The sequence below is a fragment of the Polaromonas eurypsychrophila genome (assembly GCF_014641715.1).
Classification (GTDB): Bacteria; Pseudomonadota; Gammaproteobacteria; order Burkholderiales; family Burkholderiaceae_C; genus Polaromonas; species Polaromonas eurypsychrophila.
Genome location: NZ_BMIG01000006.1, coordinates 114744 through 172414, shown reverse-complemented (window position 1 = coordinate 172414; position 57671 = coordinate 114744). Strand labels below are relative to the sequence as shown.

At 60.1% G+C, this 57671-nt stretch carries 51 protein-coding genes and 3 tRNA genes (2 of these 54 cut by a window edge); 43 read left to right on the top strand and 11 right to left on the bottom strand.

What is annotated here, in order from left to right:
* Nucleotides 1-775: the 5' portion of an amino acid aminotransferase gene (locus IEX16_RS10390; protein WP_188708411.1), read on the bottom strand. Its footprint begins 422 nt before the window's first position; only the first 775 of its 1197 coding nucleotides appear in the window; it begins with the start codon at nucleotides 773-775; the stop codon falls past the left edge of the window.
* Nucleotides 776-948: 173 nt separating this feature from the next.
* On the opposite strand from IEX16_RS10390, the gene uvrB reads away from it, so the two are divergent.
* The 12 genes from uvrB (at nucleotide 949) to IEX16_RS10330 (ending at nucleotide 14345) form a co-directional block, all read left to right on the top strand.
* Nucleotides 949-3057 carry an excinuclease ABC subunit UvrB gene (uvrB, locus tag IEX16_RS10385; RefSeq protein ID WP_308421332.1) on the top strand — a complete coding sequence of 703 codons (2109 nt, stop codon included), beginning with the start codon at nucleotides 949-951 and terminating at the stop codon, nucleotides 3055-3057.
* Nucleotides 3058-3354: 297 nt separating this feature from the next.
* Entirely contained in the window at nucleotides 3355-3891 is a 537-nt protein-coding gene (gene iscR, locus IEX16_RS10380; RefSeq protein WP_188708410.1) for a Fe-S cluster assembly transcriptional regulator IscR, read from the top strand.
* An 89-nt stretch (nucleotides 3892-3980) separates the two neighbouring features.
* Nucleotides 3981-5198 (top strand): IscS subfamily cysteine desulfurase, encoded by a 1218-nt coding sequence (locus IEX16_RS10375; protein ID WP_188708409.1) that lies wholly within the window; start codon nucleotides 3981-3983, stop codon nucleotides 5196-5198.
* A gap of 121 nt (nucleotides 5199-5319) precedes the next feature.
* Nucleotides 5320-5706: a Fe-S cluster assembly scaffold IscU gene (gene iscU, locus IEX16_RS10370; RefSeq protein WP_188708408.1), complete on the top strand. Its 387-nt coding sequence runs from the start codon at nucleotides 5320-5322 to the stop codon at nucleotides 5704-5706.
* A gap of 22 nt (nucleotides 5707-5728) precedes the next feature.
* Complete coding sequence (gene iscA / locus IEX16_RS10365; RefSeq protein WP_188708407.1) at nucleotides 5729-6052, top strand: iron-sulfur cluster assembly protein IscA; 324 nt, start codon at nucleotides 5729-5731, stop codon at nucleotides 6050-6052.
* 152 nt (nucleotides 6053-6204) lie between these two features.
* Nucleotides 6205-6726: a Fe-S protein assembly co-chaperone HscB gene (gene hscB / locus IEX16_RS10360; RefSeq protein WP_188708406.1), complete on the top strand. Its 522-nt coding sequence runs from the start codon at nucleotides 6205-6207 to the stop codon at nucleotides 6724-6726.
* A 34-nt stretch (nucleotides 6727-6760) separates the two neighbouring features.
* Nucleotides 6761-8635, top strand: a complete 1875-nt coding sequence (gene hscA / locus IEX16_RS10355; protein WP_188708405.1) for a Fe-S protein assembly chaperone HscA — start codon at nucleotides 6761-6763, stop codon at nucleotides 8633-8635.
* A 15-nt stretch (nucleotides 8636-8650) separates the two neighbouring features.
* The gene (gene fdx / locus IEX16_RS10350; protein ID WP_188708404.1) at nucleotides 8651-8989 is read left to right on the top strand and encodes an ISC system 2Fe-2S type ferredoxin; all 339 of its coding nucleotides are present in this window, start codon (nucleotides 8651-8653) and stop codon (nucleotides 8987-8989) included.
* Nucleotides 8990-9526: 537 nt separating this feature from the next.
* A complete protein-coding gene (locus IEX16_RS10345) occupies nucleotides 9527-9925 on the top strand; it encodes a GtrA family protein (protein ID WP_188708403.1) in 399 nt (132 codons plus the stop codon).
* 70 nt (nucleotides 9926-9995) lie between these two features.
* Nucleotides 9996-10781 carry a hypothetical protein gene (locus tag IEX16_RS10340; protein WP_188708402.1) on the top strand — a complete coding sequence of 262 codons (786 nt, stop codon included), beginning with the start codon at nucleotides 9996-9998 and terminating at the stop codon, nucleotides 10779-10781.
* The gene (locus IEX16_RS10335; RefSeq protein WP_188708401.1) at nucleotides 10778-13378 is read left to right on the top strand and encodes a tetratricopeptide repeat protein; all 2601 of its coding nucleotides are present in this window, start codon (nucleotides 10778-10780) and stop codon (nucleotides 13376-13378) included. The genes IEX16_RS10340 and IEX16_RS10335 overlap by 4 nt, the downstream gene beginning before the upstream one ends.
* Before the next feature lies 1 nt (nucleotide 13379).
* Nucleotides 13380-14345 (top strand): glycosyltransferase family 2 protein, encoded by a 966-nt coding sequence (locus tag IEX16_RS10330; protein ID WP_188708400.1) that lies wholly within the window; start codon nucleotides 13380-13382, stop codon nucleotides 14343-14345.
* Nucleotides 14346-14395: 50 nt separating this feature from the next.
* Here IEX16_RS10330 and IEX16_RS20365 read toward each other — a convergent pair whose 3' ends face one another.
* Nucleotides 14396-15883, bottom strand: a complete 1488-nt coding sequence (locus IEX16_RS20365; RefSeq protein ID WP_373288319.1) for an SdrD B-like domain-containing protein — start codon at nucleotides 15881-15883, stop codon at nucleotides 14396-14398.
* Between IEX16_RS20365 and IEX16_RS19990 the strand changes: the two genes are divergently transcribed.
* Nucleotides 15798-16097: a hypothetical protein gene (locus tag IEX16_RS19990; protein ID WP_229676283.1), complete on the top strand. Its 300-nt coding sequence runs from the start codon at nucleotides 15798-15800 to the stop codon at nucleotides 16095-16097. The genes IEX16_RS20365 and IEX16_RS19990 overlap by 86 nt on opposite strands.
* 38 nt (nucleotides 16098-16135) lie before the next feature.
* On the opposite strand, the gene IEX16_RS10315 is transcribed toward IEX16_RS19990, so the two are convergent.
* A complete protein-coding gene (locus tag IEX16_RS10315; RefSeq protein ID WP_188708398.1) occupies nucleotides 16136-16525 on the bottom strand; it encodes a hypothetical protein in 390 nt (129 codons plus the stop codon).
* A 115-nt stretch (nucleotides 16526-16640) separates the two neighbouring features.
* Complete coding sequence (locus IEX16_RS10310; RefSeq protein WP_188708397.1) at nucleotides 16641-17426, bottom strand: hypothetical protein; 786 nt, start codon at nucleotides 17424-17426, stop codon at nucleotides 16641-16643.
* Between the two features lie 298 nt (nucleotides 17427-17724).
* Here IEX16_RS10310 and dnaQ point away from each other — a divergent pair, with 298 nt between their 5' ends.
* A complete protein-coding gene (dnaQ, locus tag IEX16_RS10305; protein ID WP_188708396.1) occupies nucleotides 17725-18432 on the top strand; it encodes a DNA polymerase III subunit epsilon in 708 nt (235 codons plus the stop codon).
* A 31-nt stretch (nucleotides 18433-18463) separates the two neighbouring features.
* A tRNA-Val gene (locus IEX16_RS10300) sits at nucleotides 18464-18538 on the top strand.
* Between the two features lie 42 nt (nucleotides 18539-18580).
* On the opposite strand, the gene IEX16_RS10295 is transcribed toward IEX16_RS10300, so the two are convergent.
* Nucleotides 18581-19363 (bottom strand): 3-hydroxybutyrate dehydrogenase, encoded by a 783-nt coding sequence (locus tag IEX16_RS10295; RefSeq protein ID WP_188708395.1) that lies wholly within the window; start codon nucleotides 19361-19363, stop codon nucleotides 18581-18583.
* Nucleotides 19364-19451: 88 nt separating this feature from the next.
* Between IEX16_RS10295 and IEX16_RS10290 the strand changes: the two genes are divergently transcribed.
* From IEX16_RS10290 to rimO, 5 genes are all read left to right on the top strand, one after another.
* Nucleotides 19452-20351 carry an alpha/beta fold hydrolase gene (locus IEX16_RS10290; protein ID WP_188708394.1) on the top strand — a complete coding sequence of 300 codons (900 nt, stop codon included), beginning with the start codon at nucleotides 19452-19454 and terminating at the stop codon, nucleotides 20349-20351.
* Between the two features lie 9 nt (nucleotides 20352-20360).
* On the top strand, nucleotides 20361-22631 hold the full coding sequence (locus IEX16_RS10285; protein ID WP_188708393.1) for a RelA/SpoT family protein: 2271 nt from the start codon (nucleotides 20361-20363) through the stop codon (nucleotides 22629-22631).
* Between the two features lie 151 nt (nucleotides 22632-22782).
* Nucleotides 22783-22859: transfer RNA gene (locus tag IEX16_RS10280), tRNA-Val, on the top strand.
* A gap of 193 nt (nucleotides 22860-23052) precedes the next feature.
* Nucleotides 23053-23595 carry a polyhydroxyalkanoate synthesis repressor PhaR gene (phaR, locus tag IEX16_RS10275; protein WP_229676300.1) on the top strand — a complete coding sequence of 181 codons (543 nt, stop codon included), beginning with the start codon at nucleotides 23053-23055 and terminating at the stop codon, nucleotides 23593-23595.
* 65 nt (nucleotides 23596-23660) lie between these two features.
* Nucleotides 23661-25070, top strand: coding sequence for a 30S ribosomal protein S12 methylthiotransferase RimO (rimO, locus tag IEX16_RS10270; protein ID WP_188708391.1), 1410 nt, complete (start codon nucleotides 23661-23663; stop codon nucleotides 25068-25070).
* Between the two features lie 111 nt (nucleotides 25071-25181).
* Here the strand turns inward: rimO and IEX16_RS10265 are convergent.
* Nucleotides 25182-25266 (bottom strand) — tRNA-Leu (locus IEX16_RS10265).
* 209 nt (nucleotides 25267-25475) lie between these two features.
* On the opposite strand from IEX16_RS10265, the gene rnr reads away from it, so the two are divergent.
* Together rnr and IEX16_RS10255 are read left to right on the top strand one after the other, a co-directional pair.
* Nucleotides 25476-27752, top strand: coding sequence for a ribonuclease R (rnr, locus tag IEX16_RS10260; protein WP_229676299.1), 2277 nt, complete (start codon nucleotides 25476-25478; stop codon nucleotides 27750-27752).
* Between the two features lie 6 nt (nucleotides 27753-27758).
* Complete coding sequence (locus IEX16_RS10255) at nucleotides 27759-28328, top strand: YggT family protein (protein WP_188708390.1); 570 nt, start codon at nucleotides 27759-27761, stop codon at nucleotides 28326-28328.
* Here IEX16_RS10255 and IEX16_RS10250 read toward each other — a convergent pair.
* Together IEX16_RS10250 and IEX16_RS10245 are read right to left on the bottom strand one after the other, a co-directional pair.
* Nucleotides 28275-29840: an NAD(P)H-hydrate dehydratase gene (locus IEX16_RS10250; RefSeq protein WP_188708389.1), complete on the bottom strand. Its 1566-nt coding sequence runs from the start codon at nucleotides 29838-29840 to the stop codon at nucleotides 28275-28277. The two genes, IEX16_RS10255 and IEX16_RS10250, sit on opposite strands and share 54 nt — an antisense overlap.
* Nucleotides 29841-29866: 26 nt before the next feature.
* The gene (locus IEX16_RS10245; RefSeq protein ID WP_188708388.1) at nucleotides 29867-31129 is read right to left on the bottom strand and encodes a D-amino acid dehydrogenase; all 1263 of its coding nucleotides are present in this window, start codon (nucleotides 31127-31129) and stop codon (nucleotides 29867-29869) included.
* A 353-nt stretch (nucleotides 31130-31482) separates the two neighbouring features.
* Here IEX16_RS10245 and rpsB point away from each other — a divergent pair, with 353 nt between their 5' ends.
* The 20 genes from rpsB to IEX16_RS10145 all read left to right on the top strand — a co-directional run bounded on the left by rpsB (nucleotide 31483) and on the right by IEX16_RS10145 (nucleotide 52774).
* The gene (gene rpsB, locus IEX16_RS10240) at nucleotides 31483-32235 is read left to right on the top strand and encodes a 30S ribosomal protein S2 (RefSeq protein WP_188708387.1); all 753 of its coding nucleotides are present in this window, start codon (nucleotides 31483-31485) and stop codon (nucleotides 32233-32235) included.
* Between the two features lie 115 nt (nucleotides 32236-32350).
* The gene (tsf, locus tag IEX16_RS10235) at nucleotides 32351-33262 is read left to right on the top strand and encodes a translation elongation factor Ts (RefSeq protein ID WP_188708386.1); all 912 of its coding nucleotides are present in this window, start codon (nucleotides 32351-32353) and stop codon (nucleotides 33260-33262) included.
* A gap of 64 nt (nucleotides 33263-33326) precedes the next feature.
* Entirely contained in the window at nucleotides 33327-34037 is a 711-nt protein-coding gene (gene pyrH / locus IEX16_RS10230) for a UMP kinase (RefSeq protein WP_188708385.1), read from the top strand.
* 64 nt (nucleotides 34038-34101) lie between these two features.
* Nucleotides 34102-34662: a ribosome recycling factor gene (frr, locus tag IEX16_RS10225; protein ID WP_188708384.1), complete on the top strand. Its 561-nt coding sequence runs from the start codon at nucleotides 34102-34104 to the stop codon at nucleotides 34660-34662.
* Nucleotides 34663-34805: 143 nt separating this feature from the next.
* Entirely contained in the window at nucleotides 34806-35549 is a 744-nt protein-coding gene (gene uppS / locus IEX16_RS10220) for a polyprenyl diphosphate synthase (protein WP_188708383.1), read from the top strand.
* Nucleotides 35549-36385, top strand: coding sequence for a phosphatidate cytidylyltransferase (locus tag IEX16_RS10215; protein WP_188708382.1), 837 nt, complete (start codon nucleotides 35549-35551; stop codon nucleotides 36383-36385). The genes uppS and IEX16_RS10215 overlap by 1 nt, the downstream gene beginning before the upstream one ends.
* 92 nt (nucleotides 36386-36477) lie before the next feature.
* Complete coding sequence (locus IEX16_RS10210) at nucleotides 36478-37659, top strand: 1-deoxy-D-xylulose-5-phosphate reductoisomerase (protein WP_188708381.1); 1182 nt, start codon at nucleotides 36478-36480, stop codon at nucleotides 37657-37659.
* Between the two features lie 13 nt (nucleotides 37660-37672).
* The gene (gene rseP, locus IEX16_RS10205; RefSeq protein WP_188708380.1) at nucleotides 37673-39040 is read left to right on the top strand and encodes an RIP metalloprotease RseP; all 1368 of its coding nucleotides are present in this window, start codon (nucleotides 37673-37675) and stop codon (nucleotides 39038-39040) included.
* 13 nt (nucleotides 39041-39053) lie between these two features.
* Nucleotides 39054-41348 (top strand): outer membrane protein assembly factor BamA, encoded by a 2295-nt coding sequence (gene bamA, locus IEX16_RS10200; RefSeq protein WP_188708379.1) that lies wholly within the window; start codon nucleotides 39054-39056, stop codon nucleotides 41346-41348.
* Nucleotides 41348-41854 carry an OmpH/Skp family outer membrane protein gene (locus tag IEX16_RS10195; RefSeq protein WP_188708378.1) on the top strand — a complete coding sequence of 169 codons (507 nt, stop codon included), beginning with the start codon at nucleotides 41348-41350 and terminating at the stop codon, nucleotides 41852-41854. Before bamA ends, IEX16_RS10195 begins: the two co-directional genes overlap by 1 nt.
* 21 nt (nucleotides 41855-41875) lie before the next feature.
* The gene (lpxD, locus tag IEX16_RS10190) at nucleotides 41876-42934 is read left to right on the top strand and encodes a UDP-3-O-(3-hydroxymyristoyl)glucosamine N-acyltransferase (RefSeq protein WP_188708377.1); all 1059 of its coding nucleotides are present in this window, start codon (nucleotides 41876-41878) and stop codon (nucleotides 42932-42934) included.
* Nucleotides 42935-42939: 5 nt separating this feature from the next.
* The gene (gene fabZ / locus IEX16_RS10185) at nucleotides 42940-43380 is read left to right on the top strand and encodes a 3-hydroxyacyl-ACP dehydratase FabZ (protein ID WP_188708376.1); all 441 of its coding nucleotides are present in this window, start codon (nucleotides 42940-42942) and stop codon (nucleotides 43378-43380) included.
* 22 nt (nucleotides 43381-43402) lie between these two features.
* The gene (lpxA, locus tag IEX16_RS10180; RefSeq protein WP_188708375.1) at nucleotides 43403-44197 is read left to right on the top strand and encodes an acyl-ACP--UDP-N-acetylglucosamine O-acyltransferase; all 795 of its coding nucleotides are present in this window, start codon (nucleotides 43403-43405) and stop codon (nucleotides 44195-44197) included.
* Between the two features lie 75 nt (nucleotides 44198-44272).
* Nucleotides 44273-45403 carry a lipid-A-disaccharide synthase gene (gene lpxB, locus IEX16_RS10175; protein WP_188708374.1) on the top strand — a complete coding sequence of 377 codons (1131 nt, stop codon included), beginning with the start codon at nucleotides 44273-44275 and terminating at the stop codon, nucleotides 45401-45403.
* Entirely contained in the window at nucleotides 45375-45992 is a 618-nt protein-coding gene (gene rnhB, locus IEX16_RS10170) for a ribonuclease HII (RefSeq protein WP_188708373.1), read from the top strand. The genes lpxB and rnhB overlap by 29 nt, the downstream gene beginning before the upstream one ends.
* Nucleotides 45989-46771 (top strand): TrmH family RNA methyltransferase, encoded by a 783-nt coding sequence (locus tag IEX16_RS10165; protein WP_188708372.1) that lies wholly within the window; start codon nucleotides 45989-45991, stop codon nucleotides 46769-46771. Before rnhB ends, IEX16_RS10165 begins: the two co-directional genes overlap by 4 nt.
* A 204-nt stretch (nucleotides 46772-46975) precedes the next feature.
* The gene (gene carA, locus IEX16_RS10160; protein WP_188708371.1) at nucleotides 46976-48157 is read left to right on the top strand and encodes a glutamine-hydrolyzing carbamoyl-phosphate synthase small subunit; all 1182 of its coding nucleotides are present in this window, start codon (nucleotides 46976-46978) and stop codon (nucleotides 48155-48157) included.
* Nucleotides 48150-51380 (top strand): carbamoyl-phosphate synthase large subunit, encoded by a 3231-nt coding sequence (gene carB, locus IEX16_RS10155; protein ID WP_188708370.1) that lies wholly within the window; start codon nucleotides 48150-48152, stop codon nucleotides 51378-51380. The genes carA and carB overlap by 8 nt, the downstream gene beginning before the upstream one ends.
* Before the next feature lie 283 nt (nucleotides 51381-51663).
* Entirely contained in the window at nucleotides 51664-52140 is a 477-nt protein-coding gene (greA, locus tag IEX16_RS10150) for a transcription elongation factor GreA (protein WP_188708369.1), read from the top strand.
* A 190-nt stretch (nucleotides 52141-52330) separates the two neighbouring features.
* Nucleotides 52331-52774 carry a DUF4149 domain-containing protein gene (locus tag IEX16_RS10145; protein WP_188708368.1) on the top strand — a complete coding sequence of 148 codons (444 nt, stop codon included), beginning with the start codon at nucleotides 52331-52333 and terminating at the stop codon, nucleotides 52772-52774.
* Between the two features lie 156 nt (nucleotides 52775-52930).
* Here IEX16_RS10145 and folD read toward each other — a convergent pair whose 3' ends face one another.
* The 3 genes from folD to IEX16_RS10130 all read right to left on the bottom strand — a co-directional run bounded on the left by folD (nucleotide 52931) and on the right by IEX16_RS10130 (nucleotide 57113).
* Nucleotides 52931-53797, bottom strand: coding sequence for a bifunctional methylenetetrahydrofolate dehydrogenase/methenyltetrahydrofolate cyclohydrolase FolD (folD, locus tag IEX16_RS10140; protein WP_188708367.1), 867 nt, complete (start codon nucleotides 53795-53797; stop codon nucleotides 52931-52933).
* An 88-nt stretch (nucleotides 53798-53885) separates the two neighbouring features.
* The gene (locus IEX16_RS10135; protein ID WP_188708366.1) at nucleotides 53886-54512 is read right to left on the bottom strand and encodes a response regulator transcription factor; all 627 of its coding nucleotides are present in this window, start codon (nucleotides 54510-54512) and stop codon (nucleotides 53886-53888) included.
* 36 nt (nucleotides 54513-54548) lie between these two features.
* Entirely contained in the window at nucleotides 54549-57113 is a 2565-nt protein-coding gene (locus tag IEX16_RS10130; protein WP_188708365.1) for a PAS domain-containing sensor histidine kinase, read from the bottom strand.
* A 273-nt stretch (nucleotides 57114-57386) separates the two neighbouring features.
* On the opposite strand from IEX16_RS10130, the gene aceE reads away from it, so the two are divergent.
* A protein-coding gene (gene aceE / locus IEX16_RS10125; RefSeq protein ID WP_188708364.1) for a pyruvate dehydrogenase (acetyl-transferring), homodimeric type crosses the window boundary here: on the top strand, nucleotides 57387-57671 show its 5' end (the start). Its footprint extends 2451 nt past the window's final position; only the first 285 of its 2736 coding nucleotides appear in the window; its start codon is at nucleotides 57387-57389; its stop codon lies beyond the right edge, outside the window.

Sequence of the window (57671 nt, the reverse complement as noted above, 5' to 3'; positions counted from 1 at the left end):
CGCCGACACGTTCGCCGTAAAGGCTGAAGCTTTTGGAAAACGAGGTCGAGACAAAGAAATTGAGGCCGGCAGCGACAAACTTGCCGATCACTGCGCCGTCTTCCACAATGCCGTGGCCAAAGCCTTGGTAGGCCATGTCCAGGAAGGCAGTGAGTTTGCGGGCCTTGACGGCAGCGATCACCTGGTCCCACTGAGTGCTGGTGATGTCGTAACCGGTTGGGTTGTGGCAGCAGGCGTGTAACACGACGATGGTGCCTTCTGCCGCAGTATTGAGCGCGGCCAGCATGCCGTCGAAATTGACACCGCGTTTGGCTGCGTCGTAATACGGGTAACTTTCGACCGTGAAGCCCGCTTGGGCGAACAAGGCGCGGTGGTTTTCCCAGCTCGGGTCGCTGATCAGAACTTTGGCGTTGGGGCTGAGCTTCTTCAGGAAGTCGGCGCCAATCTTCAGACCGCCGGTGCCGCCTATACCCTGAGCTGTGGCGACTCGGCCGCTTTTGACCGGTTCGCTGTCCGCGCCGAACACCAGTGTTTTGACGGCTGCGTCATAGGCAGCGACGCCGTCCATAGGCAGATAACCGCGCGGCTTGGGCGCTTCCATCATGGCTTTTTCGGCAATCTGCACACATTGCAGCAACGGCAGCTTGCCCTTGTCGTCGTAATACACGCCCACGCCGAGGTTGACCTTGGCCGGGTTGGTGTCGGCATTGAATTGCTCGTTCAGGCCCAATATAGGGTCACGGGGGGCCATTTCGACGGCGGAGAAAAGCGACATGAAAATCCTCTGGAAGAGTGGTTTGTGTTTTTAAACGATCCGGCATGCCATCTGGTTTACCGGGTGTTACGCAGACAGTCGGAAGATCGTCGGCCTCAAGATTCCGCGCGCCTGCCAAATGTCGTATTCTGTTTGGCTGCCCCAGATTTTAGCGGGCCAGAATTGGGGGTTTTATGCCAGAAGTGATTGAAGTCATGTCAGAGTCGAGTACGGCCTCCGTTGAAGGCGAGTTTGTGCGCTTTCCGGACTCGCCATTTGAGTTGTTCATGCCGTATCCGCCGGCCGGTGATCAGCCGGTGGCGATCGAGCAACTGGTCGAAGGCATCCACGATGGCGAGGTGTTCCAGACCCTGCTGGGCGTCACGGGTTCGGGCAAAACCTTTACCATGGCCAATGTGATTGCCCGTCTGGGCCGACCGGCCATCGTTTTTGCCCCCAACAAGACACTGGCAGCGCAGCTCTACAGTGAGTTTCGCGAGTTTTTTCCGAAGAACGCGGTCGAGTATTTCGTCAGTTATTACGACTACTACCAGCCCGAGGCCTACGTGCCGCAACGCGACCTGTTCATTGAGAAAGATTCGGCGATCAACGAACACATTGAACAGATGCGGCTGTCGGCGACCAAAAGCGTGCTGGAGCGGCGCGACACCATTATCGTCGCGACGGTCAGCGCGATTTACGGCATTGGTGCGCCGGAGGACTATACGCAGATGCGTTTCATCGCGCGCACCGGTGACAAGATGAACCAGCGCGACGTGATTTCGCGCCTGATCCGCATGCAGTACGCGCGCAACGACCAAGACTTCTCGCGCGGCACTTTCCGTGTGCGGGGCGATGTGATAGACGTGTTTCCCGCCGAACATTCCGAGTTGGCAATTCGCATCGAGCTGTTCGACGACGAGATCGAGACACTCTCGCTGTTCGACCCGCTGACCGGTCGCATCCGCCAAAAGGTGCCGCGTTTTGTGGTTTACCCTAAAAGCCATTACGTTACACCGCGCGACAAGGTCATGGCCGCGGTCGAAACCATCAAGCTGGAGCTGTCCGAGCGCGTCAAACAGTTTATCGGCGACGGCAAGCTAATCGAAGCCCAGCGTATCGAGCAGCGCACGCGCTTCGATCTGGAAATGCTCAGTGAAATTGGCCATTGCAAGGGCATCGAAAACTACACCCGCCACCTGAGTGGAGCGCCGCCCGGCTCGCCGCCGTCTACTTTGTGCGACTACCTGCCCAAGGACGCGATCATGTTTCTCGACGAGAGCCACGTGATGATCGGTCAGCTCAACGCCATGTACAACGGCGACCGCTCGCGCAAAACCACGCTGGTCGAATACGGATTTCGCCTGCCGAGCGCGCTGGACAACCGGCCGTTGAAGTTCGAGGAGTTTGAAGCCAAGATGCGCCAGGCGATTTTTGTGTCGGCGACACCCGCTGCTTACGAGCAGCAGCATGCCGGCAAGGTGGTCGAGCAGGTGGTGCGGCCCACCGGGCTGGTTGATCCCGAGGTTGAAGTGCGACCCGCCACCCACCAGGTGGACGATGTGCTGCAGGAGATCCGCATTCGGGTCGACAAGAACGAACGCGTGCTGATCACCACCCTGACCAAACGCATGGCCGAGCAGTTGACCGACTACCTGACCGACAACGGCGTCAAAGTGCGTTACCTGCACAGTGACGTGGACACAGTGGAACGCGTGGAGATCCTGCGCGATTTGCGCTTGGGCGCCTTCGACGTGCTGGTGGGCATCAATTTGCTGCGCGAAGGCCTGGACATTCCCGAGGTCAGCCTAGTGGCCATCCTCGATGCCGACAAGGAAGGTTTTCTGCGCGCTGAGCGGAGCCTGATCCAGACCATAGGCCGGGCCGCCCGCAACCTGAACGGCAGGGCGATCCTGTATGCCGACCGCATCACTGATTCGATGAAAAAGGCAATGGACGAGACCGAGCGCCGCCGCAACAAGCAGATCGCCTTCAATCTCGAACACGGCATCACGCCGCGCAGCATCGTCAAGCGCATCAAAGACCTGATCGACGGCGTCTACAGCGAAAAATCCGGCAAGGAAGCGGAAAAGCTGGAGATGCAAAAAGCGCTGGTCGAGGACATGAGCGAGAAAGACATCGCCCGCGAGATCAAGCGGCTGGAAAAACTGATGATCGAACACGCCAAAAACCTGGAATTCGAAAAAGCAGCGAAAGTCCGCGACCAGTTGCATGTTCTGAAAGCGCAGGCCTTCGGCGCGCCGGGAGCCGACAACATTCCACCCCTACCAGCCGCCGCTTAGGGCTTGCCGCAATAACCTTTCCCGGTTCTCGGGAACTGCCGGGCTGCGCCGTACTCCAAAAAAAGGGACAGATGACGTGTCGGGTGGTTTTGCCGGTCCACAGAGGGACCGATGGCCTCTCTTTGGGGCGTCTCTGTGGTATACTTGACGAAATTAGTCAACAACAAACAAAACAACAAAGTCCCGAGCTGAAAAGGCCAATTGGCCGGGGTGGGTGGAGAAAAGTTCCTTGCAAGGTCACAAGCCTTGCAAGGTGAGCCAAACGACAGTCAAGCCAACTTTTTAAGGAGCTTGAAAATGCGCCTCACGACCAAAGGCCGCTTTGCGGTCACTGCAATGATTGACTTGGCCCTGCGCCAGAACAACGGTCCCGTTACCCTGGCTGCGATCAGTCAGCGCCAGCAGATTTCGCTGTCTTACCTCGAGCAACTGTTCGGCAAGTTGCGCCGCCATGAGCTGGTGGAATCCACCCGTGGCCCTGGCGGCGGTTATACGCTGGGCCGCAAGGCTGCCGAGATCACCGTGGCTGACATCATCGTCTCGGTGGACGAGCCCATTGATTCCACCCAGTGTGGCGGCAAGGAAAACTGTCTCGGTGAAGGCGGCCGCTGCATGACGCACGAGTTGTGGGCTTCGCTGAACAGTCGCATGGTGGAGTTTCTTGACTCCGTGTCCCTGCAAAAGCTGGTGGACGAACAATTGGCCAAAGGTGTGGTGGTGGAGAACACCCCGATGGTGAAGAAAGCCATCTTCACCTCGCCGGTAGCCAAGCCGATGCGGGTCAATGCACCCAATTCGGTGTTTGCACTCGGCAACGCGTTCTCGAAGTCCTGATCCCGGCCGGTCGCTGCCGGTCATACCGGCGGCAGACTGCCGTCTTTTTTTGATGCTGCACGCCAGCAATGAGATAAAAAGCTAGCCACATGGAAACCCCTCACTTTCCCATTTACATGGATTACAGCGCCACGAACCCGTGTGACCCACGGGTGGTCGACGCCATGATCCCTTGGTTGCGCGAGCATTTTGGCAACCCGGCCTCGCGCAGCCACGCTTGGGGTTGGGAGGCAGAAGCCGCTGTTGAAAAAGCGCGAGAGCAGGTGGCCGATTTAATTGGCGCCGACCCGCGCGAGATTGTCTGGACCAGTGGTGCGACCGAGTCCAACAACCTGGCGATCAAGGGCGCGGCGCAGTTCTACAAGACGCGCGGCAAACATCTGATCACGGTCAAGACCGAGCATAAAGCGGTGCTGGATACCTGCCGCGAGCTTGAGCGCCAGGGTTTTGAAGTGACTTACCTCGACGTGCAGGCCGACGGCTTGCTGGACATCGAAGTTCTGAAGGCTGCTATTCGCCCTGACACGATTCTTGTGAGCGTGATGTACGTCAACAACGAGATCGGCGTCATTCAGGACATTGCGGCCATCGGCGCTTTGTGCCGCGAAAAGGGCGTGATTTTCCATGTGGATGCAGCTCAGGCGACCGGGCGTGTGGACATCGATCTGGCAAACCTGCCGGTGGACCTGATGAGCCTGACCTCGCACAAGACCTACGGCCCGAAAGGCATAGGCGCGCTGTACGTGCGCCGCAAGCCGCGAGTGCGCCTGGAGGCGCAAATGCATGGTGGCGGCCACGAGCGTGGCATGCGGTCCGGCACCTTGCCGACACACCAGATCGTCGGCATGGGCGAGGCTTACCGCATCGCCAAGGCCGAGATGCACGAGGAAAACAAACGTATTCGTGCCCTGCACGAGCGCATGCTGGCCGGCCTGAAAGACGTGGAAGAGGTTTTCCTTAATGGCCACGCCGACAAACGCGTGCCTCACAACCTCAACATGAGTTTCAATTTTGTGGAAGGCGAGTCGCTGATCATGGGCATCAAGGGCCTGGCAGTGTCCAGCGGGTCAGCCTGTACATCGGCTAGTCTGGAACCCAGTTATGTTCTGCGCGCTCTGGGCCGCAGCGATGAGCTCGCGCACAGCAGCCTGCGCATGACGATCGGCCGCTGGAGCACCGAGGAAGAAATCGATTACGCGGTGGCGACGATCAAGGAAAACGTGGCCAAGCTGCGTGATCTGTCGCCGCTGTGGGAAATGTTCAAGGAAGGCGTGGATCTGTCCACCATCCAGTGGGCTGCTCACTGAATTGGAACACCCCCGAAGCAGCTTGCGCTGCCTCCCCTCAAGGGGGCGACAGCTGTGGCCCGGCAAAGCCGGTTCCACGCTGTCACTGGAAAAGAAGCGAATTTGACGAAAGGAATTGATCATGGCTTATTCTGAAAAAGTGGTGGACCACTATGAAAACCCCCGCAACGTGGGTTCGTTTGAAAAAGGCGACGACACGGTAGGTACCGGCATGGTGGGTGCCCCAGCTTGCGGCGACGTGATGAAGCTGCAGATCAAGGTTAATCCGCTGACGGGTGTGATTGAAGATGCGCGCTTCAAGACTTACGGCTGCGGCTCGGCGATTGCGTCGAGTTCGTTGGTGACCGAATGGGTCAAGGGCAAGACCCTGGACGAAGCGGCAAGCATCAAGAACAGTGCGATTGCCGAAGAGCTTGCCCTGCCACCGGTGAAAATTCATTGCTCCATCCTGGCCGAAGACGCGATCAAGGCTGCCGTCAACGACTACAAGCTCAAGCACGCTCACTAACTTTTCAATCGATCTGCGAACCATGTCCGTTACCCTCACCGACGCCGCAGCACGTCACGTCACCCGCTACATGACCAAGCGCGGCAAAGGCGTTGGCGTGCGTCTGGGCGTGAGAACCACCGGCTGCTCCGGTCTGGCCTACAAGATCGAATATGCCGATGAAATCGCGCCCGAAGACGTGGTGTTCGAGGACAACGGCGTGAAGGTGCTGGTCGACCCCAAAAGCATGGCCTACATCGACGGCACCCAGCTCGACTTTGTGCGCGAAGGTCTGAACGAGGGCTTCAAGTTCATAAATCCGAATGAGCGCGACCGCTGTGGATGCGGCGAATCTTTTCGGGTGTGATTTTTGTGTGTAAAGCTACTGCGCGGCCGCCATGCGTCGTTGCGCGGTGCTCGCAATCCTCACGTACCTGAGTACGTTCCGGTTGCTGCGCTCCGTGCGCCTAGCCTGACGATCGCTCGCTACGCTTTCCATCACAAAAATTTCTTACCGCCGTGCCCTCGCTTCAATCCAACGATTTCGAACTCTTTGACTTGCCTGTGCAGTTTGCGCAGGACAGCGCCATGCTCGATGCGCACTGGAAAGAGCTTCAGCGTGAGGCGCACCCCGACAAGTTTGTGGCGCAGGGCGCTGCTGCGCAGCGCCTGGCCATGCAGTGGTCGGTGCGCATCAACGAGGCCTACCAGCGCCTGAAAAATCCGCTCAAGCGGGCCATGTATCTGTGTGAGATACACGGCGCTCCGATCGAGGCAGAAAACAATACCGCTATGCCCGCCGACTTCCTGATGCAACAGATGCAATGGCGCGAAGCGCTGGATGATGCGGACGCGATCGAAGATATTGATGAAATTGCTGCCCAGGCCACGTCCAGCAAGCGCGAGCAGCTATTAAAAATAGAGCAACTGCTGGATGTCACGAAAGACTTTCCTGCTGCGGCCCGACAGGTGAGAGGCCTTATGTTTATTGAGCGTTTTGCCGCCGAGGTCGATGCGCGCATCGACGCGCTGGGACAATAGGCTCTCATAACAAATACAGCGCGACTCCAGACCCATGGCTTTACTGCAAATCTCCGAACCTGGCCAAACGCCAGATCCGCATCAGCGGCGCATTGCCATCGGCATTGACCTGGGAACCACGCACTCGCTGGTGGCCAGTGTGCGCAACGGCATCGCAGAATGCCTGCCCGATGTCCAGGGTCGTGCCATCTTGCCCAGCGTGGTGCGTTACGGCTTGGATGCCGGCGGTGCTGTGACCCGCCAGATCGGATACGAGGCGTTGGCTGCCCAGGTCGAAGACCCGGAAAACACAATTGCTTCTGTCAAGCGCCTGATGGGCCGTGGGATGCAGGACATCGGCAGCCGGGCTCAACTCCCGTACAAATTGATCGACAAACCCGGTATGGTCGCCGTGTTGACAGTCGCCGGTGAAAAAAGTCCGGTCGAAGTCAGTGCCGAGATTCTGGCCACCCTGCGCTACCGGGCCGAAGACACCTTCAACGACGATATATTCGGCGCGGTGATCACGGTGCCGGCCTATTTTGATGATGCGCAGCGCCAGGCGACCAAGGATGCCGCGCAACTGGCTGGCATTCATGTGCTGCGCCTGATCAACGAGCCGACGGCTGCCGCAATTGCTTACGGCCTGGACAACGGCAGTGAAGGTGTTTATGCCATCTATGACCTGGGCGGCGGTACTTTCGACATCTCCATCCTGCGCCTGAGCCAGGGGGTGTTTGAAGTGGTGTCCACCGGCGGCGATTCGGCGCTGGGCGGCGACGACTATGACCGCGCGTTGGTGCAATGGGTGCTGGACAAGGCCGGCGTGGCAGCAGACACGCTGACACCAGGCGACAAGGCGGCCCTGCTGCAGACCGCGCGGGCCTGCAAGGAAGCCCTGTCTGCTACAGATTCAGTAGCATTCTCCGCCCGCCTGACAAGGGCTAACGTGCAATTTGACATGAAGGCCGCGGACTTCGAGGCAGCCACCGCGTCGCTGACGCAGCGCACGCTGACGGCAGTACGAAAGGCCCTGCGCGACGCCCAACTGGGCAAGGACGACATTCAGGGCGTGGTGCTGGTGGGGGGCTCGACCCGCATGCCGCAGGTGCGCCGTGCGGTCGGCAGCTTTTTCGGCCGCGAGCCGCTCACCAACCTGAATCCCGATGAAGCGGTGGCACTGGGTGCGGCGGTTTCCGCCAATCAGCTGGCCGGCAATGCTGCCGGCAGCGAGTTGTTGCTGCTCGACGTGATCCCGCTGTCGCTCGGCATCGAGACCATGGGCGGTCTGGTTGAACGCATCGTGCCGCGCAACCAGACCATCCCAACAGCGATGGCGCAGGACTTCACCACCTACCAGGACGGGCAGACCGCCCTGGCGCTGCATGTGGTGCAGGGCGAGCGCGACCTGGTGGCCGACTGCCGCAGCCTGGCGCGTTTTGAGCTGCGCGGCATTCCGCCCATGGTGGCTGGTGCCGCGCGCATTCGCGTGACCTTCACGGTGGATGCCGACGGCCTGCTCAGTGTCAATGCCAAAGAGCAGGGCAGTGGCGTGGAGGCGCGCATCGATGTGAAGCCTTCGTACGGCCTGTCCGACGAGGACATCGCCCGCATGTTGCAGGAGAGTTTTTCCACCGCCCAGCAGGACATGCAGGCGCGTGCGCTGGCCGAGGCGCAGGTCGATGCCAACCGCATGTTGCTGGCGACACAAAGTGCGCTGACCGCCGATGCCGATCTGCTGCATGAAGCGGAGAAAACGGACATAAATCGCCTGATGGCCGAACTTGCCCGGATACGTCAGCACGGCGATGCCGCGCAGATTGAAGCCGCCGTCAAGGCGCTTGCCGATGGCACCGAAAATTTTGCCGCGCAGCGTATGAACCGCGGCATTCGTCAAGCCCTGGCCGGCAAGAACATCGCCACGGTTTGAAGAGGCAGCCACACCATGCCCATCATCAAAATATTGCCCCATCCCGAGTACTGCCCGAACGGTGCTGAAGTCTCAGCCTCCGCCGGCACTTCAATCTGCGAAGCCTTGCTCGACAACAAGATCAACATCGAACATGCGTGTGACATGAGCGCGGCCTGCACCACCTGCCATGTGATCGTGCGCCAGGGTTTTGCATCACTCAACGAGCTTGATGAAACCGAAGAAGATCTGCTCGACCGCGCCTGGGGACTGGAGCCCAACTCCCGCCTGAGCTGCCAAGCTATATTGGCACAAACCGACGTCACCGTCGAGATTCCCAAATACTCGATCAACCACGCCAAGGAAGTGCACTGATTCGTGCACTGATAGAGTCAGCAAGAACAACTCCTCGCCTTGATCGGCAGGCGGGACGGTGGGTCCAGCGCTCGCTGCTTTCAGTTCTGCGTTCTTTCGACTTGCGTGACAAAGCGGCGCAACTGCCGTATGACCATGCTTCTTCAATTCCACGCAGAGTTGGCCCCTTAAGGCCAGTTATTCCCATTGAAATTTGACCTCCATTAGGAAGTCTGTGCACGCCGCCCGAGCAGGCCTATTTGAATTAGTTGCCCCAACTGACCCAGGCCACATAAAATGAAATCTCTGGTGCGCCCCGAGTTGCCCACCGCGTCGGCCGGTTGGTCGCCCAGCGACCACCGACACCGAGGACAACTTTTGACTTTTGGCAATTCGCTCACAGTCCACTTATAAATCAGGGAAAGTTTTTCAAATAACCGGAGCCACTTCTTTCCCTACAAAAATGCATAACCAAATAAAAGAATCTGCATGACAGATGTGCATCAATGCGGAATCAACCAGAGCTACGGTATTTTCCCTGCGAAAGCTGGTGGTTAAGTGATACTTGCCACTTTGCGGCAATTCGCTCATTTTTCAGGCGTTGGGTTTATTTCAGCAGTCGGCCACTATGGTTTGATGGTTGCATTGGTTCAAGGTTTGGATGTAGTGCCAGTGCCTGCCTCTGCAGCAGGCGCAGTGCTTGGGGCCGGGATAAATTATTTATTAAATTACCGATTTACTTTTCGTAGCGCCAGACGCCACAGCGAGACCGTTCTAAAATTTTCCGTGGTTGCATCAGCGGGCTTGATGCTTAATACGATTTTCATGTGGCTTGGTGTTGAACTGCTAGGGTTCCACTACCTGATCAGCCAAATTGTGACGACAGGGCTTGTCATGGTCTGGAGTTTTTTGGGGAGTCGTTATTGGACCTTTCATGCAAGACGGATAGAAAAGTAGTGAAATAGTGCCCCCTGTTTCTCATTTGTCACATCTATTGCGCCATAGGTTATTGGCCTGCGCTATTTTCTTGATTTCTGTCCCGGCTTTGGCAGGAGGCATTTCCTTTCGCCTGTCGGCGACGGACTCTACGCTCATTGTTACCCTGTTAGGGGAAAGCCAAGCCTTCTACCCGTCAGTGCTGCGTATGCTGCCCGATGGTCGCTGGGAACCGCTGGCAACGAAGCCGGGTTCGGTTCTTCCTGCCGAACTGCTTCCCGGAAAAAATTATGCACTGGAATGGCCTGACACGCGACCACTGCAGGGCCTTACCCAGATTGAACGTTTGCTACCGGTGATGGTGCGTTACTTTGAAGTGGGTGGAGTCAGTTTTGGTCAGATTGTCTTCATTAACGCACCACCGCCCGCTATAGAAATCCTTCAGGCCAGCTATGTCAACGGTTTGCTGGTGGTTACACCGCCCGAGGCCAACCATATTGACAGTGCCACATCAAACACGATTCACGCTACTTGGGTGCTTTGGCCTCAAGAGGAGGGTATTGCACTGATTAGTGAGCCACTACGTTTTGAGCATGTGCAGCCTCCGGCGCGGCGCATCGAGTGGCAATCCGGCGCAAGTGCGGTCCATATCAATACGGGTAAAGGACAGCCGGATGCCATGTTGCTGCATGAAACAGCGCAAGGCTACGTGCTGCAAACAGTGGCTGGCAGCGGTTTGCAAGGTCGGCAACAGCGTGCCGTCTGGCTTGAGGCTAGTTCGAAGTTCTATGGCATGGCTCTCCTGTCTGCGCTTGTCGCTGTGATTGCGCTACTGCTGTATTTCATTCGGGCAGCACGGGGAAGCACGGTCAGATGAAAAATACCTTGATCAGGGCTATCGCACAGCGAATTCGCTTGGGAGGCGAAGTGGCCTTGACGCTAGGCGCTGCAGTCCTAGTCGCAACTATTCTAGGGATCAGCTTTCTCAATTCCGACAATTGGCCTACCGGTGGCGACAGTGCTTCGCATCTGCTGTATGCCTGGCTGTATGCCGACAGCCTGCTTTTTTCTGGCTATGTCATGCCCTGGGTTCCGGAAGTATTCGGCGGGCTGGCGTTTCTTTCCTACTATTTTCCGTTACCGTTCATTGTTATAGCTGTACTGTCAGAGTTTTTAGGCTTTGCACCTGCCTTCAAATGGGGCGCTTTTGGGGCCGCCCTATTGTTGCCCGGTGCTGTTTATATCGCCAGCCGTCGCTGGTTGAACTTCTCCTGTCTACCTGCATTCTTCGGCGCACTGGGTTCGCTTGCGTTTCTACTGCACGAGCAGAGTGCGATCTGGGGCGGTAATTTGCTTTCCACGCTGGCCGGTGAGTTTTCCTATAGCTATGGCTTACTGTTTGCCGTACTAGCAATGATGGCTTGGGCGCGTGCAATTTCTCTTGGTCGGGGATGGGTGTTGGCAGGATTGCTGGAGGCGGCTTGCGGTTTTTCTCATGGTTTTCCGTTACTGGTCGTGGGGTTTTCCACGATTTTTCTGCTGCTCGATTGTGGCTCCTGGGTTTCTTTTCGGAGAGTTTTCGGGCAACTCGCCCGTGGTCATTTGCTTGCCTTTGGTTTGCTCGGTGGATGGCTGTGGCCATTGCTTGAGATGCATGGATTAACCATCCCCAATGACGCCTCTTTTCCCTTGTCGGGTTGGCGCGATCTCTTGCCGGCCACGCTGTGGCCTTCGATTGTGGCCGGCGTCACCGGGATTGCATTGCTGGCGGTTCCAGCTGTCCGACGGAGTTGGAGACAGGAACAGGCGCTAGCGTTGCGCTATCTCACCAGTGGGGCAGGTCTTGCTGCGTTTGCATTTATGGTCGGTGACAAGCTCGGCCTTGCCGATATCCGGTTTTTTCCAATGGTCTGGCTGTTCGGAGCCCTTGTTTGTGGCTGGCTATTCGGGCAGGCATTGGCTGTTCTGGGCGCCGCCCCTGATCGTGTCGGTAACGGCCTCCTACGCCTGGCCCGGGCCATGATCGTTTCAGCCTTTGGACTTGGCTTGCTCGGATGGCTGGGCCAGCATGTTCATCAGGCGCCAGGCTGGGCGCAATGGAATCATTCCGGACTAGATGCCAAACCGCAATGGCACAACCTGAGCCAGCTTTTCCCCGCCATGCGTGGCGACTTGTGGAGCCCGAGACTGCTTTTCGAACACGATCCGGCAAACGAAGACATCGGATCGACTCGCACCCTCGAGTCACTGCCGATGTTCCTTAACCACCGTCCTGTACTCGAAGGACTTTATATGGAGTCCGCAGTCCTCGGGCCAGCCATTTACCAGTTGCAATCAGAAGTGTCGGCGCGCGCTTCTTCGCCACTCGTACGCTTCCCCACTGGGCCAACCATAGATCCATCGTTCGCCGCCAAGCACATGAATTTTATGCACACGGATACGCTGTTGCTACGCAGCACGCAAGCTAAGGCGGCAATTGAGGCAAGCGCGCTGTTTGAAAAAATTGCAGAGTCTTCACCCTTTACGCTTTACCGGCTCAAGCAATTTGATAGCCGCCTGGTGCAAGTTGTCACTCAGCCGCTGCGTATTCTTTCTGAAAAAAACTGGATGGAAGACGCCTTTACCTGGTTCAGAACGCGCAGCCGCTTTGACGCTTATCTACCGGTTTACGGTGAAAATCTGGCGATCAAGGCGGCAACCCAAGCATCGCCCCCTTCAACGCAAGTCGGTGAAAAACTGCTGTCGCGTCACGAACTGGTGTTCGAAACAGAAGCGATCGGTCGCCCACATCTCATAAAAATCGCCTACCACCCACGTTGGCAACTTCTCTCCAAAGGAAGTCTGCGAATTGCTGGGCCCGGATTCATGCTGATCGTGCCGGAAGAACGCGAAATCCAACTAGTCTATGGTCATACGCTGGTGGCTAAAGTGGGAATGGCGGCAACTGCCTTGTCAGTTTTCTACTTGATGTTCCTGGTCTTGAAGCGTAAGCAGAGGCTGGCCGTTCTTCCAGAAATACTTTCTATTTGTACCGCTCGTGCACTGATGCTCCGTTGGCTACCGCTGCTTACCGGATGGGGAATACTGGTTATTGCGGGCACGTTTTTCGCCATGCACTCACCCGAACGGGCTTATAACCACGCATGGGAGTTGTTTAGGTCCGATCGCTACGAAGCGGCAAGTGAACAATTTCTTCGTGCCTACGAGTTGAGAAAACCAACGGCAAAAAGGGAAGAAGCCTTGTTTTGGTTAGCAAAATCCATCATTCTGGCTGGTCATCGCGCTGAAGCGAAAGCACGTTACCGCGAATTGTGCGAACAATATCAAGGCTATTGGCTTCCAGAGAGTCTCTATATCTTAGCCTTACTGGAGCGCGAGGACGGTCACAGCACGGAAGCTGAATCTTATATTCGTCGACTGCGTGAAGAGTATCCCACCAACACATGGACGCTGAAACTTGATACGACCAAATGACATGACCATTGATCTCTCGCGTCCTAAACTCAGCGTTGTGGTACCGGCCTTTAACGAGGCGGGGGGAATCGCGGCCTTTCTTGAACAACTGTTTGCAGTGCTGAGCGACTGTTGCGTCGATTTTGAGGTCTGGGTCATTGATGACGGCAGCTCCGACGCCACCTGGGTGCGTTTATGCACAGAACAATCACGTTATCCACAACTGCACGGACTGCGGTTTACGCGGAACTTCGGCAAGGAAGCGGCTATTCTTGCCGGACTACGCCACGCCCGTGGCGACGCCGTAATTGTTATGGACGCAGATGGCCAGCATCCACCCGGCCTGTTACCGGACCTGCTCAAACCCTGGCAAAGCGGTTGCGCAAAAATTGTTGCCGCGAAAAAGAAGAGGCGAAACAACGATGGTTGGAGGGCACGATTCAATGCCCATATCTTCAATAAATTAATGAAGTCGCTAACCGGGCTTGATCTTGCCGATGCCTCGGATTTTCGTCTTCTTGACCGCCTGGTTGTCGATACGCTGCTCGCTTTCCCTGAGAAAGTTCGCTTCTTTCGCGGCATGACAGTATGGACGGGGTTCGTCACCGCGCAAATCGATTTTGAGGTACCTCCCCGACTTGTCGGCGAGAGTCAATGGAGTACCGTACAACTAACTCGATTTGCCATCACTGCCATGACTGCTTACAGCGCAAAGCCGCTGAGTTTGATATTCCGGTTTGGATTGCTGGGGATGTTGGCGGCTGGCCTGTTACTGTTACAGGCACTGTATTCCTGGCTAGCGGGCACCGCTATTTCCGGTTGGACCTCACTCACGTTCATATTGCTATTATTCGGTTCCGCAAACATGCTTGGCATCGGTGTCCTGGGCATCTATCTCGCCCAGTTATTCGATGAAATCAAGCGTCGCCCAGAGTTTCTGGTACGGGAAACACTGGGCGATGTAAGCAACGTAGCCGAACCCCATTAGATACCGGTTTTTCCGCCTCCGCGGGCGGTGAAGGCCGGCGGTGAATCAGACTAAGGGCGCGGCCCCATAGCCCCACCACCAGGTCCCATAGGACTAGGTCCCATAGGACCGGGCACCATTGGACTAGGGCTCATAGGGCTAGGCCCCCCGATACCACCGCCAGGAGGTGTCATACCAGGACCACCCATGCCTGGACTCATGCCACGCCCCATGCCGCTACCGAAACCGAGTGGATTTTCGACAGCTTTTTTACCCACCGCTTGTTCTGGGCTGTCGGGTTTTACACCTTCGCCACTTGTGCCAGCGCCATTGGTGCTTGCGCCAGTCGTCCCAGTTGTGGTCACGGGCGGCTTGGTTGTGACCGTCACTGTTGTAGGTGCCGCAGTCGTGCGAGGTGTGGTTGTGGCCGTCACTGTTGTTGGGACCGCAGTCGTGCGCGGGGGGGTGGTCACGGGCGGCTTGGTTGTGACCGTCACTGTTGTAGGCGCCGCAGTCGTGCGAGGTGTGGTCGTGGCCGTCACTGTTGTTGGGACCGCAGTAGTGCGTGGGGGGGTGGTCACGGGCGGCTTGGTTGTGGCTGTCACTGTCGTAGGCGCCGCAGTCGTGCGAGGTGTGGTCGTGGCCGTCACTGTTGTTGGGACCGCAGTCGTGCGCGGGGGGGTGGTCACGGGCGGCTTGGTTGTGGCTGTCACTGTTGTAGGTGCCGCAGTCGTGCGAGGTGTGGTTGTGGCCGTCACTGTTGTTGGGACCGCAGTAGTGCGTGGGGTGGTGGTCACGGGCGGCTTGGTTGTGACCGTCACTGTTGTAGGCGCCGCAGTCGTGCGAGGTGTGGTCGTGGCCGTCACTGTTGTTGGGACCGCAGTAGTGCGCGGGGGGGTGGTCACGGGCGGCTTGGTTGTGGCTGTCACTGTCGTAGGCGAGGTGGTGGTCGCGGGCAGCTTGGTTGTGGCTGTCACTGTCGTAGGCGAGGTGGTGGTCGCGGGCAGCTTGGTTGTGGCTGTCACTGTCGTAGGCGAGGTGGTGGTCGTGGGCAGCTTGGTCGTGGCTGTCACTGTTGTAGGCGAGGTGGTCGTCGTGGGCAGCTTGGTTGTGGCTGTCACTGTCGTAGGCGAGGTGGTGGTCGCGGGCAGCTTGGTCGTGGCTGTCACTGTCGTGGGCGAGGTGGTGGTCGCGGGCAGCTTGGTCGTGGCTGTCACTGTCGTAGGCGAGGTGGTGGTTGTGGGGGGCGGCTTGGTTATGGGCGGTGTGGTGTTAGGTGTTGTATTTATAAGGGGGGTAGCCGTGACAGGGATATCCCTGGTGCTGCTATAGGTGATCGTGCCGTCGGCGTTGCGCATCAACATGCCGGCTATGGTTCGTTTTTCGTCGACGGTGATCGATTGATTACGCCGACCGACGATAATAAGGTCGTACTTTCCCGGTGTCAGCCCAGTGAATTTATAAATTCCATCTTTGTTCGTCACGGTCGTAAGTGCGCTGCCATCGGGATTTTTCTTCACGACGACGACGACATTCGGGATAGGTTCACTGGCCGCCATTGCCGCCGAGCTCAGCAGCGTTAAAGCTAATCCGAGGACGAGCGCGCGCGTGCCAGCGTATGCCGACGAAAGTCTTATTTTTTTTTCTTCGGCGTTTATGACACGGCTATGTTGGGAGTTGATTTCGCTGCTCCTCGTTGAAGGTAGAGTGATGGATCATTCAATTTCGAAATACTTGTCAATTCGCTCGGTGGTTTTGATGCCGCCCGGTTAGACGGTGAACAGCCTTAGCGGCAAGGGTCCGGAAATGGACTATCTCGGCCTCATCGCTCCGCTGCCCGTGCCTGCAGTGCCCGTGCTTGCAGTGCCCGTGCTTGCAGTGCCCGTCATCGAAGGACTGGAAAGGGGACCGGAGCCGATAGTTTGCTGTTGATTGAAGCCACCGCCGAAAGTTTGACCGCCTGAGCCGCTGCCGCTCATTTGCGAGCTGAATCCGCCGGACAGGCTGCTGGCGCTGCCGGTACCGCCTGCGGGACCCATGCCAGTGCCGCTACCGAAGCCGATAACCGGGTTGGGTAGAGTTTGCTCCGCCACTATGGTGGTGCCGACCGCCTGGTTGAATCCAGGTTGAGCCGCTGCGTTCATGGGGCCGATGGCGATGAAGGCGTATGCCGCTGTGAAAATTGCAGGTTTGATTTTCATTTCAATGACCTTTTATTGGGTTGAACCTCGATGGCAAGAGGTATTGAGCTCTACAAGCTTGAGGCGCAGTGGGCAGATTTTTGGTTGTCGATTTACGATTTAGCTTGCGGAGCTATCAATAACTGAAGTTCAGGCCTACCGACACCGTGTGGTTGGTATAGGCTGTTCCGGCCAAATTGGAATCATTGCGCCCATAGGCGTAGCCGCCGCTCAGATACCAGTTTTTCGCCACCCTCTGTGTCACCTCGGCGAACAGCGTTTCCGATTTGCTGACAAAGAGCGTCGCACTCTTGAAATCACGCGTAGCGTGGCTGTAGCCGAGGTTGACGAACGTGTCTTTGAGCGGCAGGTAGCCCAGATTCACGCCGTAGGTTTCGCCGGTGTAGCTGTAGCCACTAAGGTTGGCTTTGGAGTCCTCATAGTCGCCAAACGCTTTGACAAAGACAGTCGGGCTCAATTGCTTCTTGATTTCAAGGGTTCCGCCGAAACCTTTGGAGTCGCTCGCGGTCTGCCGGGTGTAGCGAGTAAAACCGCGAGCCGTGACCTGCCCCGACCAGGTGGGGGAAAGCTGCTGGTAGAGCCCCGCGCTCGCCACCAACATGGAACTGTTGAGGGCGTTGAATTTTTGGTAGGCGGAAGAGAGTGCACCGATCTGACCGATGAAGTAGCGGGTTTGCGCGTCATCCAGCGGTGTGAAGTACACCGCGGAAGTGCTCAGTGTAAGGTAGTTGTCGCTGAGCTGATTCGCTTTGGTCGGCGTATCGGGTGAGCCGTTGACGTTGTTGTCATGGGACAGCTTGGCACCGGCATTAAACGTGACCTCGGCTTGAGCCGGGCCGACCAGAACCGCCAAAACGGAGGCAAAGACGAAAGCGGGGGTCAAATTAAATCGCACTGGCATGTCCGTTCTTCTTTATGGTTCGAGCTTCTTGCAAAACGCCCGGACTGAGCAGGATTAACCGCTGATGGGGTAGGGATGGACAGCCATTGCTGGCAAGATGGAGGCTCGGAAGACCTCGTCGATGCCCAGATGTATGGTACGCCACTCCAAGGATATTGCAACAACTTGTAGCAAGGGGTGTCGCTTGGGCTTGAATTCAGATCGGACGGGGGTTTGCTGGCGCCGAAGCGAGAGCAGGTGCTTCCTACGTTGGAATACGCAACCCGACCAGGAACGACCCGGAGCGATAATCCTGCCCATGCGCCAAATCGTTCTAGATACTGAAACCACCGGTCTTTCCGCTGAAAACGGCGATCGCATCATCGAAATCGGTTGCGTTGAATTGCTGGGCCGCAAGCTCACTGGCAACAACAAGCATTTCTACCTGAATCCCGAGCGGGACAGCCATGAAGACGCTCTGAAGGTGCACGGCATCAGCAATGACTTTCTGCAGGACAAGCCCAAGTTCCCGGCGATTGCCGACGAATTGCTGAAGTACCTGCAAGGCGCTGAAATCATCATTCACAACGCTCCTTTTGACGTCAGCTTTTTGAACAAGGAGCTTGAACTGGCTGGTCTGCCGCCCATCAAGCAGTATGTTTCCAAGGTCACCGACAGCCTGATGATGGCCAAGGAACTGTTTCCCGGAAAACGCAACTCGCTCGATGCGCTGTGCGACCGGCTTGAGGTGGACAATTCCGGACGAACCCTGCACGGCGCTTTGCTCGATGCCGAACTGCTGGCCGATGTTTATATCAACCTGACGCGTGGGCAGAACGCTCTGGTGATGGAGGTTGGCAGCGCGGCCGGTGACGGCGGCAACATCGCGGTGATTGACCTGCGTGGATTTGAATTGCCGCTGCTGCTGGCCAACGAGCATGAAATGGCGGCGCATGAAAACTTGCTGACCGACATCGACAAGGCCAGCAAGGGCAAAACAGTCTGGCGTGTGCTCGAGAGTGCGTGAGAAAGCCGCTATAATCTGAGGCTGACCGACAGGGCGGTTAGCTCAGGGGTAGAGCACTGCATTCACACTGCAGGGGTCGCAAGTTCGAAACTTGCACCGCCCACCAAATTCAAACCCCAAGCCAGCAATGGTTTGGGGTTTTTCTTTGTCACTGCGCTGCCCAGCCCCCATCCATGTTCCAGGCCACGCCGCGCACATTGTTGCCAGCGGGTGAACAGAAAAACACTGCCAGAGCGCCGAGTTCTTCGGGCGTGGTGAACTGCATCGACGGTTCCTTTTCGCCGAGCAACTGCCGTGTTGCTTCCTCATTGGAGATGTTGCCGGCGGCAGCTTTGGCATCCACCTGTTTCTGCACCAGCGGGGTCAGCACCCAGCCTGGGCAGATGGCATTGCAGGTTATACCCGTGATGGCGTTTTCCAGTGCGGTGACCTTGGTCAGGCCGACGATGCCGTGTTTGGCCGCGACATAGGCAGATTTTTCGGCTGAACCGACCAGGCCGTGCACTGAAGCCACATTGAGGATACGTCCCCATCCCTTTCCGCCATCAGCAGCCTGCATGGCAGGCAACGCCAGACGCGTGGCGTGGAAGGCGCTGCTGAGGTTGATCGCGATCACCGCATCCCAGCGTTCGACGGAGAAGTTTTCAATTTTTGCCACATGCTGGATGCCGGCGTTGTTGACCAGGATGTCTACCCGACCAAACTGCATGGCGGCGAACTTCATCATGGCTTCAATCTCGGCAGGCTGGCTCATGTCGGCACCGTGGTAAGCCACCTTGACGCCCAGCGCGGCGATTTCCGCCTGCGGGCCGTCGGTATCGCCAAAACCGTTGAGCACGATGTCGGCGCCCTGTTGCGCCAGTGCTCTGGCGATGCCGAGGCCAATGCCACTGGTCGAGCCGGTCACGAGGGCGGTTTTACCTTTGAGCATGAAGTTTCTCCGTATGATTGATGATGCAAATGAAACGCTGAAAAGCTGTTTCGACAATTATCAAGCCTTGAATCCGGATTCCATTGCAATGACCGACCCTACGCTGAACTACTTACCCTGCGCCCACGCCTTCGGCGGTCACCGCATGGCGTACTGGCAATGGGGCGATACTGAAAATCCGCACGTGGTGATGTGTGTGCATGGCTTGTCGCGGCAGGGCAGGGATTTCGATGTGCTGGCTGGCTACCTCGCTGATCAGGCGCGGGTGGTATGTCCGGACGTGGCCGGCCGCGGTCAGAGCGACTGGCTCCAGGATCCGATGGCTTACCAGATCCCGCAGTACGTTGCCGACATGCTCGCCCTGCTGGCTCACCTGGACCAGCAAGCACCCGTGACCACGCTGGATTGGGTCGGCACCAGCATGGGTGGCCTAATCGGCATGGCGATTGCCGGCCAGCCCGGACTGCCTTTGCCTGCTCCGGTAAACAAGCTGGTGCTCAATGACGTGGGACCGGCCATCGAATGGAGCGCCATCCAGCGTATTGCGGCCTATCTCGGCAAGGCCGGGCATTTCGACTCGCTGCAGCAGGCTGCCGATGCGATGTGGGCCGTGTCGACAAGTTTCGGCCCGCACACGCCCGAGCAGTGGCTGGCCCTGTCACGCCCTATGGTCAAGCCGGTGCCGGGCGCGCAGGATGGCCGCGTGATGCTGCATTACGACCCGGCGATTGCTGTTGCGGTGCGTGCGGCAACCGAGGAGTCGGCACGCCAAGGCGAGGCGACCTTGTGGCTGCTCTACGACCAGATAAAGGCGCCGGTGCTGGTCCTGCGTGGCGCCGACTCGGACCTGCTCAGCCACGAAACCGCTCTGGCCATGACGCAGCGTGGGCCGCGCGCGCGGGTCGTCGAGTTTGAAGGGGTAGGTCATGCACCCACCCTGGTGAGTCTGGACCAGGTCAGTACGGTCAGTGATTTTCTTTTTGTCTGAAGCCTCGCCATGAAAAATACCGGGGTCGGGCAGGGCGCCTTGACCGTAGCGCCCATCCAGCATACAAGCAACGCGTCCATTGTGACGGCGACAGCAGACAGCCTGCCGGACCAGCCGGATGCACTGGTTCGCGCGCGCGCCTTTGCCGAGCCGCTGATCGCCAGCGAGATGCTAGACACGGGGGAAAACATCCTGGCCCACGCGGATGCGGTTGCCGCAATCCTCAAGACCATAGGCGGCTCCGAAGCCATGCAGGCTGCCACCTATCTGGTGCATGCCTGCGCGCACCTGAACAAGCCCCAGGAGGTTATTGCCAAGGCCTTTGGCGCTAATTTCGCGGCTCTGGCCATGGAAACCACCAAGCTGGTCAATGTGCAAAAGCAGGCCCGCGCCGCCGATGCCAAGGCGCAACTGACGGAAGACCCTGCTGCGCAGACCGAGAATGTGCGCAAGATGTTGCTGGCGTTTTCGCGTGACTTGCGAGTCGTCATGCTGCGCCTGGCATCGCGGCTGCAGACCTTGCGCCACTTTGCAGCGATTCGCCAACAGGCCCCGTTGGCCGTGGCGCGCGAGTCGCTGCATGTGTTCGCACCGCTGGCCAACCGGCTGGGCATCTGGCAGATCAAGTGGGAGATGGAAGACCTTGCCTTCCGTTTTCTCGAGCCCGATACCTACAAACAGATCGCGCGCCTGCTGGATGAAAAACGGACCGAACGCGAAGGCTTCATGGAGAGCTTGCGCGCACAGCTTGAGCGCGACCTCAATAGCGGCGGGACTGCAGCGCTGGTGCAGGGCCGGCCCAAACACATCTACAGCATTGTCAAAAAAATGCGCGGCAAATCGCTGGACTTCGAACAGGTCTTCGACATCCGCGCCCTGCGTGTGATTGCCGCCGACGTGAAGGGCTGTTATGCGGCGCTCGGTTTTGTGCATGCCAACTTCACGCCGGTGGAGGGAGAGTTCGACGACTACATCGCCAAGCCCAAGTCCAACGGCTACCAGTCGCTGCATACCGTTGTGCGTGACGCGCAGCAGCGTGCGGTCGAAATCCAGATCCGTACCCAGGCCATGCACGACCATGCCGAGCATGGTGTCGCCGCCCACTGGGCCTACAAGGAGGCCGGTGCCAAGGGCTACAGCGGCGTCTCGGCCAGCAGCGAATACGATGCAAAAATTGCGGTGCTGCGTCAACTCCTGGCCTGGGAGCGCGATTTGTCGGGCCCGGCATCGGCAAAAGCGCGTGAGTCCAATCAGGGGCTGTTCGAGGACCGCATCTACGTGTTGACGCCCGATGCGGCCGTGGTCGAGTTGCCCCAGGGTGCGACGGCGCTGGACTTTGCCTACTGCGTGCACACCAGCCTTGGCCACCGCTGCCGCGGTGCAAGGCTGGACGGCGCCATGGTGCCGCTGAACACGCCGCTGCAAAACGGGCAAACCGTCGAGGTGGTGACTACCAAAGAGGGTGGTCCCTCGCGCGACTGGCTCAATCCCGAGCTGGGCTTCCTTGCCAGCCACCGCGCGAAGTCCAAGGTGCGCGCATGGTTCAACGCGCAAGCCATGGCGCAGACGGTGGCGCGTGGGCGCGATGCCGTTGAAAAGCTGCTGCAGCGCGAAGGCAAGACCGCGATGAAGCTGGAGGATGTGGCAGCGCAGCTCGGTTTCAAGAGTGCCGAGGATTTGTTCGAGGTGGTCGGCAAGGACGAGTTGTCCCTGCGCACCATCGAAAACATGCTCAAGCCGCCGGAGCCGGCGCTGACGCAGGACGACTATGTGCTGGCCAAGAAGGCTAGGCCTGACAAGTCCGCAGGCCGCAGCAGCAAGGGCGCTGTGCTGGTGGTCGGCATCGACTCGCTGCTGACGCAACTGGCGAAATGCTGCAAGCCCGCACCGCCAGACGCCATCCTCGGCTTTGTGACCAAGGGCAAGGGCGTGAGCATCCACCGAAGCGATTGCAGCAACTTCCGCAACATGGCCGGCGGCAGCCCGGATCGCGTGATCGAGGTCGAGTGGAGTCAGCCCAAAAACAGCGGCGGCGCGGTCTACCCGGTCGACGTGGCCATCGAGGCCGCAGACCGCCAGGGTCTGTTGCGTGATATTTCCGAGGTATTTGCCAAGGAAAAAATGAATGTGATCGGCGTGCAGACGCAATCGGTCAAGGACAACCGCGGCGGTACGGCGTGGATGACTTTCACCGTGGAGGTGACGGAGTCGGGGCGCCTGAACCAGGTGCTGGCGGTCGTGGCCGAGGTCGCGGGTGTGCGGTCGGCACGAAGGCGCTGACGCGCTGTGTTGTTGGCGGCGGTGAGGCGGGCGGTTTTTCGCAGGGCCGCCCCAAGGAAAACACGCCCCATCGGGGGGCAGCGAATTACACGCAGTGAATGAGCGTGGGGTCAAATTTCTCCTGCTACAATAGTTGAGTCGAACAATACTTAGGCGCGTAGCTCAGCTGGTTAGAGCACCACCTTGACATGGTGGGGGTCGTTGGTTCGAGTCCAATCGCGCCTACCAATTTTCTCAATTTTCCCGATCGCTGTGGTCTCCACAACGCACACAGGGTAAACCAAGGGGATTGTTGGTATGCATACTTCCTAGAATGCAAATGAGACCTGTGCAACAGCACAGGCAGCCATCCCAGGGAGTTCGTGCAGTGCCAAAAAGCAAGCCTACCAGTTCGCCAAGAAATCAGACCACCGAGCCGGGGCTGTCGTCGGGCAGTGCTGCGGCCGGTAACGGTAAGACGGCCAAACCGCGCATAATTAAAAAATACCCGAACCGCCGTCTCTACGATACCGATACCTCGACCTACATCACGCTGGCCGATGTCAAACAACTTGTGATGGACACGGCTGACTTCGTGGTGCGTGATGCCAAGACCGGCGAGGACCTGACGCGCAGCATCATGCTGCAGATCATTCTTGAAGAAGAAACCGGTGGTGCGCCCATGTTCACCGAGGCAGTGCTGGGCAACATCATCCGTTTTTATGGCAATGCGATGCAGAGCTTCATGGGAAGTTACCTCGAAAAAAATGTCCAGTCCTTCATGGACTTGCAGGTCAAGATGTCCGAGCAGTCCAAGGGGCTGACGCCTGAGTTGTGGGGGCAATTCATCAACGCACAGTCGCCGATGATGCAGGGCATGATGGGCAGTTATGTCGAGCAGTCCAAAACCGTGTTCACGCAGATGCAGGAACAGATGCAAAAGCAAAGCGAACAAATGCTGGCTGCCCTGGGCCTGAAGCGCTGACCGCGTCTTAAAGGTTCTTTCCGTCACCGCAGGTGCGTGACAGCCGGCTCTGAGACAATGCGGATATGAGCTCCGTTCTTTCTCCCGCACCTTCCATCTCTTCGAACAAGGCCCCGCGCGTCGGTTTTGTCAGCCTCGGTTGCCCCAAGGCCTTGACCGATTCGGAGCTGATCCTCACCCAATTGAACGCAGAGGGATACCAGACCTCCAAAACCTTTGAGGGCGCCGACCTGGTGATCGTCAACACCTGCGGCTTCATTGACGACGCGGTCAAGGAAAGCCTGGACACGATAGGCGAGGCACTGGCTGAAAACGGCCGCGTGATCGTCACCGGGTGCCTTGGCGCCAAGGCCGGCGATGGCGGTGGCAACCTGGTGCGGCAGATGCACCCCAGCGTGCTCGCCGTTACCGGACCACACGCGACCCAGGAGGTGATGGACGCCGTGCACCTGAACCTGCCCAAGCCGCATGACCCGTTTGTGGACCTGGTGCCCAACTCCTTCGGCATTGCGGGCATCAAGCTGACGCCGCGGCACTACGCCTACCTGAAGATCAGCGAAGGCTGCAACCACCGTTGCACCTTCTGCATCATTCCCTCGATGCGTGGCGATCTGGTCTCTCGGCCGATCGGCGATGTGTTGAACGAGGCACGCGCATTGTTTGAGGGCGGTGTTCGGGAACTGCTGGTGATCAGCCAGGACACCTCTGCCTATGGCGTGGACGTCAAATACCGCACTGGCTTCTGGGACGGCAAGCCGGTCAAGACCCGCATGCTGGAACTGGTACAGACACTCGGAGAGATTGCCGAACCTTACGGCGCCTGGGTGCGGCTGCATTACGTCTATCCGTATCCCAGTGTGGACGAAGTGATTCCTCTGATGGCCAGCGGCAAGGTACTGCCTTATCTCGACGTGCCTTTGCAGCACAGCCATCCCGACGTGCTCAAACGCATGAAGCGCCCGGCCAGCGGCGAGAAGAACCTGGAACGTATTGCGCGCTGGCGCGAGATGTGTCCCGAGATTGTGATTCGCAGCACCTTTATCGCCGGTTTTCCGGGTGAGACCGAGGCAGAGTTCGAACACCTGCTCGATTTCATGCGTGAGGCAAAGATTGACCGCGCCGGCTGTTTTGCCTATAGCCCGGTCGATGGCGCCACGGCCAATGCGCTGCCCGGCATGCTGCCCATGGAACTGCGCGAAGAACGCCGGGCGCGCTTCATGGCGGTTGCCGAGGCGGTCTCCAGCCAGAAGCTGCAGCAGCGTGTGGGTGCCACCATGCAGGTGCTGGTGGACTCGGCGCCAGGCATGGGCAAAAAAGGCGGCGTGGGTCGCAGTTATGCCGATGCGCCCGAGATTGATGGCGTGGTGAAATTGTTGCCGCCCGAGAAAATCAGCAAGACGCTGAAGATCGGAGAATTCACGAAGGCCAGGATTGTCGGCACCCAGGGTCATGACCTGGTGGCTGTGCCTGTCTGAGGTGACAGGCACCAGCGGCGCATGAGCAGCACCTCAGTGCATGAAAAACAAAAAGGCCACTGGATTGACAGTGGCCTTTTTTGAGCCAGCTTTCACTGGTTTGGATGTATCTGGTGCCCGGGAGAGAACTCGAATCTCCACATCTTGCGATACACGGACCTGAACCGTGCGCGTCTACCAATTCCGCCACCCGGGCACAGCCAGCAGTGTACCATTACGGAATGAATTTCCAGGGGCGGACTTCAAAAATTTTCTCTCATGTTGCAGCCTTTTTGGCTGCCCCCATGTAAGGCAGAAGGGGAACGCCAACGGGCGCGTTTTTTGCTGATTTCCGACAACCAATCATCTCAAGAAAAGAGATCACTTATCAAAACGACCACTCAAAGCACCGGCCAGGGCGCCGGGCTGCTTGCCGAATTTGAAGGCACCGTTTCGGGCCACCGTGATGGCCACGGTTTTGTACAGCGCGATGACGGCGAGGCCGACATCTATTTGCCGCCCAACGAAATGCGCGCCGTGCTGCACAAGGACCGTGTCAAGGCGCGCATCGTGCGGCATGACCGCAAGAACCGTCCCGAGGGTCGCGTCACGGAAATCATCGAGCGCTCGTCCAACCCCATCATCGGCCGGCTGCTGCAGGAAAGCGGTGTATGGCTGGTGGCGCCCGAAGACAAGCGTTACGGTCAGGACGTGCTGATACCCAAAGGGGCGACTGGTACCGCCAAGTCGGGCCAGATTGTGGTGGTCCAGCTGACTGAGCCGCCGGCCTTGTTTGGCCAGCCGGTCGGACGCGTCAAGGAAGTGCTCGGCGAGATCGACGACCCCGGCATGGAGATTGAAATCGCGGTGCGCAAGTACGGTGTGCCGCACGAGTTCAGTGACGCGGCGCTGGCGCTGGCCCGGACCCTGCCGGACTCCGTACGACCCGCCGACAAAAAACACCGTGTGGACATCAGCGACGTTCCGCTGGTCACCATCGACGGCGAAGATGCGCGTGACTTTGATGATGCGGTGTATTGTGAGCCCGCCAAGGTCGGCCGCGGCAAGGGATGGCGCCTGCTGGTGGCGATTGCGGATGTGAGCCACTACGTGGAAACTGGCAGCGCGATCGACGTGGACGCCTACGACCGCGCCACCAGCGTGTATTTTCCGCGCCGCGTCATCCCCATGCTGCCGGAAAAACTCTCCAACGGCCTGTGTTCGCTGAACCCCCATGTCGAGCGCCTGTGCATGGTCTGCGACATGCTGGTCAATGCCAAGGGCGAGGTCCACGCCTACCAGTTCTACCCGGCCGTCATGTTCAGTCATGCCCGTTTCACCTACACCGAGGTCGCGGCCATTCTGGCCAATACGCGCGGTCCGGAAGCGGCGCAGCGCAAGGCCCTGGTGCCACATCTGCTGGACCTGCACGATGTCTATCAGGCGCTGCTCAAGGAGCGCAGCGTGCGTGGCGCTGTGGACTTCGAAACCACCGAAACCCAGATTGTTTGCGATGACGCAGGCCGCATCGAAAAAATCGTGCCGCGCACGCGCAACGTCGCGCACCGGCTGATCGAGGAATCCATGTTGGCGGCCAACGTGTGTTCGGCCGACTACATCTCGCAGAGCAAGCACGTGGGCCTGTTCCGGGTGCATGAAGGCCCGACGCCCGAGAAAAAGGACATGCTGAGAAACTACCTCAAGGCCATCGGCCTGGGAATGACAATCAGCGACGACCCGAGCCCCGGTGAGTTCCAGCAGATCGCGGTGGCCACCAAGGACAGGCCGGACGCGCAGCAAATCCATTCGATGCTGCTGCGCTCCATGCAGCAGGCGATTTACACGCCGATGAACAACGGCCACTTCGGCCTGGCTTACGAGGCCTACACGCATTTCACCAGCCCGATCCGTCGCTACCCCGACTTGCTGGTGCACCGTGTCATCAAGGCCATCCTTAACCAGAAGACTTACCAGTTGCCGACCCTGCCCACCCCCGGCGAAGCCGAGGCCAAGCTGTCCAAGCGGCTGGCATCGCGGGTCAGCGACCCGACGCAAAAGCCGAAAAAATTCAGCGTGGACCAGCTGGCCTGGCTGGCCGCAGGCCTGCATTGCAGCGCCAACGAGCGCCGTGCTGACGAGGCCAGTCGCGATGTCGAAGCCTGGCTCAAATGCAAATACATGCGTGAGCACCTGGGCGAGGAGTTTGGCGGCGTGGTCACGTCGGCTGCCGGCTTCGGCATCTTCGTCACGCTGGACGCGATGTATGTCGAGGGCCTGGTGCACATCACCGAACTGGGCGGCGAGTACTTCCGCTTTGACGAGGCGCGCCAGGAGCTGCGCGGTGAACGCACCGGCATTCGTTATGCCATCGGCACACGGGTCCGGGTGCAGGTCAGCCGGGTTGACCTGGATGGGCGCAAGATCGATTTCCGCCTGGTCCGCGAGGGCGAGGAGTTGCTAACCCGTGCCATGAAGGACAAGACCGGCGGGCGCAGTACCGACCTGCCGGAGCAGGAGCGCGGCGCAAACCGCAGCTCGGGTGAACCGCGTGGCGACAAGCGAAGCGGGCCGGGCGCCGGCGGACGCGGCAGCAGCGCCGGCGGCAGTCGCGCGGCGGTCTCGCCGATCCAGGCGCTCAAGGCGGCGGTCAAGAAATCGGCCAGCAGTGCCGGCCGCAAGTCCAGCAAAAAACCGAGGCGCTGAGCCGCCATGCTGATCCGTATTCTGGCCTTTTTGCTTGAGACGCTTTTCTTCGTGCTGATCGGAGCGGCCTTGCTGCGCGCCTGGATGAACTACCAGCGCATCAACATGCGCGCCCAGCCCGGCACCTTCGTGATGGCCGTGAGCGACTGGCTCGTCAAGCCCCTGCGGCGTGTGCTGCCCAAAGCGGTGGCGCAGTCGCGTGTGGACTGGGCCAGCGTGCTGGCTGCTTTTGTGCTGGCGCTTCTGTTCGCCCTGCTGAGCGCGCTGCTGATCGGTGCGCTGTCGGGTGGTCTCGAGGGCATGGTGGACCTGAATGTCATGCTGCTGCCGGCGCTGCTGCTTGCCGCGCTGAAGATGCTGCTGCGTGTCGCCCTGCAGGTGGCCTTTGTGGCCGTGCTGGCGTTTGCCATCATTTCCTGGGTGCAGCCCGGCTCGGCGATGTATGTCCTGCTGGGCCGCCTGACCGAGCCCTTACTGGCGCCGTTGCGTCGGGTGATTCCGCAGATTGGCGGCGTGGACCTGTCAGCGCTGGTGCTGCTGTTGCTGCTGCAGATCGGGCTGATGATCCTGGGCTAACAGGCAAGCAGTCAGCACCTGTCCCGGGTGGCTGGTCGTCCAGTCATCGGCCAGTTGGCCATGTCGGAACACCGTTCTGCAGGCGGCCTCAAAGGCCGGCAGCCCGGCGGCCAAGGCGGCGCCCAGCATGCCGGCGAGCACATCGCCGGTGCCGGCCGTGGCCAGACGCGCATTGCCGGTGGGGTTGATCACCGGAATTTCCCCGGGGGCGGTGATTACCGTGCCCGATCCCTTGAGCAGCACGACACACTGAAATTGTGCCGCCACCCGGTTTGCCGCATCCAGGCGATCCGCCTGCACGGCTGCCGTGGTGCTGCCCAGCAGGCGCGCGGCCTCGAGCGGGTGCGGACTCAGGATGGTGTGCCAGCCCCGGGCGGCGCGGGTGCGGAGCAGGGCTCGCAGGGATGTGTCGCTTGCCACCGCGTTGAGACCATCGGCGTCGAGTACCAGGGCTTTTGCTCTCGACAGGATTTTGGGCAGTACAGTGGCGACTGCATCGCCGCCGCCGCAACCGCAAACCACGACCTGCTCAGCCAGGTCCAGGGCGTCCAGGCTGCGAAACATCAGCTCCGGTTGCTGCGGGTCCACCGTCAGGCTTGGGCTACCGAGCAGGGCGACAAACACCCGGCCGGCGCCGGCATGCAGGGCCGCACGGCCGGCCAGCAAGGCAGCGCCAGCCATGTGGCTTGTGCCTGCGGACGCGCCGCCGACGATGGCCACATCGCCGAATGTGCCCTTGTGGCTGAGGTGGCGGGCTCGGTCGCGGCCGAAGGTGCCGGTGCGGTCCTGTCCCGCCAGCCAGGCGTCGGGCGTCAGGTCGGGCAGTGCGGCAATGCTCAAGTCATCCCACCAGACCTGGCCTGCCAGGTCGCGACCGGCGGCGGTGAATAAACCTGGCTTCAAGGTCAAAAAGCTCAAGCAAAATCGGGCTCCAGCCCTTTCCTGGTAGGGGTGAGCAGCTATGAATTCAGGAGCTATGTCGGTGCCCCTGTCGGCCTCCAGGCCGCTCGGGATGTCGAGTGCCAGCACGGGCTGACGGCTGCTGCGCAGGAGGTGCAGCCACTGATCCAGTGGTCCTGTGGGTACTCCGCTGGCTTGCGGCGTGCCACCTATGCCCAGCAGGGCATCGATGGCGAAGTCCCAGTCCGGCGGCGGGGTGTCGGCAAATGGCACGCCCGCAGCGCGTGCCAGCTGCAGCGAGGCCAGCGCGTCGGCGGGTAGCTTGCCCGCGCGTTCGTTTCGTTCGCCCAACCAGGTGACCGTGACGGTTTTCCCCCCCTGGTGCAGGTGCATGGCTGCTTCCAGGCCGTCACCACCATTGTTGCCGGTCCCGCAGGCGATCCAGACTTGCTGCGCATGCGGCGCCAGCGCCAGCGTGAGACGTGCCGCAGCCAGCCCTGCTCGCTGCATCAGTGTGTGCGGGGGCAGCGCCGCTGCAGCCTGCTGCTCCAGCCGGCGGGTCGCAGCCACGCCATACAGCGGAAGGGTGAGGGCGGTGGAGAGTTTTTGCATGGCCCGATTGTGCGATTTTTGCGTTGTTAGCGCGTGAGTCGCCCGACGTCGAACCCGTCCATGTCTATTGCTGGCGTTATGCCGCCCACTAGGTCAGCGACTGCTCTGGCGCTGCCACAACTGAGGGCCCAGCCGCTGGAGCCATGGCCCAGGTTGAGCCACAGGCCAGGCAGGCCGCTGGCACCGATGATGGGCGGGCCGTCCGGCAGCATGGGGCGGGCGCCTTTCCATTCCTGCACGCTGGCGCCTGTGTTTGATGTGTGGGCTGCACCCGGAAACCAGTCTTGCAGCACCTTGTACAGCGTCTGCACCGAGGCCGCGCGTTTTTTGTCGGGGCAGCCGCCGATCTCTGCACTGCCCGCGACGCGCACGCGGTTGCCCAGCCGCGAGATGGCGACCTTGTAGCGTTCGTCCATCAGTGCGCTGCGCGGCGCGTTCAGCGGCTCGCGGATCGGCGCGCTGATCGAGTAGCCGTACACCGCCGCAAGCGGAATCTTCAGGCCTAGCGGCCTGAGGAGACGCGCCGACGCCAGGCTGGCACACAGCACCACCGCGTCGAAACTGCGCGGGGTGGTCTCACCTGCTATCAAAAAAGTAGCTGACTGCTTACTATCCATATGGGCTACTGCTTTGTTGAACTCGAAATTGACACCCAGTCGCTGGGCGTCGGTCTTGAGCAGCAGCGCAAACTGGCGGCAGTTGGCGACTTCGTCATCGGGCAGGTGCACCGCGCCCAGCAAGCCCGTGTCCGGGTTCAAGGCCGGCTCGATCTTGCGTGCCTCGTCGCTACCGATCTGCCGGAAGCTGACGCCGGCGTCGCGCAGCACCTGCAGGCCGGGCTCCACCATGCGGGCGTCGGCTTCGCCACGCAGCAGCACCAGGTAACCGGGGCTGCGGTCGTACTCGAGCTGCCGGTCGGCGGTGATCTGGTGCAGGCGTTCCCGGCTGTAAAAAGCCAGGCGCTGCAGCCGGGCGCGGTTGGCGAGGTAGGTCTCCAGCCGGCAGGCGCGCCACCATTTCCAGATCCAGGCCAGCTCGCTGCCGGACAGTGGCAGGCCCAGTGCGACCGGGGCGTGGCGACTGAACAGGTGGCTGAGCACCTTGCGAGGCATGCCCGGCGCGGCCCAGGGGGTGACGTAGCCGGGCGCGACCACGCCGGCGTTTGCGAAGCTGCCTTCCTCAGCAGCAGCACCGCGGCGCTCGAACACGGTGACTTCATGGCCGTCCATGGCCAGTTCCCAGGCGGTGGTGATGCCGATGACGCCGGCGCCTATGACGGCGACTTTCACGGCCTGAGCCGGCGTCTACCGGGAGAAATCGAGGGGGTCAGGGGAGAAGGCATGGTTTCCTGGTTAAATCGAGTCGTAGCCCATGTCAGACGGGCATGGACAGCTATCTTTTTTATAGTAAGGATGAAACGGGCGGGACGATGGCTTGGGTGGGCCTCCCCCATATGGCGGGCGGTCCGGTGGCCCTGCTCAGGTGGCGGGATGTTATACTCAGCGGGTTGTACGAAAGGCTGTCCGGCCGTTCGCGCAATAAATCGCAAATCAGCCGTTCAAGGTGTTGCCTTCGGGACTTATGCAAATGAGCCCTTCAGGCGATAAGCGCTGATTTTAGACACAACCTTTGGAGTATCTCTATGTCAACAAGCATGCGTGAAATGCTGGAAGCCGGCGTCCATTTCGGTCACCAAACCCGCTTCTGGAATCCCAAGATGGCCCCGTATATCTTCGGCCATCGCAACCGTATCCACATCATCAACCTCGAAAAATCGCTCCCGATGTTCGAGGACGCGATGAAGTTCGCCAAGCAACTGTCCGCCAACCGCGGCACCATTTTGATGGTTGGTACCAAGCGCCAGGCCCGTGAACTGGTTTCCGCTGAAGCCAAACGCGCCGGCGTGCCTTTTGTCGATCAGCGCTGGCTGGGCGGCATGCTGACCAACTTCAAGACGGTCAAGACCTCGATCAAGCGCCTCAAGGAAATGAAGGCCCAGCAGGAAGTTGGCCTTGACTCCCTGAGCAAGAAAGAGCAGCTGACCTTCAAGCGCGAAATGGAAAAGCTGGAAAAAGACATAGGCGGCATCCAGGACATGAATGCGTTGCCTGACGCGATTTTCGTGATCGACGTGGGCTTCCACAACATCTGCATCCTGGAAGCCAAGAAGCTGGGCATCCCGCTGATCGGCGTGGTTGACTCCAACCACTCGCCCATCGGCATCGACTACGTGATCCCCGGCAACGACGACTCGTCCAAGGCGGTGGCCCTGTATGCACGCGGCATCGCCGACGCCATCATCGAAGGCCGCGCTAGCGCCGGCAATGAAGTCGTCAAGATGGTTTCCGCCGAAAGCACCGACGAATTCGTCGAAGTGGAAAACGCCGCTGCCTGATCGGCCCGGCCCTGCGCCTGACGCGAAAAAGGGGCTCGCGTAGCCCCTTTTTTACAGCCTTGTCCAAAGGCACCTGTATTTATTTGAAGTCAACACGACACACGGAGAACCGAAGATGGCAATCACAGCAAGCATGGTCGCAGAACTGCGCGCAAAAACCGACGCACCGATGATGGAGTGCAAGAAAGCCCTGACCGAAGCCGAAGGCAATTTCGAAAAAGCCGAGGAAATCCTGCGCGTCAAGCTGGGCAACAAGGCTGGCAAGGCCGCTTCCCGCATCACCGCTGAGGGCGTGATCGCTTATCACAGCGAAGGCGGCACCGGCGCGCTGGTCGAGATCAACTGCGAAACCGACTTTGTCACCAAGAACGACAGCTTTCTGGCTTTCACCGACGCGGTCGCCAAGGGTATCGTCAACAACAACCCCGCGGACGTTGCCGCTGTCGGTGCTATGCCCCTGAGCCTGGACGGTTTCGGCCCGACGGTGGAAGACGTTCGCAAGGGCCTGATCGGCAAGATCGGCGAGAACATGTCGGTGCGCCGCTTCAAGCGTTTCGAAGGCAGCGCGCTGGCTTCTTACCTGCACGGCACGCGCATCGGCGTGGTGGTCGAGTTTGACGGCGACGAGACCGCCGCCAAGGATGTGGCCATGCATGTGGCCGCCATGAAACCGGTGTCGCTGTCTGGCGACCAGGTGCCGGCCGAACTGGTGGCGCGTGAGCGTTCCGTGGCTGCCGCCAAGGCCGCCGAAGACGCGGCTGTGGCAACTGCCGCCGGCAAACCGGTGCAGTCTCCCGAAATTGTTGCCAAGCGTATCGAAGGCGGCGTGCAGAAGTACCTCAAGGAAGTCAGCCTGTTCAACCAGTCCTTCGTCAAGAACGACAAGCAGACCGTCGAGCAGATGCTCAAGGAAAAAGGCACCAGCGTGAAGTCTTTCACCCTGTACGTCGTTGGCGAAGGCATCGAGAAAAAGGTGGACGATTTCGCTGCCGAAGTGGCTGCCCAGATCGCCGCCGCCAAAGGCTGATCCTGCCCCATTGACCCGGAAGGCCGCTAAACTTACGCCCATAAAAACGACAGGAACTTCCCTCATGCCAGCCTACAAGCGAATCTTGTTGAAACTTTCAGGTGAAGCCTTGATGGGAGACGATGCCTTCGGCATCAACCGCGCGACGATTGTGCGCATGGTTGAGGAAATTGCCGAGGTCACGCGCATGGGTGTGGAAGTCGCCGTCGTGATCGGCGGCGGCAACATTTTTCGCGGTGTGGCGGGCGGCTCGGTCGGCATGGACCGCGCCACGGCTGACTACATGGGCATGCTGGCCACCGTGATGAATGCGCTGGCCCTGGGCGATACCATGGACAAGGCCGGCCTCACGCCGCGTGTCATGTCGGCCATCGGCATCGAGCGTATCGTCGAGCCTTATGTTCGGCCCAAGGCGCTGCAATACCTGGAAGAAGGCAAGGTCGTGATTTTTGCAGCCGGAACCGGCAATCCGTTTTTCACGACCGACACCGCTGCCGCCCTGCGTGGCGCGGAAATTGGCGCGGAAATCGTGCTCAAAGCCACCAAGGTGGATGGTGTCTACAGCGCCGATCCGAAGAAAGACCCGTCGGCAACGCGTTACACCAACATCACGTTTGACGAGGTCATCGGCAAGAACCTGGAAGTGATGGACGCCACGGCCTTCGCGCTGTGCCGCGACCAGAAGCTGCCGATCAAGATCTTCAGCATTTTCAAACACGGCGCCCTCAAGCGCGTGGTGCAGGGTGAGGACGAGGGAACGCTGGTTCACGTCTGAGACTTCGGGCCGCTGCGGCCCTTCGCAACTTTTGCAAAAACAAGATTCCTCCGGAGACTCCATCATGAGCATTACTGATATCAAGAGCAGCACCGAGCAGAAAATGCAGCAGTCGCTGGAATCCTTCAAGCAGTCGCTGACCAAGATACGCACCGGCCGCGCCAACCCCGGCCTGCTGGACACCGTCCAGGTGGACTACTACGGCGCCATGGTGCCGATCAGCCAGGTGGCCAATGTCTCGCTGCTCGATGCACGCACCATCAGCGTGTCGCCCTGGGAAAAGGGCATGGGCGCCAAGATTGAAAAAGCCATCCGTGATTCCGACCTCGGGCTCAATCCAGCCACCCAGGGCGACCTGATTCGCGTGCCGATGCCCGCCATGACCGAAGAGCGCCGCAAGGAGCTGACCAAAATCGTGCGGGGAGAGGGCGAACATGCCAAGGTCGCGATCCGCAACCTGCGCCGTGACGCCAACGACGGCGTCAAGAAACTCGTCAAGGAAAAGCTGGCCTCGGAAGACGACGAGCGCCGCGCCCATGATGAGGTCCAGAAATCCACCGACCGTTTTATTGCAGATGTCGACAAGCTGGTCGCTGGCAAGGAACAAGACATCATGGCGGTGTAGATTGCCCCCACGTTCGCTCGCTCCGCGTAGCTCTCTGCCCCTCGAGGGGGCCGCTGCGCCTGCGGCCCGGCGAAGCCGGTTCCGCGGCCCCTGCTTGAAAAGACCGTCCCCACGCTCGCTCAGCGCAGCGACTGATCGCTGACATGATCGCTCCAAGCCTCACTACCGTTCCGCACCACCTTGCCATCGTGATGGACGGCAACGGCCGCTGGGCGACCAAACGTTTTTTGCCGCGCGTGGCCGGCCATCAACAGGGCGTGAGCGCGCTGAGCCGTTGCGTGAAAGCCTGCATGGCACGCGGCATCGCTGTACTAACCGTGTTTGCGTTTTCATCCGAAAATTGGAACCGTCCAGCCGAGGAAGTCTCCGGCCTGATGGAGCTGCTGGCGCTGTCGCTGGCGCGCGAGGTTCCCTCACTCAAGGCCAACGGCGTGCAACTGCATTTTGTGGGCGAGCGCCAGCAGCTCTCAGACAAGGTTCGGGCAGGGCTGGTGCAGGCCGAGGCGGCGACGGCAGACAACAACCGCCTGGTCCTCAATGTGTGTTTCAACTACGGCGGACGCTGGGACATCGCCCAGGCCGCGCGCAAGCTGGCCGCCGGCGGCCAGGAAATCACCGAGATGGCACTGGACCGCGCGCTGTCCCTGGCCCATGTGCCGGACCCGGACCTGGTGATACGCACCGGCGGCGAGCTGCGTATCAGCAATTTTCTGCTCTGGCAGGCGGCGTATTCCGAGCTGCATTTCTCCGACAAACTCTGGCCTGATTTTGACGATACTGCGCTCGATGAAGCGATTGCCGTTTATGCCAGCCGTGAGCGGCGCTTCGGCAAGACGTCCGGCCAGATCACCCCCGGCCCCAAAAAAACCACCGTGAAGGCCGCCTGATGCTCAAGCAACGCGTGATCACCGCCATCGTGCTGCTGGCCATTTTGCTGCCGGCACTGTTTTACCCGACACCGATTCCGTTTTCTGTCCTCGCCGTGGTGCTGATTGCTGCCGGCGCCTGGGAGTGGGGGCGCCTGAACGGCTACGGTCCTATTGCCTCGCTGGTCGCCGGCTTCGCCTGTGTGGTGCTGTGCGCCATGTCTTGGGACCTCGGCATGCTCGATCAGCCTCTGCCGCTGCTGTGGCGGCTGGCAGGCGCAGCCTGGGTGCTGGTCGGCGCCTGGCTGCTGCGCAGTGGTGTGGCCGGGTGGCCGCGCATTCCGCGAACACTGCGCCTGGTGGTGGGCGTGCTGGCCCTGTGGCTGGCTTGGCTGGCGGTGGCGCAGGCACGCGTTATTGGCATCGAGTTCCTGCTGTCGCTGCTGCTGCTGGTCTGGGTGGCCGATATCGGCGCCTACTTTGCCGGCAAAGGCTTGGGCGGGCGTTTCAGCAAAGGCAAACTGGCGCCGGCCATCAGTCCGGGCAAAAGCTGGGAGGGTGTCTGGGGCGGCATGGTGGGCGTGCTGGTGCTTTGCATCGCCTGGGTGGCGCTGGACAGCACCGGGCAGAGTCTTTACGCGCGGCTGGCCGCGCAGTACGGCCTGCCGGTGACTCTGCTGGCCATGATTTTTCTCGCCGCCTTCAGCGTGGTCGGCGACCTGGTCGAGTCCCTGGTCAAGCGCAGTGCCGGCGCCAAGGATTCCAGCGGTCTGTTGCCTGGCCACGGCGGCGTGCTGGACCGCGTCGATGCGCTGGTGCCGGTGCTGCCGCTGGCCTTGATGCTGGTCACGGTCTGAGATATGGCTCCCACGCTTGTCGCTTTGCATACTCCGCCGCCCCCCGGCTGGGGGCTCGCGCTTTGGGGCGGCCCGGCGTCGCTCGATTCGCCATGAAAAAACAGAGGGTCACGGTTTTGGGCTCGACCGGGTCGGTCGGCGCCAACACACTCGACGTGATCGCCGGCCATCCGGACCGCTTCGAGGTGTTCGCCCTCAGCGCCTCCACGCAAACCGAATTGATGCTGGCGCAATGCCTGCGCTTCAGGCCGAGTTATGCTGTCATGGCGAGCACGCCGCACGGTCGCAATCTGGCTGAGAAGTTGAAGGCAAATGGACTCTCAACCCATGTCCTGCTTGGAGAAGATGCTCTCGAAACCATAGCGTCTGACGAGCGTGTCGACATTGTGATGGCGGCCATCGTCGGCGCTGCAGGTCTGCGCGCCTGCATGGCGGCCGCTCATGCCGGCAAACGCCTGCTGCTGGCCAACAAGGAAGCCCTGGTGGTGGGCGGCGAGGTGTTCATGCAGGCGGTGCGCGAGGGAGGGGCACAACTGCTCCCTATTGACAGCGAGCATTCAGCCATCTTTCAGTCCCTGCCCGAAGATCCGGCGGCTTGGGCCGAACGTATCGACAAGATCATCCTGACGGCGTCCGGTGGGCCGTTTCGCACGCGCACGCCGGCCAGCCTGCGCGATGTCACGCCGGACGAGGCCTGCGCCCACCCGAACTGGGTCATGGGCCGGAAGATTTCGGTGGACTCGGCCACCATGATGAACAAGGCGCTCGAGGTGATCGAGGCGCGTTTCCTGTTCGGCTTGACGCCAGCGCAGATCGAGGTGGTGATTCACCCGCAGAGCATCATCCATTCCATGGTGCAGTATCGCGACACCTCGGTGATGGCCCAGCTCGGCACACCCGACATGCGGGTTCCCATTGCCTACGGCCTGGCCTGGCCGGGGCGCATCAGCTCGGGCGCCCCGGCGCTCGACTTTCGCGCGCTTGCCACCATGACTTTCTCGGTCCCCGACGACGCCCTGTTTCCCGGCCTGCCGCTGGCTTGGGAAGTGCTCGACGCGCCCGCAGGCACTACGGCGGTGCTCAATGCGGCCAATGAAGTGGCCGTCGCCGCCTTTCTTGAAAAACGGATACGCTTTGACCAGATTCATGCCGTGAATCGCGCGACGCTTGATGCAGTCACTGCGCCCTGTATTTGCGGCATCGGCGACCTGCTGGCACTGGACCAGCAGTCGCGCGCGGTGGCGACAAGCCTGGCCGCCAAGTTGACAAACTGATCGGAGTATTGCCATGCTGACCCTGGTCGCCTTTGTTGTTGCACTCGGTATCCTGATCGCCATCCATGAGTATGGCCACTACCGCGTGGCCGTCGCCTGCGGTGTCAAGGTGCTGAAGTTCTCGGTGGGTTTTGGTAAACCGATCTACACCTGGCGGCTGAAGAATCGCCCGACAGAGTTTTCCATCGGCATGTTGCCGCTGGGCGGCTACGTCAAGATGCTGGACGAGCGCGAGGGCCCGGTCGATCCGGCGGAGCGTCATCTGGCTTTCAACAACCGTCCGCTGGGCGCGCGTGCAGCGATTGTGGCCGCCGGGCCCGCCGCCAATCTGCTGCTGGCTATCGTGCTGTATGCCGTCGTCAACTGGAGCGGCATGCAGGAGCCTCAGGCGGTGTTGGCCAGTCCGGTCGCCGGCTCCATCGCCGAGCGCGCCGGTCTGCGGGGCGGCGAACGCGTTCAACAGGCCGCCTTTGAGGGCGAATCCATGGAAGAGGTTCGTTCCTTCGAGGACCTGCGCTGGCGCCTGACCCGCGCGGCCCTGGGCGGGCGCGATGTGCGTCTGCAGGTCACCGACGGCGGCGGCGAGTCCACCAGCGGCGGTGTCGCGGCCACACGCAGTGTGCTGCTGCCGCTGGGCCAGCTCAACGCGGCCGATGCCGACGCGCAACTTTTCAGGAAGATCGGCATTCTGGGCCCCTGGACGCAGGCGGTGATTGGCGAGGTCATGCCGGGCGGTGCAGCAGAAAAATCGGGCTTGCGCACCAATGATGTGGTCCAGCGCGTCGGCGGACGGGTCATTGTGGACGGCCAGCAACTGCGCGAAACCATACGCGCCTCCAAAGGTGCGCAGAGCTGGCAGATCCTCCGGGGCGGGCAAGCCCTGCAGGTGCAGGTCACGCCGGAGATGCGTCAGGAGGGCGATCAGTCGATAGGACGTATCGGCGCTTACGTCGGTACGCCGCCGGCGCTGGTGACCGTGCGGTACGGGCCGCTGGATGGGCTGTGGAACGGCGCGGTTCGCACCTGGGAGGTGTCGGTGCTGACGCTCAAGATGATGGGCAAGATGCTGATCGGCGAGGCGTCTCTGAAAAACCTCAGCGGGCCGCTGACGATTGCCGACTATGCTGGCAAGTCGGCCAGCATTGGCTGGAGTGCTTACCTGCTGTTTCTGGCGCTGATCAGCGTCAGTCTGGGGGTGCTGAATTTACTGCCACTGCCGGTTCTGGACGGTGGGCACCTGATGTATTATCTTTGGGAGGCGATCACCGGCAAGAGCGTGTCTGACGCTTGGATGGACCGGTTGCAACGCGGTGGCGTTGCCATTCTGCTGGGCATGATGTCTGTTGCCCTGTTTAATGATGTCACCCGGCTTTTGGGTTAATTCCATATTTTTCATGCAAAAACAAATCAAACGATTCAAGCTCCGCAGCATATCCGCGATGGTGGCCAGTTTTCTGATCGCACAGGCAGCGTGGGCCGTGGATCCCTTCACCGTTCGCGATATCCGGGTTGAAGGTCTGCAGCGTGTGGAGCCTGGGACTATTTTTGCTTCGCTGCCGTTTCGGGTGGGCGAGACCTACAACGACGATAAAGGCTCCAGTGCCATCCGCGCGCTGTTCGGACTCGGTTTGTTCAAGGATGTGCGCCTGGAGGTCAGCGGCGACGTGCTGGTGGTGATTGTGGAAGAGCGGCCCACCGTGGCTGATGTGGACTTCGTCGGCACCAAGGAATTTGACAAAGAAGTGCTGAAAAAGGCGCTGCGCGACATCGGACTGGCGGATGGCCGGCCTTTCGACAAGGCATTGGCTGACCGCGCTGAGCAGGAGCTTAAGCGCCAATATGTCAACCGCAGCCTTTATGGCGCGGAGGTGCTGACCACGGTGACCCCGATTGAGCGTAACCGCGTCAATGTTACTTTCAGTGTAATTGAAGGCGATATCGCCAAAATCAAGGAAATCCGGGTCGTCGGCAACAAGGCCTTCAGCGAGTCCACCTTGCGCGGCCTGTTCGACCTCAATACCGGTAGCTGGCTCAGCTGGTACACCAAATCCAATCAGTATTCGCGCGTCAAGCTCAATGCCGATATCGAAACCCTGCGCTCCTACTATCTGACACGCGGTTACCTCGAGTTCAAGGTCGACTCCACCCAGGTGGCCATTTCGCCGAACAAACAGGATATTTCCGTCACACTCAACATCACGGAAGGCGAACGCTTCACTGTGTCGGGCGTGAAGCTCGAGGGCAATTTCCTGGAGCGGGAAGAAGAGTTCAAGTCGCTGGTGACTATCAAGCCTGGCGACGCTTATAACGCTGACCTGGTGGCTCAAACTGTCAAAGCTTTTACCGAGTATTACGGCAGCTTTGGTTTTGCCTTTGCCAAAGTCGACGCCAAGCCTGAGATTGATCGGGTCAATAACCGCGTGGCCTTCGTGCTGCAAGGCGATCCCTCGCGCCGTGCCTATGTACGGCGTATCAATATCGGTGGTAACAACCGAACGCGCGACGAAGTAGTTCGTCGCGAATTTCGCCAGTTCGAGGCGTCCTGGTATGACGGCGACAAGATCCGCCTGTCTCGGGACCGCGTGGACCGACTGGGTTACTTCACCGAAGTCAACATCGACACCCAGGAAGTACCCGGCACGCCGGACCAGGTGGATTTGAACCTGGCGGTGGTTGAAAAACCCACCGGTAACCTGCAATTGGGCGCGGGGTTCTCCAGTGCCGAAAAACTGTCGTTTATTTTTGGCTTCAAACAGGAAAATGCATTCGGTACCGGCAACTATCTGGGCCTGGAGGTCAACACCGGAAAATTCAATCGGCAATTTGTGCTGAGCACGGTGGACCCTTATTTCACCAATGACGGTATATCGCGGACATTTGATATCTACTCACGCACGTCCAGACCCTACGACAGTCAAGGCGGAGATTACGCGCTTAAGACGACGGGTGGTAGCGTGCGTTTTGGCGTGCCTTTCAGTGAGGTTGATACGGTTTATTTTGGTGTTGGCCTGGAGCAGATCGATATTTCAGGCGCCGTCCTTCCCCAGGTGTATCGAGATTACATACGTACCTTTGGTGCCAAAAGCAATACGGTCCCATTGACGGTGGGCTGGTCGCGCGACGACCGGGACAGCGCACTGGTTCCGAGCAAAGGTACCTTCCAGCGGGCTTATGGCGATTGGGGCATTGCCGGTGATGCCCGCTTCCTGCGCGCCAACTACCAGGTCCAGAAGTACATTCCGCTGAACAAGCAGTTCACCATTGCCCTGAATGGGGAGGTGGGTTGGGGCAAAGGCCTCAACGGCCAGCCTTTCCCGGTGTTCAAGAATTCCTATTCGGGCGGCCTCGGTTCGGTGCGCGGTTTTGAACCGGGTACGCTGGGCCCGCGTGATGCCCAGGGCAACGCCATTGGCGGACCTAAAAAAATCACTTTGAACGCGGAAATTTTGGCGCCTTTCCCGGGCGCGGGTAACGACCGGACCTTGCGCCTCTTCGGTTTTGTGGACACCGGCAATGTGTTTGGTGAAAACGACAAATACAGCCTGGGTGACTTGCGCTCATCGGTGGGTATCGGCATCAGCTGGATTTCCCCGTTGGGGCCTTTGCGCCTGGCGATTGCCAATCCGCTGAGCAAGAAGCCAACAGATAGAATCCAGAGATTGCAATTCCAAATTGGTACATCGTTCTAATGAAGTATTTTTCATCCAAATTATTTCTGGCCGTGCTGATGGCTCTGGGCACCTGTGCAGTGGGTGCGCAGGAGTTCAAGATCGGCATTGTCAACATTGACCGCATTTTCCGAGAAGCCAACAGCGCCAAGGCTGCCCAGGCCAAGCTGGAGCAGGAGTTTGGCAAGCGCGAAAAAGAACTCGGCGATCTGGGTACCCAGCTTAAAACGCTGGCAGACAAATTTGAACGCGAAGCGCCCACCTTGTCCGAGAGCCAGCGCGCCACCCGCCAGAAGCAAGTGGTCGATCAGGATCGGGACTTCCAGCGCAAACGTCGCGAATTTCAGGAAGACCTCAATGCACGCAAAAATGAAGAGTTGCAGCAGGTCATCGAACGCGCCAACAAGGTGGTCAAAACGGTTGCCGAGACCGAAAAATACGACCTAGTCCTCCAGGAGGCGGTGTATGCCAGCCCCAAGCATGACATCACGGACAAGGTCATCAAGGCACTCAACGCCGCCAAGTAAGCGTTCAGGCACAGGCCACGTGTGACGCTCAGACTCGGAGACCTCGTCGCATCGCTGGCTGGTGAGTTTGATGCCACATTGCTGGGTGATCCGGAACTCCTGATCGAACGGCTCGCGCCACTTGAATCTGCCGGCCCCGCAGAACTGACCTTCCTGAGCCACATCAAGTACCAGGCCAAGCTGGGCCGGTCTGCGGCTGCCTGCGTCGTGGTGAGTCCCCAGGCGCAGCAGGCGGCGACCCAGCGCGGTGCCTGCATCGTCGTCAGCGACCCCTATCTCTATTTCGCCCGCATCACCCAGCTTTGGAAAAAACGCCACGAGCAACCCGGCCGTGCTGGAATCCATTCCAGCGCCGTCATTGATCCTTCGGCTGAGCTTTCACCAGGGATTTTCGTGGGTGCGTTTGTCTGCATCGGAGCGCGTGCCGTGTTGGGTGCAGATGTGCACATTGGCGCGCACAGTGTGATTGGCGATGACGTGCGGATCGGCCGGGAAACACGGCTAGCTTCACGGGTGACTGTCAATGACGGCTGCGTGATCGGCGATCGCTGCGTTGTGCATCCCGGCGCTGTCATTGGCGCCGACGGTTTCGGTTTTGCGCCGCATGAGGGCACCTGGGTAAAAATCGAGCAGCTTGGTGCAGTCCGTATTGGCAACGATGTGGAGATAGGCGCCAACACCTGCATTGACCGCGGCGCGCTGCAGGACACGGTGATCGAGGACGGCGTCAAGCTCGACAACCTGATCCAGATTGGCCACAACGTGCATATCGGCAGGCACACTGCATTGGCTGGTTGTGTGGGCGTGGCGGGCAGTGCCACCATAGGCGCGCACTGCACGGTGGGTGGCGGTGCGGTGGTGCTGGGGCATTTGAGCCTGGCCGACCGCGTGCATATATCGGCGGCTTCGGTGGTGACGCGATCCATCCACAAGCCTGGGCATTACACCGGGCTGTTTCCCATCGACGACAATGCGAGCTGGGAAAAAAATGCCGCCACGCTCAAACAGCTTCACGGATTGCGTGAACGTCTCAAGGTGCTGGAGCAAACCACAGACATCGCTTCTCGAAAGAACCCATAAAAATGATGATGGACATCCACCAAATCCTTAAGCAGTTGCCGCACCGTTACCCTTTCCTGCTGGTGGACCGGGTGCTCGAACTCGAAAAGGGCAAACGCATCAAGGCCCTGAAAAATGTCACGATGAACGAGCCGTTTTTTACCGGCCATTTCCCCCACCGGCCAGTGATGCCGGGTGTGCTGATGCTTGAAGCGATGGCGCAGGCAGCGGCCCTGCTGGCTTTTGACATGCAGGGCATCACGCCCGATGAGAAGACGGTGTATTACTTTGCGGGCATTGATGGTGCGCGTTTCAAGCGGCCGGTGGAACCGGGCGACCAACTGATCATGGAAGTGACACTGGAGAGGCTCAAGGCCGGCGTATTCAAGTTCAAGGGGGTCGCCCGCGTGGACGACAACATGGCCTGTGAGGCCGAATTGATGTGCACCATGCGCACGATTGCCTGATTCAGACAGCAAGAGCGCTTCCGTGACAGGCATTCATTCCACTGCGCTGGTCGATCCCGCGGCCCAGCTCGGCAGCAGCGTCAGCGTCGGTCCTTACACCGTGATTGGCCCGCATGTTCGCATTGGTGCCGGCACGACGATTGGCGCGCACTGCGTGATCGAGGGGCACACCACCATCGGGCGTGACAACCGCATTTTCCAGTTCAACTCCCTGGGCGCGATTCCGCAAGACAAGAAATACGCGGGCGAGCCCTGCGAACTGGTCATTGGCGACCGCAACACCGTGCGCGAGTTCTGCACCTTCAACATTGGCTCGCCCGGCGACAGCGGCGTGACCCGTGTGGGCAACGACAACTGGATCATGGCTTATGTCCATCTGGCGCATGACTGCGATGTCGGCAGCCACACCATCTTTGCCAACAATTCGCAACTGGCCGGCCATGTGTCTGTCGGCGACTGGGTGATCCTCGGCGGCTTCACCGTCGTGCACCAGTTTGTGCGGCTGGGCGCGCACAGCATGACAGCCATGTGCACGCTGCTGTTTGCCGACTTGCCGCCGTTTGTGATGAGTCAGGGCCAGCCGGCCGCTGCCCGCTCCATGAACTTCGAAGGCCTGCGCCGGCGCGGTTTTTCCGCTGACCGGATCGCCGCAGTCAAGGGCATGCACAAGGCACTCTACCGCGAGGACCTGACGCTGGAGCAGGCGAGGGCGCGCATCGCCACGCTGACGGTCCAACATCCCGAAGCCGAAACCGACGTGCAGATGATGCTGGGCTTTCTGGAAGCCACCTCGCCGCAGCGCGGCATCGTGCGTTAGCCGATCGTGCCGGACGCATCCAGCTCTCTGCCAGCCCGTGGAGGAGCTGGCACCCCCAACCCTCCTTCATTCGCCATGGTGGCCGGCGAGACCTCCGGCGACTTGCTCGCAGGCCTCTTGCTCGACGGTTTTCGCGCACGCTGGCCGGATCTGCGCGCCGGTGGCATTGGTGGGACGCAAATGATGCGGCGCGGCTTCGAGGCCTGGTGGCCCAGCGAGAAGCTGGCCGTCCGCGGGTATGTCGAAGTCCTGTGGCATTACCGCGAGATCGTCGGCATTCGCACTCAGCTTCGGAAAAAATTGCTGGCCGATCGGGCGGATGTATTTATCGGCGTCGATGCGCCCGACTTTAACCTCGACCTTGAGGCCGATCTCAAAGCGGCAGGCATCAAAACGGTTCATTTCGTCAGCCCCTCGGTCTGGGCCTGGCGCGCCGATCGGGTCGAGAAAATCCGCCGCAGTGTCGACCACGTCTTGTGCATTTTTCCCTTTGAGCCGGACTTGCTGGCGCAACACGGCATCGCTGCCACCTATGTTGGACATCCGCTGGCCGGTGTGATCCCCATACGGCCCGATCAGGCGGCCGCGCGCCGGCTCTTGGGCCTGCAGGCGGAGGACCTGGTGCTCGCCTTGTTGCCCGGCAGCCGCCGTTCCGAGATCGATTACCTGGCTGACCGGTTCTTTCAGGCTGCAGCCCATGTAATACGGGCGCATCCAGCTATCAAAATAATAGTGCCTGCAGTTCCTGCGCTGCGCGCACAGATCGAACTGGCTGCCCGGTCTGCTGGCATGCTGGGCCAGGTGCAGATTGTTTCGGGGCAGTCCCACACGGTGCTTGCCGCCTGCGATGTGACCCTGATTGCCAGTGGCACGGCGACGCTGGAAGCGGCGCTGTACAAGCGCCCCATGGTGATTGCCTACAACATGAACTGGCTGTCCTGGCAAATCATGCGCCGCAAGAAACTGCAGCCCTGGGTCGGCTTGCCCAACATCCTGTGCCGCGATTTTGTGGTGCCGGAACTGCTGCAGGACGCCGCCACGCCACAGGCCCTGGCCGACAGCGTTTTGCAGTGGCTGGATGCGAAAATCTCCGCACCTGAAAAAATCCGCGCCCTTGAACAACGATTTACAACACTGCACGAAGAATTGCAGCGCGATACCGCGAAAATAGCCACCGATGCGATCCAGAACATTCTTGCAGGCTGAACAGGTCATGCTCTCCTGGGACACGCCGGGCCTGTGGGCTGGCGTGGACGAGGCCGGCCGTGGGCCGCTCGCCGGTCCGGTGGTGGCCGCAGCGGTGATTCTGGACGACCTGCAGCCCATCAAGGGCCTGGCGGACTCCAAGGTGCTGAGCGCGCTGCGCCGCGAAAAGCTCTACGACGAAATCCGCGCCAAGGCGCTGTGCTGCTCGATTGCCATGGCGAGCGTGGAAGAGATCGACCGCCTCAACATCCTGCAGGCCACCCTGCTGGCGATGCAGCGCGCAGTCGAAGGCCTGCGCCTCAAACCCGTCAAGGTGCTGGTGGACGGCAATCGCCTGCCGACGCTGAGTATCCTCGCGGAGGCCATCGTCAAGGGCGATGCCCTGATTCCGGCTATCTCCGCGGCCTCCATCCTCGCCAAGGTGCACCGTGACCGCTGGTGCGAGCAGTTTCATCTGGAATACCCACAATACGGCTTTGCCGGCCACAAGGGTTACGGCACGGCAGAACACCTGGCGGCGCTGCGCGAACACGGCGCCTGTCCGCAACATCGCCGCTCCTTCAGCCCCGTCGCCGAGGTCTTGCGTTGAGCGCTGGCGCACCGGTTTTGGTGACCTCGCGTGACAACACGCTGCTCAAGGATTTGCGCAAGCTCTCGCAGGACAACACGGGCTACCGCAAGCAGGGCCGCATCTGGCTCGAAGGCGACCACCTGTGCCGCGCGGCGCTGGCTCGTGGCTTCAAACCTGCCGTTGGCGTTTTCTGCGAGTCTTTTTGGCCGGTAGCCCCTACCGAATGGGCGCAAGCAGCTATCAAAACCATAGTGATCCCCGACGCATTGATGGCCGACATCAGCGGTTTGGAGTCACCGGCGCGCATGGGTTTTGTGCTGGATCTGCCGGCGCCGGTGGCCTTGGCACCGGGCGCTGCTTCTCTGATTCTGGACCGTGTGCAGGATGCAGGTAACGTCGGCTCGATGTTGCGCAGCGCTGCGGCATTCGGTTTCAGCCAGGTGATCGCGCTCAGGGGAACGGCGGCGTTGTGGTCGCCCAAGGTGCTGCGTGCCGGCATGGGCGCACATTTTGCGCTGCAACTGGTCGAAGGACTGGCGCCCGAAGACCTCGATGCATTGACGGTGCCTTTGCTCGTGACCAGCTCCCACCAGGGCTTTTTTCTGCATCAGCAAGCCCTGCCCATGCCCTGCGCCTGGGCCATGGGCCATGAAGGGCAGGGCGTTGGCGACGCGCTGATGACGCGCGCCAGCCTCAAGGTGCGTATTGACCAGCCCGGAGGCGAAGAATCGCTTAACGTCGCCGCCGCCGCCGCAATCTGCCTGTACGCCAGCTCGCTGGCGCTGACCAGGGCCTGAGCAGATCAAACTCGTGCGTGGAGCACGTCATGCCACAAACGCATATGAAGACGTCGCCCGCAAGCTATAATCAGGGGCTTTTCAAAACACAGCTTCGCCCGAGCGCATACAAAGCCAAACCCCTCACAAAAGCAAGCCGCAAGAGTCTTACCGAGACGTTTCTTGTGCACGCTTGGGCGAACCGTAAACAATCCGGAGAACCCAGTGCTTTTGTCTTTACAGGGAAAATCAGGAAGAACCTCGCACGCCATCCTGGCGCTCGCAGACGGTACCGTCTTTCTCGGCAATTCCATCGGAGCCCCGGGCTCGACCGTCGGTGAAGTGGTGTTCAATACCGCCATGACCGGTTACCAGGAAATCCTGACTGACCCGAGTTATTGCCAGCAGATCGTCACGTTGACCTACCCGCATATTGGCAACTACGGCATAAACGCCGAAGACGTTGAAGCCGAGAAGGTTCATGCCGCCGGTCTGATCATCAAGGACCTTCCGCTGCTGGCATCCAGCTTCCGCATGGACATGACCCTGACGGAGTACCTGGTCAGGGAAAAAACTGTCGCCATCGCCGGTCTGGACACGCGTCAGTTGACACGCCACCTGCGCACGCAGGGTGCGCAAAACGGTTGCATCCTGACGCTGGCTGCGGGCGAAGAAATCACCCAGGCCGCCAAAGACAAGGCCATCGCCGCCGCCAAGGCTGCGCCCAGCATGGCCGGCCTGGATCTGGCCAGGGTGGTCTCGGTCAAGCAGACCTACGAGTGGACGCAGACCGAGTGGAAACTGGGCGCGGGTTATGGCGTGCAGATCACGCCGAAATTCCATGTTGTGGCCTTTGACTATGGCGTGAAAAAAAACATCCTGCGCATGATGGCCGAGCGCGGCGCGCGCATCACCGTGGTGCCGGCGCAGACGCCTGCGGCCGACGTACTCAAACTCAAGCCCGACGGCATCTTCCTGGCGAACGGCCCCGGAGATCCGGAGCCTTGCGACTATGCTATCGCCGCCACACGCGAACTGATAGAAACTGGCATCCCGACCTTCGGCATCTGCCTGGGCCACCAGATCATGGCCTTGGCCAGCGGCGCGAAAACCTTCAAGATGAAGTTCGGCCACCACGGCGCGAACCATCCGGTGAAAGACCTCGACAATGGCCGCGTCAGCATCACCAGCCAGAACCACGGGTTTGCGGTCGATGAAAAAACGCTGCCCGCAAACCTGCGCCCCACGCACATCAGCCTGTTCGACGGCACGCTTCAGGGACTGGCCCGCACCGACAAGCCGGCCTTCTGCTTTCAGGGCCACCCGGAAGCCTCGCCGGGTCCCCACGACATTTCGTATTTGTTTGACCGCTTCACGGCACTGATGGAGCAACACAAGAATGCCTAAACGCACAGACATCAAAAGCGTCCTCATCATCGGCGCTGGCCCCATCATCATTGGCCAGGCCTGCGAGTTCGATTACTCCGGCGTGCAGGCATGCAAGGCGCTGCGGGAAGAAGGCTACAAGGTCATCCTGATCAACAGCAATCCGGCGACCATCATGACCGACCCAGCCACGGCTGACGTCACCTACATCGAGCCCATCACATGGCAGACGGTCGAGAAGATCATCGCCAAAGAGCGGCCCGACGCCATCCTGCCGACCATGGGAGGCCAGACCGCGCTCAACTGCGCGCTGGACCTCTGGCACAACGGCGTGCTCGACAAGTACAAGGTCGAGTTGATAGGCGCCACGCCCGAAGCGATTGACAAGGCTGAAGACCGCTTGAAGTTCAAGGACGCGATGACCAAGATCGGCTTGGGCTCGGCGCGTTCGGGCATTGCGCACAACATGGAAGAAGCCTGGACGGTGCAGAAGACGCTCGGTTTTCCGACGGTGATACGCCCAAGCTTCACGCTGGGCGGCACCGGCGGTGGCATTGCCTACAACTCGGAAGAGTTTGAGGTTATTTGCAAGCGCGGCCTGGAAGCTTCGCCGACCAGCGAACTGCTGATCGAAGAGTCGCTGCTTGGCTGGAAAGAGTTCGAAATGGAAGTGGTGCGCGACAAGGCGGACAACTGCATCATCGTCTGCTCGATCGAAAACCTGGACCCCATGGGTGTGCACACCGGCGACTCCATCACCGTAGCGCCGGCGCAGACCCTGACCGACAAGGAATACCAGATTCTGCGCAATGCGTCTCTGGCCGTGCTGCGCGAGATCGGCGTTGACACCGGCGGCTCTAATGTCCAGTTTTCGATCAACCCGGTCGATGGCCGCATGGTGGTGATCGAGATGAACCCGCGTGTCTCGCGCTCCTCCGCGCTGGCCTCCAAAGCCACTGGTTTCCCGATTGCCAAGGTGGCAGCCAAGTTGGCCATTGGCTACACGCTGGATGAACTGCGCAACGAAATCACGGGTGGTGCAACACCCGCGAGTTTCGAGCCCAGCATCGACTACGTGGTCACCAAGATCCCGCGTTTTGCCTTCGAAAAATTTCCGGCAGCGGATTCCCGCCTGACCACACAAATGAAGTCGGTCGGCGAGGTCATGGCCATGGGCCGCACCTTCCAGGAGTCTTTTCAGAAAGCCCTGCGTGGCCTGGAAGTTGGCGTGGATGGCATGAACGAGAAAACACAGGACCGCGAGGTGCTGGAGAAAGAACTCGGCGCGCCTGGCCCTGACCGCATCTGGTACGTCGGTGACGCGTTTGCGCTCGGCATGAGCGTGGATGAAGTGTTTGCCCTGACCAAGATCGACCCCTGGTTTCTGGTGCAGATCGAGCAGATCGTCAAGATCGAGCTGGAGCTGGAAACCACCACGCTGGACAAAATAGATGGGCCGACTCTGCGCGCCCTGAAGCAAAAAGGTTTTTCTGACCGGCGCCTGGCCAAACAGCTCAAGACCACAGACACCGCGATACGCGAAAAACGTCTTGAACTGGGTGTGCGACCGGTCTACAAACGGGTCGATACCTGCGCGGCCGAGTTTGCGACCAACACCGCCTATATGTACTCGACTTACGAAGGCGAGGGCAGTGAATGCGAAGCTGATCCGACCGACAACAAGAAGATCATGGTGCTGGGCGGCGGTCCGAACCGCATCGGCCAGGGCATCGAGTTTGATTACTGCTGCGTGCATGCCGCGCTGGCCATGCGCGAAGATGGCTACGAGACCATCATGGTCAACTGCAACCCGGAGACCGTGTCCACCGACTACGACACCTCGGACCGCCTTTACTTCGAGCCGCTGACGCTGGAAGACGTGCTGGAGATCGTCGACAAGGAAAAACCGCTGGGTGTGATCGTGCAGTACGGCGGCCAGACGCCTTTGAAGCTGGCGCTGGACCTGGAAAAAAACGGCGTTCCCATCATCGGTACCTCGCCCGACATGATTGACGCGGCCGAAGACCGCGAGCGTTTCCAGAAGTTGCTGCATGCGTTGAAGCTGCGCCAGCCGCCCAATGCCACAGCCCGCACCGAGCCCGAAGCGCTTGAAAAAGCCGCTGCGCTGGGCTACCCGTTGGTGGTGCGCCCCAGCTACGTCCTGGGCGGTCGTGCGATGGAGATCGTGCATGAGCAGCGCGACCTTGAGCGCTACATGCGTGAAGCGGTCAAGGTCAGCCACGATTCGCCGGTGCTGCTGGACCGCTTCCTGAACGACGCGATTGAATGTGATGTCGATTGCATCCGCGATGTAGAAGGCAAGACCTTTATCGGCGGCGTGATGGAGCACATTGAGCAGGCCGGTGTGCACAGCGGGGACTCTGCCTGTTCGCTGCCGCCGTATTCTCTGGCCGCAGAAACTGTCACCGAAATCAAGCGCCAGACCGCCGCCATGGCAGCGGCACTGAATGTGGTCGGTTTGATGAACGTGCAGTTTGCGATCCAGCATGTGGATGGCAAGGACGTGATTTACGTGCTTGAAGTCAATCCGCGTGCCTCCCGCACCGTCCCTTTTGTCAGCAAGGCTACCGGCATACAGCTGGCCAAAGTGGCGGCACGCTGCATGGTTGGCCAGACGCTTGCGTCGCAAGGTATCGACAAGGAAGTGACACCACCTTATTTCAGCGTCAAGGAAGCCGTCTTCCCCTTCGTCAAGTTCCCAGGCGTGGACACGATTCTCGGCCCCGAGATGAAGTCCACGGGCGAGGTGATGGGCGTGGGCAAGACTTTTGGGGAGGCGTTTGTCAAATCGCAGCTCGGTGCCGGCACCAAGCTGCCGACCTCGGGCAAGGTTTTCCTGACGGTCAAGAACAATGACAAGGAGCGCGCCGTGGACGTGGCGCGCGCGCTGGCGGCCCTGAAGTTCGAGCTGGTCGCAACCAAAGGCACTGCCGCAGCCATCAATGCAGCGGGCATCAGCTGCGGCGTGGTCAACAAGGTCACCGAAGGCCGGCCACACGTGGTGGACATGATCAAGAACAACGAGATTGCGCTGGTTATCAACACCGTGGAAGAGCGCCGTAACGCGATTGCCGACTCGCGGCAGATCCGCACTTCCGCCCTGCTGGCCCGGGTCACCACTTTCACGACGATTGCCGGCGCCGAAGCGGCGGTCGAGGGCATGAAGTACCTGGATAACCTGACCGTGCACTCGATCCAGGAGCTGCACGCGCAGCTCGCCTGAGAGCTTCATCCCCGCGGTCGCTAACTGCGTGTAGCTCCCCCCGAGGGTGCCGCTGCGCCTGCGGATTGGCAAAGCCAGATCCACGGCCCTGGCTGGTAGGCCGAAGGCCTCATGATCGGTCGCATCGCGTAGTTCCGCGGCGCGTCTGTGGAGACAACAATTGCTAGGGTCTGCGCTGATGGGGACTGCACCCGATTTGCATTAAACTGGCTTTAGGACAAACTTGTTTAGACGCCGCCGCCAGGTGACTGGTGGCGGTTTCGCTTTTTGGAGGACTCAAACCATGGCAACCATTCCGATTACAAAAAAGGGCGCAGAAAAGCTCAAGGCCGAATTGCATCAGCTCAAGACGGTGGAGCGCCCGCATGTGATCAACCTGATCTCCGAGGCGCGTGCTCAGGGCGACCTCAGCGAAAACGCCGAATACGACGCCGCCAAGGACAAGCAGGGTTTTGTCGAAGGCCGCATCCAGGAAATCGAAGGCAAGCTGTCGGCCGCCCAGGTCATTGACCCGTCCGAGGTCGATGCCGGCGGCAAGGTGGTGTTCGGCTCGACCATCGAGCTCGAGGATGAAGACAGCGGCGACAAGGTGACTTACCAGATCGTCGGCGAGGACGAGGCTGACATCAAGCTGGGCCTGGTCAACATCAGCTCACCGATTGCCCGCGCGCTGATCGGCAAGGACGAGGGCGATACTGCCGAAGTGCAGGCGCCCGGTGGCATCAGGCGTTACGAAATCATTGCGGTGATGTACATCTGATGCCCCCACGGTCGCTCACTGCGTGTAGCTTCCGAGGCCTTGCAGGCCCCGGCTCGCGAGACGCTTCGCCTCTGTCTCCTGTCCAAAGCTGCTCAAGCAGCTTTGGAGCCGCAGGCTCCCGCCCCTCGGGGGCCGTCGCTTGCTCGAGGCGGCCCTTCGCGGCGCGTTGGTGGCTCTCCTTGACCTGATCATGGACACCCGGTCACGCATCAGCATCCTGCTCGCTGCGCTGTGGTGGGGCAGCCTGAGTGCCCTGGGATTTCTGGTGGTGCCCCTGTTGTTCGTACACCTGCCCAATCCGGCCGCGGCCGGCGCCATGGCAGCAAAGCTGTTTACCGCTCAGACCTGGCTCAGTATCACCTGCGCCTTTTTGCTCCTGATGGCTCTAAAGGGAAAAGAGGTCTCAGCCCTTTCCCCGTCTGCGCAAGCTGCTATGAAATATGTAGTGGCTGGGCTTTTCCTGGCGGTGCTGGTGGAATTTGGCGTCTCGCCGCGCATTGTCAACGCGCGTGCCGAGGGTGGTAATCTCAAGCTCTGGCATGGTCTGGGCACTGCCCTGTATGTGGCCCAGTGGCTGGCTGCCGGCTGGACCTTGTGGTGTCTGAGCCGGGCTACGAAAGCCGGCGACGCATAGCCTGTTAACCAAAGGCTAGCCGCCTCTTTTCAAGCAGGGGCCGCAGATCCGGCTTTGCCGACCCGCAGGCGCAGCGGCCCCCTCGGGGCTGGTGTCTGCGGCTCCGAGCACCAGAAACGAAGTCTCTGGCGAGCGACGGCCTGCAAGGTGCGGGAGTTACACGGAGTGACCGACCGTGGAGGCTCTTTCAGCAGCCTCGAGGGTATTGACCAGCAGCATGGTGATGGTCATCGGGCCCACGCCGCCCGGTACCGGGGTGATCCAGCCAGCCACTTCCTTCACGCCTGCAAAATCGACATCGCCGCAGAGCTTGCCCTCGTCATTTCGGTTCATGCCCACATCAATGACCACCGCGCCAGGTTTGACCATGTCGGCGGTCAGCACATTGCGTTTGCCGACGGCGGCCACCACCACATCGGCCTGAAGCGTTAGCGCTTTGAGGTTTTGGGTGCCGCTGTGGCAGATGGTTACCGTGGCGTTTTTCTGCAGCAGCATCAGTGCCATGGGTTTTCCAACGATGTTGCTGCGGCCGATAACAACAGCGTGTTTACCCTTCAGGTCGTAGTTAATGCTTTCGAGCATCTTCATGCAACCGTAGGGCGTGCAGGGCCAGAAGCCGGGCTGGCCGACCATTAGCGCACCGGCGCTGGCGACATGGAAACCGTCCACATCCTTCTCGGGTGAAATGGCCTCGATCACCTTCTGGGCGTCGATGTGCGCCGGAAGCGGCAGTTGCACCAGGATGCCGTGGATCGCCGGATCGTTGTTCAGGGCGTCCACACGCGCCAGCAGATCGGCTTCACTCAAGGTGGCGGGATAGGGCTCCAGCACCGAGTGCAGGCCACCGTCCTGGCAGGCCTTGACCTTGTTGCGCACATACACCTGGCTGGCCGGGTTGTCGCCGACCAGCACCACCGCCAGGCCCGGCACGATGCCGCGCGCACGCAGCGCGCCCGCACGCAGGGCGACCTCCTCGCGAAGTTGCCTGGACAGGGCGTTGCCATCGATCAGTTGTGCAGTCATGATTCAGCTTTTTGAAGTAAAAACGCCCGCTGGTCCTTAAACCACGGGCGCAGGCAGCTATCGAAAAAATAGCGGCGGAAGAGGATATTCAGGCCTTGGGTGCGCTCGATCCCAGGGCAATTTTCAGCAGGTCGGCCACCGTGTTGGCATTGAGTTTTTCCATGATGTTGGCGCGGTGCGCCTCCACCGTCTTGATGCTGATGCCCAGGTCGTCGGCGATTTGCTTGTTCAGGCGGCCGGCGACGATGCGTTCGAGCACCTGGGCTTCGCGTGAGGTGAGCTTGGCCAGCAGGGCGTCGCGGCTGGCTGATTGCTGGTGTTCGCTGAAGGCTTCCTTGGCCTGATCCAGCATGCGTTCTACCAGGCTGACAAGGGCTTCTTCCTGGAACGGTTTCTGGATGAAATCCATCGCACCCTTTTTCATGGTGTCCACCGCCATCGGCACGTCGCCATGGCCGGTGATGAACACGATGGGCAACGGCGACTTGCGTTCGACCAGGCGGTCCTGCAGTTCCAGGCCGGTCATGCCGCCCATGCGGATGTCCACGATCAGGCAGGCAACCTCGCGCGCGTCGTAGCGGCTCAGAAAGGTTTCGGCGGAGTCGTAGCAGCGCACCCGGTAGTCCTTGCCTTCGAGCAGCCACTGCAGCGAGTCGCGCACACCCTCGTCATCATCGACGACGTAGACGGTGCCTTTTTTCGGAATCAAGCTCATGCCAAACCTTTTGCTTAGACGGTATCAAACAGCTTGTCAGTGAACGCCAGCCGGTGGGGACGGCGTTTCGGTGGCAGCCAGCGCTGGTGAAAGCAGGGGAGTTACGGGGATCCAGAAGGTGAACCGGCACCCTACCACTTCATCGCCATTGTAGAGGTTCTCCGCCTGCATCCTGCCCTGGTGCGACTCGACGATGCTGCGGCACAGCTTCAGGCCGATGCCCATGCCTTCGGCCTTGGTGGAGTAGAAGGCTTCGTAAAGCCGGCCCATCACCTCGGGCGACAACCCCTTGCCAGAGTCGAGTACCGAAAACTCGATCACGCTTTGCTCGTCAATGATCTTGGGCACGACGCGCAACTCCACGCTGCGCCGCGCCGTGGGCCGACGCGCCTGGGCTATCGACTCGGCGCCGTTTTTCATCAGGTTGATCAGCACCTGCTCAATCAGGATCGGGTCCACCATCACTGGCGGCAGGCGCGCCGCGATGTAGTGGCTGAGCCGCACGTTGTGGCGACGCAGCTCGATGTCGGCCAGCTCCATCGCATTGCTGACCATGGTGGCCACGTCGGCCGAACTGCGGTTCGGCTCGCTGCGTTTCACGAAGGAGCGGATGCGCTGGATGATCTGTCCGGCGCGGTGCGCCTGCTTGGCGGTTTTTTCCAGCGCCACCAGCAGGTCTTCGTTACTGATCTGCTGGCCCTTGATGCGCGAGACCATGCCGTTGCAATAGTTGTTGATGGCGGTCAGTGGCTGGTTCAGTTCATGCGCCACGCTTGACGCCATCTCGCCCATGGTGATCAGGCGACTGGCTGACTGGGCGCGCTCGGCCTGCAGGGCGGCCTGCTCTTCGGCGTGGCGGCGCGGCGTGATGTCGGTGGCAATCACCATCTGGGCCAGGCGCCCGTCCACCCAGGTCAGGTAACGCGAACGCACTTCCAGCCACTTGCCGAGTTCCGGTACAAAAATCTCGGCGTTTTCGGTTTGGGCTGTGGTCAATGTGTCGGTCGGGAGACCGGCCAGCCCGTCGACGGCATCCAGTGTGTCCTCGGTCGGTACCGCAGTCGGCACCCCGGCCTGGGCAATCAGGTTCATGTGACCTGCGACTTCACCGCCAAACCAGGCGCGGTAGAGCTTGTTGGCAAACAGCAGTTCCTCGCTGCCGAGCGGCGCCACCGAGACCGCCGCGTCCAGCCCTTCCAGCACGGTGGTAAAGCGTTCGTACGAGGCCGACAGTTCTTCTCGAACACGTTTGGGCTCGGTGATGTCGGTGACCGAGGTCATCCAGCCGGTTTGTTGGCCGCGCGGATCGATCAGGGGCGAGACATACATGCGGCCATCGAAAATCGCGCCGCTTTTGCGTTTGATGCGAACTTCGAAACCGCCCGGGGTGGAGCGACCGTGCAACTCGTCATCCAGTCGCGCGGCAAGCGTTTCGCGGTCCTGCTCGGGCCAGTAAGGGAAGGGCGCGGTACGGCCCACCAGCTCGTCCTCGCTCCAACCCGTCATCTGGCAAAAAGCCGGGTTCACGTAGGTGATGCGGCCTTGCAGGTCCAGCGCGCGCATGCCGGTCAGCATGGAGTTTTCCATGGCGCGGCGGAAGTTGGTTTCCGAAATCAATGCCTCCTGGGCCTGCACGCGCCGCCGCGTATGGCGCCAGGTGCCCAGCAACATCCACACTGTGAGGGCGCTAAGTGCGCTGACCAGCCAGAAAAAGCCGCTGCCCACAACACCGAGCGATGCCCGGTAACCCTGAGCCTTGAGCAGCAGGCCGTTGCCAACCGGTGACACCGGAATCTCGTATTCCTGCGCCTCGTCGGACCAGGGCAACAGCTTGGCGGCGGTGTTTCGCGCTGGCGGCAAGTTGCCGGCCAACAGTTTGCCTTGGTCGTCGAGCAGCGCCACCGCGTATTTGGCGGTGACTTCGGTTGGCACGCCGAAGCGCAGCAGGCCGTCCACTGCGTATTCACCCATGATCACACCACCGAACTTGCCCTGGTCGTCCAGCGGTATCTGCAACTGCAGGCTGGCACCGTTGTGGCTGGTGTCGTCCTTGTTTGGGAGCGGGCGCGAATACACCGGTTGGCGCAAATCGCGCGCCAGGCCGAAGGTGCCTTCGGTTTCGCCGTATTTGAGTTGCTCCCCGGACAGGCGGGCTTGTGCCAAGTTGGCGCTAGGCGACACATAGGCGGCTTTCACCTTGCGGCGCGAATCAACCCAGGTCACGGCCAGCAACTCTGGATACTGGTTGACCAGCGATTCGGCCTGGGCAATGAACTCCTCGGTGTCCACTTCCTTGTTCGAGACATCGCGGCCCAGGCGCATCAATTGCTCCTGGCGTTCCAGCAGGCGCAGACGCAAGCGTTGTTGGGCGTATTCGACATCGCGTTTGACCGCTTGCTGTTCGCGGTCGATTTCCTCGATGCGCAGATAGGCGAAGGCGGCAATCACCGCCGCCAGAAACAGCATCACCGCCAGCAGCGGGCCGAGGGTGACATAGCGGTCCTGCCGCGTGGGGGATTGCTTGCGCCACCAGTGGCGCCAGCGTGCCAGCGGCGCGGTGCCGGAAGAGCGGGCGGGAGTGGCGGGTGCTGGGACGGTCATGGTGGGTCGTCAAGTTTAAGGGAGTTAAGCCCTGCGAGCCGTGTTTCTACCTTGCGGCCTCGCTGTTCTTGCGCGTTTTTTAAGCCATGCTATCGGCTTGAAACTGACCGAAGGCAAATATTGTAAATTTCTTAATATGAAATCATTAAGCACTATTTGAAATCTTGTAAAAACTATGAGAAACTAGAGACTTAAATCTAAATTGCGTTACAACGTGATGAAGACGCCACTCAACACAAGCTAGCACCCTAGCCAACAGCAGGAGACAAAACCATGGCTGCAAATCCGGAACAGGCACGTGTGGACACTTTGGGTAAAGCCGCGAACAACGCGCTTGACAAAGACGCCCAGGAAACGCGGGAGTGGCTCGAGGCCCTTACTGCCGTCATCGAAAGTGAAGGCCCGGAGCGCGCCCACTTTCTGCTGGAGCAACTGCTTGAGCATGCCCGCCAGGGCAGCATCGACATGCCGTTTTCGGCCAACACTGGTTATGTCAACACCATCGAGGTGGATCAGGAGGAGCGCTCTCCCGGTAACCTTGAAATCGAACGGCGTCTG

Bases quoted from the DNA above. Each gene is read 5' to 3' on its own strand.
- pyrH (WP_188708385.1), top strand. From the start codon at position 33,327: ATGCCAGCCTACAAGCGAATCTTGTTGAAACTTTCAGGTGAAGCCTTG.
- IEX16_RS10330 (WP_188708400.1), top strand. From the start codon at position 13,380: ATGACCATTGATCTCTCGCGTCCTAAACTCAGCGTTGTGGTACCGGCC.
- dnaQ (WP_188708396.1), top strand. From the start codon at position 17,725: ATGCGCCAAATCGTTCTAGATACTGAAACCACCGGTCTTTCCGCTGAA.
- iscA (WP_188708407.1), top strand. From the start codon at position 5,729: ATGTCCGTTACCCTCACCGACGCCGCAGCACGTCACGTCACCCGCTAC.
- uppS (WP_188708383.1), top strand. From the start codon at position 34,806: ATGATCGCTCCAAGCCTCACTACCGTTCCGCACCACCTTGCCATCGTG.
- IEX16_RS10135 (WP_188708366.1), bottom strand. From the start codon at position 54,512: ATGAGCTTGATTCCGAAAAAAGGCACCGTCTACGTCGTCGATGATGAC.
- greA (WP_188708369.1), top strand. From the start codon at position 51,664: ATGGCAACCATTCCGATTACAAAAAAGGGCGCAGAAAAGCTCAAGGCC.
- IEX16_RS10285 (WP_188708393.1), top strand. From the start codon at position 20,361: ATGAAAAATACCGGGGTCGGGCAGGGCGCCTTGACCGTAGCGCCCATC.
- IEX16_RS10255 (WP_188708390.1), top strand. From the start codon at position 27,759: ATGCTGATCCGTATTCTGGCCTTTTTGCTTGAGACGCTTTTCTTCGTG.
- rpsB (WP_188708387.1), top strand. From the start codon at position 31,483: ATGTCAACAAGCATGCGTGAAATGCTGGAAGCCGGCGTCCATTTCGGT.
- IEX16_RS10250 (WP_188708389.1), bottom strand. From the start codon at position 29,840: ATGCAAAAACTCTCCACCGCCCTCACCCTTCCGCTGTATGGCGTGGCT.
- rseP (WP_188708380.1), top strand. From the start codon at position 37,673: ATGCTGACCCTGGTCGCCTTTGTTGTTGCACTCGGTATCCTGATCGCC.
- iscR (WP_188708410.1), top strand. From the start codon at position 3,355: ATGCGCCTCACGACCAAAGGCCGCTTTGCGGTCACTGCAATGATTGAC.
- rimO (WP_188708391.1), top strand. From the start codon at position 23,661: ATGAGCTCCGTTCTTTCTCCCGCACCTTCCATCTCTTCGAACAAGGCC.
- IEX16_RS10295 (WP_188708395.1), bottom strand. From the start codon at position 19,363: ATGCTCAAAGGTAAAACCGCCCTCGTGACCGGCTCGACCAGTGGCATT.
- IEX16_RS10375 (WP_188708409.1), top strand. From the start codon at position 3,981: ATGGAAACCCCTCACTTTCCCATTTACATGGATTACAGCGCCACGAAC.
- iscU (WP_188708408.1), top strand. From the start codon at position 5,320: ATGGCTTATTCTGAAAAAGTGGTGGACCACTATGAAAACCCCCGCAAC.
- hscA (WP_188708405.1), top strand. From the start codon at position 6,761: ATGGCTTTACTGCAAATCTCCGAACCTGGCCAAACGCCAGATCCGCAT.
- uvrB (WP_308421332.1), top strand. From the start codon at position 949: ATGCCAGAAGTGATTGAAGTCATGTCAGAGTCGAGTACGGCCTCCGTT.
- IEX16_RS10315 (WP_188708398.1), bottom strand. From the start codon at position 16,525: ATGAAAATCAAACCTGCAATTTTCACAGCGGCATACGCCTTCATCGCC.
- IEX16_RS10290 (WP_188708394.1), top strand. From the start codon at position 19,452: ATGACCGACCCTACGCTGAACTACTTACCCTGCGCCCACGCCTTCGGC.
- IEX16_RS10145 (WP_188708368.1), top strand. From the start codon at position 52,331: ATGGACACCCGGTCACGCATCAGCATCCTGCTCGCTGCGCTGTGGTGG.
- lpxB (WP_188708374.1), top strand. From the start codon at position 44,273: ATGGTGGCCGGCGAGACCTCCGGCGACTTGCTCGCAGGCCTCTTGCTC.
- fabZ (WP_188708376.1), top strand. From the start codon at position 42,940: ATGATGGACATCCACCAAATCCTTAAGCAGTTGCCGCACCGTTACCCT.
- IEX16_RS10310 (WP_188708397.1), bottom strand. From the start codon at position 17,426: ATGCCAGTGCGATTTAATTTGACCCCCGCTTTCGTCTTTGCCTCCGTT.
- fdx (WP_188708404.1), top strand. From the start codon at position 8,651: ATGCCCATCATCAAAATATTGCCCCATCCCGAGTACTGCCCGAACGGT.
- IEX16_RS10130 (WP_188708365.1), bottom strand. From the start codon at position 57,113: ATGACCGTCCCAGCACCCGCCACTCCCGCCCGCTCTTCCGGCACCGCG.
- rnhB (WP_188708373.1), top strand. From the start codon at position 45,375: ATGCGATCCAGAACATTCTTGCAGGCTGAACAGGTCATGCTCTCCTGG.
- bamA (WP_188708379.1), top strand. From the start codon at position 39,054: ATGCAAAAACAAATCAAACGATTCAAGCTCCGCAGCATATCCGCGATG.
- IEX16_RS10215 (WP_188708382.1), top strand. From the start codon at position 35,549: ATGCTCAAGCAACGCGTGATCACCGCCATCGTGCTGCTGGCCATTTTG.
- tsf (WP_188708386.1), top strand. From the start codon at position 32,351: ATGGCAATCACAGCAAGCATGGTCGCAGAACTGCGCGCAAAAACCGAC.
- frr (WP_188708384.1), top strand. From the start codon at position 34,102: ATGAGCATTACTGATATCAAGAGCAGCACCGAGCAGAAAATGCAGCAG.
- carB (WP_188708370.1), top strand. From the start codon at position 48,150: ATGCCTAAACGCACAGACATCAAAAGCGTCCTCATCATCGGCGCTGGC.
- folD (WP_188708367.1), bottom strand. From the start codon at position 53,797: ATGACTGCACAACTGATCGATGGCAACGCCCTGTCCAGGCAACTTCGC.
- IEX16_RS10335 (WP_188708401.1), top strand. From the start codon at position 10,778: ATGAAAAATACCTTGATCAGGGCTATCGCACAGCGAATTCGCTTGGGA.
- IEX16_RS10210 (WP_188708381.1), top strand. From the start codon at position 36,478: ATGAAAAAACAGAGGGTCACGGTTTTGGGCTCGACCGGGTCGGTCGGC.
- IEX16_RS10195 (WP_188708378.1), top strand. From the start codon at position 41,348: ATGAAGTATTTTTCATCCAAATTATTTCTGGCCGTGCTGATGGCTCTG.
- IEX16_RS20365 (WP_373288319.1), bottom strand. From the start codon at position 15,883: ATGGCGGCCAGTGAACCTATCCCGAATGTCGTCGTCGTCGTGAAGAAA.